We start from the raw sequence: 56,881 nt of genomic DNA on the forward strand, positions 1-56,881 counted from the left end.
GCCAAGACTGTTCTCAGTGCGGTCAAAAAGTACCGAAAACCATTCGAGACAGATGGCATTCTTGCCCGCATTGTGGACTGGAACTAGGCCGAGACCACAACGCGGCGATAAACATCAAATACAGAGCAGTGGGGCATCCCGTTCTCAAAGCTCAGGAAATGTCCTTTACAGGAGTCACTGAGAAGCCCGTACTCTTTCGCTTTAGCGGCGCGGAGCGCTTTGCGTCAGCATGAGTGCGGGAGTATGTCACAACAACAGCGTGCAAAAGCTGGTCAACAGCAAGGTCACCGCCGTCAGGAGCAGGCTAAAGCTCCAAAGCCGCAAAGCGGCAAGCAGCAGGATCCCGATCACCCAAATCAGCAGAGCATTCCAATAGGGTCGGTTGGGGGCTTTGGACACATTAATTTTCTGGAAGAAGGGCAGCAGGATGAACGATACATCCAACAACAGGCGCGGCAGCCGCAAATTGTCCGGCAGCGGCAGATCTCGCACCGCCAAATAAAGCAGCCCCCAGCTCAACAAAAGCGGGATTAGGAGCAGATAGTTGGATTCGGCCAGCAGGGGTCGATCCACCACCAGCGGAAACAGAGGGCTGATCCCCCAGAGCAGATAGAGGTAAAAGTTGAAGTTCAGCAGCGGCTGTAGCAGAGGGGGCACCTTGAAGCGTTGACCTTGGGATCCGATCCCGTTTACCTGAGCTGCGATTTTCTGGCCCAGGGATCCACCTTTTTGAGGGGTTTGCGCTGCCGGAGCCGCCCGCCAACCGCAGTGGTCGCAGTAGGGAGATTTGAACCGGTAGGCTGGGATCGGCTTGCCACAGGAAGGGCAACGTTGGATCGGACGAGGTTGAGAACTGGAAGCCATGACCACCCCGCGGTACTTCTGCCTTAGCATGCCCCAATGGCTCTCAGTTTACTCCCAGGGCAAACGACAATGTAATACAGGCTGCCCCCAAAGCCGCGCCGGCCATGACCTGCACGGGAGTGTGCCCCAGCAATTCTTTCAGGTAGGGTTCTGGAAAACGGTCGGCGCCCTTTTCTTCAAACCATTCTTCCAGGAGGCGATTCAGCACCCGCGCCTGTTTTCCGGCGGCTTGGCGGATCCCCGCGGCATCGTACATCACCACCAATGCGAAAACCACCGTCGCGGCAAACAGCAGGCTGTCCCAGCCTTCCTGCATCCCCACCCCAATGGACAAAGCCGTCACCAACGCTGCGTGGGAGCTGGGCATTCCCCCGGTTTCCACCAAGACTCGCAGGTTAACCTTGCCTGACCGCACATAGGAAAGGATCAGCTTGATGGCTTGGGCCAACACACTGGCCAGCAAAGCAACCCAGAGGACATGATTGGCCATCAACTGTTGCAGCATACGGCTCTCCAGCACAGACATGCGAGCAGGGTCTCCAGGGATCCCATCTAACTTGTCCTCTTGTCCTGCCCTAATGCTGACGGCGAGTGATGAAATCTGCCAGGGCCAACAGCGGCTCTGCCCGCGATCCATAGGGGCGCAACGCTTCCTTGGCCGATTGAATCAGCTCCTCGGCTTTTTGCCGGGAGGCCTCTAGGCCCAACAAGCTGGGATAGGTGGCTTTGGCGGCAGCTTGATCCTTTCCTGCCGTTTTGCCCAGTTGCTCGCTGGTGGCGGTGATGTCCAAAATGTCGTCCACAATCTGAAAGGCCAAGCCAATATCGCGGGCGTAGCGGCTCAGGCGGTCCAGCAGCTCCTCATCTCCCCCCGCCAGGATCCCTCCCGAAACCACCGAGACTTCCAATAGAGCGCCGGTTTTGTGGCTGTGAATGTACTCCAAAGTTTCCAGGGAAATGGCTTTGCCCTCCGACTCCAGATCCACCACCTGTCCCCCCACCAAACCGGTTGCCGCCACAGCATGGCCAATGCGGGCGATCACCTGTAACACCAACTGCGGCGGTACCCCCTGAGTTTGGCTGGCAATGTGCTCAAAGGCAAAGGCCAGCAGAGCATCTCCCGCCAAGATGGCAATGTCTTCGCCGAACACCTTGTGGTTGGTGGGTTTGCCGCGGCGAAAGTCGTCATTGTCCATGGCCGGCAAGTCGTCATGGATCAGCGACATGGTGTGGATCATTTCCAGGGCACAGGCGGTAGGCAGAGCCTGCTCCACAGTGCCGCCGGCCAACTCGCAAGCAGCCAGACAGAGGATGGGCCTGAGGCGCTTCCCCCCTGCCAATAGGCTGTAGCGCATCGCCTCGTAAATGCGCTCCGGATAGGCGGGAACCAAAGCTGCAGAGAGAGCTTCTTCCACCTGTTGCTGACGCTGGCTCAGGTAGGCTTTCAGGTTAAAGGTTTGGGCAACCAAGCGGGGTTTCCTCTCAACTCGGCAATGGGGGGATCCTTGTCGAGCCGTTCTTCAACAGACTTGTCAGGTGTCATTATCTCATGTCCACTTTAATTGGGGATCCCAGCCCAGAGGCCAAAAGGGTAAGAAGTAACAGCAAGTTGCAGCCGATGAAGAAACTGCAGGGATCCTGAGCCGCCAACTTGCGGTTGCTGTCGCCACAATGTCAGGATTCATAAGGATCTTTAGCCGGATTGCCCTCCTATGTCCCACTCGCCTGTTCAGCTCAGCGCCACCTCCTCCACCGCCAGCGGTGCGGAGCACTTGGGTGACCGTTTGCTGCGGGCGGCCCGAGGGGAAGTGCTGGATCGCCCTCCAGTTTGGATGATGCGCCAGGCGGGTCGCTACATGGCGGCCTACCGCGAGCTGCAAAGCAAGTACACCTTTAAGCAGCGTTGCGAGATCCCGGAGCTGGCCGTCGAGATCTCGTTGCAACCGTTTCGGGCCTTTGCCCCTGATGGGGTGATCCTGTTCAGCGATATCCTCACCCCCCTTGAGGGCATGGGGATCCCCTTTGAGCTGGTGGAGCATCAGGGGCCAATCATCGACCCGCCGATTCGTTCCCAAGCCCAAATTGAACGCATCCGCCTCCTGGAACCGGAAGAAAGTCTGCCCTTTATCAAGACCATTCTCAGCACCCTGCGCCGCGAGGTGGAAGGGAAAGCAACGCTGCTGGGATTTGTCGGCTCCCCCTGGACTCTGGCCTGCTATGCCGTGGAAGGGCGCAGCTCCAAAGATTATGCCCACATCAAAAGCTTGGCCTTTACACAGCCGCCATTGCTGCATCAGTTGCTGAGCAAGCTGGCCGACAGCATTGCCCGCTACGTGATCTACCAGATCGAGTGCGGCGCCCAGGTGGTGCAGTTGTTCGATACTTGGGCCGGCCAGCTCAGCCCAGTCGATTACGAGTGTTGGGCCTTGCCCTACCAAAAGCAAATTGTGGATCAGGTGAAAGCTCGCTATCCGCAGGTGCCACTGATCCTCTACATCAACGGCAGCGCCGCTTTGCTGGAGCGGGTGGGCAAAGCCGGCATCGACGTGTTCAGCCTCGATTGGATGAGCGACATGGCAGAGGCCAGGGCTCGCCTGGGATCCCTAGCGGTGCAGGGCAATCTGGATCCAATGGTGTTGCTGGGATCGCCAGAGTTCATCCGGCAGCGCACCCTAGAGGTGATTCGAAAAGCCGGATCCCGTGGACACATCATGAACTTGGGCCATGGCATCCACCCAAGCACTCCAGAGGCCAATGTCCATCACTTTTTCGAGACGGTGCGCCAGTCGGCAGAGCTGATACATTTACGCTGAACACTGCTGAACATCACTGTTCAACTATGCAGCGATAGCATTCTGTTTGTTTCCATTCGCGTTAGCGGGACGGAGTCCAAACAGAATGGCGGTATCCCGCAAAGCTTTGAGTAGAATACCCAAAGCGCAGTTTCCGTGTCGTCTTACTACCAATTTTCTGCTTTGCTTTGGCTACCATGTTGGCAGACTCGAAAGTAAACAGAAAGATCAACTGTTAGTAATCCGTACTGAACATATTATACATTATTTTCAGTATAGTTGAGCTTATTATTGACTAGAGTCATGCTCCTAAAAGCCCTCTAGCCTAACAGGCAGCGCGAACCCCTCCTCCCTGAAGCGTTTTGCTCAACTTTTGCTCTAAGGTTGCACGGCCATCTCCAGGGATCCCCGGTGTACATCAGCGTCATCATTCCCACCTACAACCGCCGTCCCATTTTGGAGCAGTGTCTGCGGGCCTTGGCGCAGCAACAGCCCGGCCCCTACGAGGGCTACGAGGTGGTGGTGGTGGACGACGGCTCCACCGATGGCACAGTGGAATGGCTGCAGAACAACCCCATCGGCTTGCCCCAGTGGAAACTGTTGCAGCAGGAGCACCGCGGCCCCGCCGCTGCCCGCAACTTGGGGTTTCGCCACGCCCAGGGCTCCCTCATCGTCTTTATCGACAGCGACCTGGTGGTGGTGGATCACTTCTTGGCCAGCCACGCCCAGATGCTGCGACGACACGGCGTTACAGGGGATCCCCGCTCCCCCCACGAGGCCAAGGTCTTCACCTACGGGCGGGTGATCAACACGAGCAATTTTCAGGATCCCCGCTCCGAACCCTTCAAGCCCACCGATTTTTCGGCAGCCTTTTTCGCCACCGGCAACGTGGCCATTGCCCGCCATTGGTTGGAGCTGGCCTGCGAAACCCCCGCCGGCCCCTTTGACGAGCGGTTTCACCTCTACGGCTGGGAAGACCTGGAGCTGGGGGTGCGGCTAAAACGTTTGGGCCTGCGCCTGGTCAAGTGCCCCCAGGCCACCGGCTACCACTGGCATCCACCCTTTGAGCTGCAGCAGATCCCAGGATTGATTGAGCGGGAACGGCAGCGGGGCCGCATGGGCATTCTCTTTTACCAAAAACACCCCACCTGGGCCGTGCGCCTGATGATCCAACTGACGCCCCTGCACCAATTCCTGTGGGGCCTTTTATCCCTGGGGGGCTGGCTGAACGAGAAGCGGGTGGAACCGCTGCTGCGCTGGTTGATCCGGCATGGCCGCTCGCAGTTGGCCTTGGAGCTGTGCCGGATTTTTTTCCTCAACTGGTACAACGTGCAGGCCGTTTACGAAAGCTACAGAGCGATGAAGGCGCGAAATAAGGGGATCCACTCGGCTTGAGCTGCCACCAGGGCGGGGTAAGTGAGTCGGCCATAATCCTTGCCGGGAATGAGAGGCTGGCCGGGATCCGGATCGGCACAGCTCAGGGGTTCCCAAACGGCGCCGGCCCCCTTGACAATGGCCCACACTGCCGCCACATCCCAGATCTTGGGCGAGCGTTCTACCGCCCCCAAAAGGCTGCCACCGGCCACCGCCAGCAGGTTGTAGGCAGCGCCCCCCAACATCCGCGCTTTGCAAGGGAATTGCGGGCTAATCCAATGGCTGCTGCGGGAACAGAAATTGAACAATTGGTTGGGGCCGGGTGAGGCGGTGCTAGGACGGATTGGCTGGGGACAGGCGGGATCCCGGTCGTGGCGGGTGAGAAAAGCTCCTGCTGCTGCATCCCCAGGAAACCGAGGCCAATAACCGTAAAAAGTCTGGCGAATGGGCGGCAGATGGACACAGCCAAACACCGGCACGCCCCAATGCAGCAAAGCCAAGGAGCTGCCCCAAATGGGGATCCCACGGGCAAAATTGGTGGTGCCATCCAAAGGATCCACTACCCAACACCACTCCTTCTCGGGAAAAATGTGGTTGGATTCCTCGCTCAGATAACCGTGATCGGGGTAGGCAGCGGCAATGGCCCCTTGAAAAGCGCGATCCGCCCACTGGTCAGAAGAGGTTACCAAGCTGCCGTCGGCTTTTAAGGACTCCGTCCCGCTGGCGCGAACCGTAGGGTGGGCCTGGCCAAAGTCTGCCAAGAGCTGGGATCCCACGCTGGCCGTAGCCTGCAAGGCAAACTCGGTAACCTCCAGCCAGAAAGGGGATAGAGCAGCAGTTGCAGAAGGAGCACTCATGCCCCAATCCTAGCGGGATCCCTGGCTTTTGGGGTGGAAAAGGGGTCGCAATGGCAGCGGATCCCTCACAAGCAGGTTCTAGGCCCATAAGCTGAATAGAATCAAATCATAGGTAAACTCCCCAGCTGGCCACCCTCCTCCATGAACCAGCGCCTGATTGGACAACTGATTGGCAACCGCTACCGGCTGACCCGCCACATCAGCGAGGGTGGCTACGGCAATGTGTTCGAGGCGGTGGATACCCAGCTCAATGACGAGCTGGTGGCCGTCAAGTTGTTGCGCCCGCCGCCCCCGGACATGGGCCCAGAGTACTACCAGCAACTGCAGCAACGCTTCATGGATGAGGCCAGGGTCAGCGCTCTGTTGGGCGAGCACCCCAACATCGTGCAGGTGCGCTCTTACGGCCTGTACCAAAACCAGCCCTATCTGGTGATGGAGTACCTGAATGCCAAACCCTACAGCGGCCAGGGGTTGGACTATGTGCTGGCTCGGGAAGGCCCCTTGCACCCAGAGCGAGTGGTGAACTTGGCTCTGCAAATTTGCTCTGCCCTGCACCACGCCCACAACTTTCAGATGGATCTGGGCAAGCACTCCATTCGCGGCGTCATCCACCGCGACATTAAACCCAGCAACATCTTTGTGCAGAAAGGGCCCGATGGGAAAGAGCGGGTCAAGATCCTGGACTTCGGCATTTCCAAGCTCATGGGGGAGACCTCTCGTGGCCTGACGCAAACGGGCTATTTTTTGGGCACGATGGTCTACGCCTCGCCCGAGCAAATGCGCGGAGAAAAGCTGGATGGCCGCTCCGACATCTATTCCCTGGGGGTGGTGCTGTACGAGCTGTTAACTGGTGCGTTGCCCTTCGAGCCGGATACCGACACCTTGCAGGGCTGGTACCACGTCCACAACTTTCAAAAGCCCCGCCCCTTCCAAGACCACAAGCTAGCCCACCCCATCCCTGCTGCTCTGGAGAGGGTCATCCTCCAGTGCCTAGAGAAAGACCCTGCCCTCCGCCCAGCCAACATGGAAGGGCTCAGCCAGCAGCTACAGGCTGTCTATGGAAACAAGGTTGCCCCTCCTGCCCCGTTCGTCCCCTCAAATTCCTCTCGTTCACCTCAAGGTGTTCGCCCCCCGCGGATCCCGACCGGATTTGGCCAGCCGACTTCCCAACAGCCCCGAACTGCCCCAGTTGAGGAAGAAAAGCTCCAGCAGGCGGTCAGTCTGATCGAGGCAGGCGAGTACAAGATGGCCGTCCATCTGCTCAATGAGCTGATCCAGAGCGCCCCCAACGAAGCCCGCTACTATCTCTACCGCGGCCTGGCCCACCAACGGCAGGGACATTGGGGCCTTGCCCAGATGGATTATCAAGGGGTGCTGCGGCTGGAGCCGGGTAACCCTTCAGCGGAACAGGGGCTGCGCGAGGTGGAACAGAAGGTTGGGCAGGAACATGTCAACAGCAAGTCCGGCTCTCATCTGTTGGATGCACCCCTGAATGCACCCCGCCTGGGCAAAGGGTCGGCGTTGAGTTGGCTCTTGGCCAATTTGGGGGCGGCTGGGATCGGCTACCTGGGGCTGGGGGCATCAGCGCCTCTGCTGGCGGCTTTGGGATCACTACAAGAAGCGGTGGCTGGAGCCGGCCTTGGCTTGCTGATGGGGCTGCTGCAGTGGCTGGTGTTGCGGCGGCAGGTTTCGGTGGGATGGGTGGCTGCAACTTTGCTGGCCACGGCTTTGGGCTGGGCGGCGGCGGATTTCCTCGCTCCCCAGGTGGGGGTAGCAACCTCTGCTTTTAACCCGACGGATCCCTGGCTCCAAAATGTCTTGCAGGCAATGGGAGATGCGCTGCGCGGTTTGCTGGTGGGGGTCGGCGTTGGTGGGCTGCAATGGGCCTTGTGGTCTCAGCGCTGGAAAGGTAGCCGGGCTTGGATCTTGGCGGCAGTTGCCGAAGGGGCAGGATCGACTCTGTTGATGGGTTGGCTGCTGGACAATACTACCTTGAACAGTTGGCTGCTGCTGATCGTGGGGCTACTGGCCAACACGCGCCCCCTTAGCGCAATGGTGCTTTTGAATTTGCGCCGGATCCCTCCTGTTCAAAGTCAACAACAAGCCCCTTAGCCCACAGGGATCCCATCTGAGTTCTCTCTCTCAAGAAGAGGGAAAGACAGGAATCAAAACCGCTCATTATTTTTCTCACGATTTTTCTCACGGTTACCGGGGAGCGCCGTGAGATCCCCAGCTCAGAGCTACGCGACTGGTTGTAGGGAGTAGGGTCGTTTGAGCTACTGAGAAAAGCCCTATGGCCCTGTGCATGCAACGTTTTGGGTGTGGGCCAGTGTCCTGGCCTAAATTTCAAGAGGGCAAGGATGCACGCTATAGAGGAACTTTCTAGCGGAGCTATTGCACCGGCTAGTGTCTCATTGCCATTTGAATTGACTATAAGTGCTGCTGCAAAACCAGGAACCAGAATCCTCGCCCGGCGAGTATGTTATGACTCTGAGCTGGAAGCTGTTTTCGAGTAAAACTCACGCATTTCTGTAAACCACTCCAATCGCGAGGGATCCCAGGTGTAGAACATGTGTCCGCCGCGATAATGACGTAGGGTGAGGTTGGCCTTCAACCGCGGATCCAACTTCATCAAATCCACCAGGTGATTCGAGGCAAAGTAGGGCGTGACCAGGTCGTAAAAGCCATGATGAATGCTCACCCGCATGTGGGGGTTGAGGGCCATGCTGCTGCGCAGCTCGTCCATTGCCCCGATGAATCCTTGCTTCAACTCTCCTTTTGGGGTGAACCGCCAGGACTTGAACACCTCCAGGTTCAGTAGGTGATAGGTCAACTCCGTTTCCACCTGCAAGGTCTCTCGCAAGTGGCTGTTGATGGCTGCCGTGAACAGGCGATCGATCCCATCCAAGGTGGGATCGGATCCCTCGAAGGTAGGCCGATCCGGAAAGGGATCCACCGTGGTTACAGAAGCATCGTAGAGCCCCAGCACCAGTCGCTGCGACCGCAACAGCTCGCGGGCAAAACTGGCGATATCGATCCGCCCGCCTTTGTGGGCTACATATTCTGGAGATAGGCCGATCCCTGCTGCCATTTCCTGATACACCGCTTGCCGTTCTGCCTCTGGCATTGCCTCCCCCATGGCCAAGAGGGGCAGCAGACGTTGTCGGGCAAAGAGTTCTGCTTTGGGCAGCAGGATCTGCAAATCCTCCCCCCAGCCACACCGTCCATGATGGGCTGCTGTGGCCACATAGGAAGGGAAAAGGGCTGCCCAGGTGCTGAGGTTGTAATCGTTGGTCTCCAGCAACCCAAACTCAATCGCAGGCGAGATGAGAATGGCCCCCGACAGGCCCACGCCAAACTTGGATTGCAGCTCCTTGGCCAGCCGCGCCACCCGAAACCCACCGTAACTCTCGCCGGCAATGAAAATGGGAGAGAGCCAGCGTTTGTATCGGGAAAGAAAGCCCTGAATGAATTCTCCCAAGGATTGCAAATCCCGCTCCACATCCCAGAAGGGCGATTCCTTAGGAGGCTCCTCCGCCTTAGCATCCGGCTGAGGGGGCTTGGATGCCGGATCGGATTTCTCCCGGGAATCTTTGGGGTCTTGAGAATCCTTGGGCAGGGCGCGGCTGAACCCCGTCCCCACCGGATCGACAAAGACCAGGTCGGAAAAGGGCAACCAACTTTCGGCATTGTCCACCAGCCGCACCGGGGAGGGGGGCAAACTGCCGTTGGGCCCGAAGCAAATCCGTTTGGGCCCCAGCGCTCCCATGTGCAGGTAGGCAGAAGCTGCCCCAGGCCCACCGTTGAACACAAAAGTGAGAGGGCGGTGCTGAGAGGCGGAGTCTTGCTTTAGATAGGCGACGTGAAAGATCTCGGCCACCGGCTTTTCCCGCTGGAAAAGGGTCTGCCAACCGGCCAGCGCTCTGTAGGTAAAGCTCTCCTCTCCAGCCGTAAACCTGTGCTCGGTGGAGGAGAGGGGGGAAGTGGGCTTAGATTCAGTAGCCATGAAAACAGGGATCCGCAGTCTGATCCCCAGTGAATCACAAGTTGCCGACCCTCAACACTCCCAGAGGAATCTCCAAACGGCACCTCACAAAGTCAGCGGAGCTTCCAAAGTTAGATTGAAAGATTGGCCGGGGCGCAGCACCACCACCTGCGGAGCGGTAACATTGCCCACCACCACTCCGGTCGCGGCACCTCCCAGGACATTGCCCACTGATACTCTGCCCGTGATGGCCCCCAAAATGGCTCCCGCGGCTGCCCCAATGGCTGCATCCTGAGCGATGGCCTCAGCCGAATACTGACGGGGATCCTTTTCGTCGTGGAGGATGTTGGAGGAAGCCCGCAGGCTGTAGGTACGACCGCCGAGAACAATGGAAGTGCCGACAAAGCGGGATCCGCCCGGTGCAGGTTCCATCTGTCCAAAAATGCGGCTACCCGCCGGGATCACCAAGCGCCCCTGGCTGTCAAAAATGTTCTGAGTAACGGCCACTTCCAGGGGATAGACGGTGTCGGGATAAAAAAAGTATTGCGGCTCTTCGCTACTCAGGCTGCCGACCGGGATAATCGTCCCCTGCTCAAGGCGGTAGGCACCCAATTCAAAAAGCGGCTGAGCCGAACTGGGCAAGGGGGCCAACGAAGGGATCCCGGCCAGGCCAAGAATGGCTGCTGTTAAGATAGCTTTCATGAGTAGAGTCTCCAATGCTTCTCCAATCCAAGTTCTGCGGAGTTCTGAGCAGTTGCCTGAAGCTGTTCCAGGTCAATTTGCTTCCTTATCTCAACTTCTCTCCGCTTCTAGGTTACCGAATCCTTCCTGAAGCTTGTTTTCCCCCACAAGTCGATTTGTCTTCAACTGTTGGCAGTTTGGGTGACCATCCTGCAGCACAACGCCTCTTAGAAATGCTGGAAGGCTTGCTGACGACTGAGGGCTTGCCCGTCCTTCAGCCAGACGGTTCCCTGCGGATCCCAGCCTGTCACTTCTCCAATCCAAACGGCCCCCGGCAATCTTTCCAACAGATGCTTGGCCACCGACACCTCGGCACTGAGGAGCAGCTCAAAATCTTCGCCCCCATAAAGCGCCCACTCCCAGGCTTGGGCCGGGAAAGCCTGCCGCAAAGCTTCTGAAATCGGGATCCGCTCCACCTCGATCCTCGCCGCCACCCCGCTGGCCTGACACACCTGCACCAGGGCATCTGCCAAACCGTCGCTGGTATCCATACCGGCAATGCGCAAGGGATCCGGGATTCCTTCCAAGAGGGGCAACAGATCCAGTCGCGGGCGTGGGTATTGGTGAGCCCTGATCAACTGCTCGCGCTCGGCCGCCGTAGCTGAGGATCCCTGTTCAGGATGGAGAAGCAGCTCCAAGCCTGCCCGCGCATCTCCGTGGGGCCCTGTCACCACCAGCCAATCGCCGGGTTGAGCCCGTCTGCGCTGAATGGCCCGCCCCGGCTGCACCGATCCCAGGGCCGTGATTGCCACAAATCGATGCGGCGACCGACACAGATCCCCTCCCACCAGTTGGCATTCCCAGCGGGCGCAACAGGCTTGCATCCCTTGATAAAGCTCCTCCACCCAAGCGACCGGCGTGGATCCCGGCAAGCCCAAACCCACCACCAACGCCTGCGGACGGGATCCCATCGCGGCCAGATCCGACAGATTGGCGGCCACCGCGCGCCAGCCCACCGCATGGGCCGGGGTCGTCAGATCGCTGAAGTGAACTCCCTCCACCAACACATCGGTTGTCACCACCAACTGCCCCTCCGGAGCAGCTAACACCGCCGCATCGTCTCCCACCACCTGGGCCGGACAGTAGCGCTGCACGATCTGCAGCAGCCCTGCCTCCCCAATTGCCGAGATGGGTAGGGGGGAAGGATCGCCGTTTTGTGGGGAAGAACTGTCAGAAAGACCGGAGAACAAGACAGACCTCTGAGGGTAGCGAGGATAACACAGCTGCAAGATCTGGTGGATGCTGGAGTCTTGTTGGATATTTCCAAGGATCCCGCCTGCACGCCACAGGCAAGCTGGAGAATTCTACCCCGCCGCCCGCTGTCCAATCAGGGCATAGAAGGGATCCCCGCCTCCGCCTGCCCAAAAGCCCAGCCAACCCATAGGGGCAGGCCGCTGGATCACCTTCACCACCGCAAACCCTGGCACCGACTCAAAATAGCGCCTGACCAACTCCACCCGCCCCGCCTCGGAGTTGTCCCGCCAAGCCTGGATTGCCTTCTGGAAAAACATGCGATTGGAGAAGCTGACGATGAAGAGGCCCTGGGGCTTTAGGATGCGATACACCTCGGCAAACACCTGCTCCGGCTGCTGCAGATACTGCACCGAGACCGTGTTTAGCACCGCGTCGAAGGATTGATCAGGGAAGGGCAGACTTGGGTTTTGGTTCAAGTTTTGGATGAAGAAGTGATCCAGCCGGGGGTTGGCCGCCAGTTCCTCAGGGTTCATCCCATGCCCCTCCACATGGGCAAACTCCATCTCAGGCGGCAAATGGGAGACCCAACTGCTCATCAGATCGAGAATGCGGGTCTGGGGCCGCAAATGCTCGCGGTATAGATCGGTGAGCTGGCCGATGAAGCCAGAATCCACATGAGTCACGAAGCGAGGATAGCTGTAAAAGAGGGCATCGTCGCTGGGATCCAACTTGGAGCGCTGCCAATCCTTGAGCACCACCATGGCCAAACGGTTGCAAATCTTAATCAAAGCTAACATTTTGGAAGCTTCGGAAAAGGGGTGGGCGTGATACCTTAGCAGAGCAACAGTGGCCATTTCGCGAAGGACTCTTTGCCGTGATGTCTGTGTCTCACCCCTCTTCAGCGGCTCCTTCTTCTTCTGGGTCTAACTTTGGCCTGCGGGAGTACGTAACCGAACTGCAGCTCCACATGGCTCTGCAGGCTCGCAGCCTTACTCCTTCTCTCAGCGTTTCCCCAGCCCAGGACAGCCCCCTGGCTCTGGTGCAGCGGGCACAGGCAGCTATGGAGAAGTCCGTTTCCCGCCAGTGGCTTTGAGCGGCACAGCCTGGGCAGAGATGCTCAGGCCAAGCTTTTGCGCAACACCCCCTGCACCAGTAGAACCGACACTACGACAAACCCCGTCAAAAGGCCCAGGGATCCCGCCAGGGTGAGATCGCCCCAGGGAGCCTGCAGCACCACATCGGCCCAGCTCCAATGGCTGCTGCGGTAAACATGGCGGATGGGCTCGATGGCAAAAGTGAGGGGGTTGAGGCTGGCCACCCAACGCAGCCAGGTGGGCATAAAGCTCAGGGGAGCCAAGGCCGTGCTGGAAAAGATCAGGGGCAAGTTCACCAAAAAGATGAAAGCCAGCAATTGCTGGTGCCCCGGCATGGCAAAGGCCAAGCCCAAGCTCAGCGCCGTGAAGCCCAAGACCAACAGGCCCACGATCAGGGCCACCACCGCCAAGCCTGGCCCGTCGGGGATCCCGGCCCCAAGGGCGTAATCTGCCCCCACAATCACCGCCGTCTGCAGCAGCGCCAAGCTGACGATGAACAGGCTAGAGGCGAGAACAATGGAAAAACGAGAGGTGAGGGGAGCCACCAACAGCCGGTTCAAAAAGCCAAATTCTCGGTCGAAAATCACCGGCACCCCAGCATTCAAGGCTCCACCAAAAGCCGTAAACACGATGACTCCCGCCCCCAAAAACTGGGTGTAGTTTTGTCCGGCCCCGAAAATGCCGGCAGGAGCATTCTGAAACAAGGCTCCAAATAGAATCAGCCAGAGCAACGGCTGGATAATGCCGGCCAGCAAGGTTGTGGGGCGACGCTGCAGTTGGATAAACAAGCGGCGGGTGAGGGCGAAGGTCTCCTGCCAAAAGTCAGCCGTCAAAAGGGGGATCGGGTTAGATTGAACCGGGGAAGAGGCAGAGTTCATACCCAAGCTCCTGTAGAGTTGTGATCAATGAGTGTGTGATGAATGAATGCAGTATCTAATCCATCAACCAATACAACCAATAAATATCTCGATATGCCTTTGTACAGGGATCAATGGGGCTCGATCATGAGGGGATGAAGTTACTTTTTCTTTTTGCCCAGATTGGCCTCGGCAGCGGCCAGCTCCGCATCCATGAGGGTTTGCCCGGTTGCCGCCAAATACACATCATCCAAGCTGGGACGAGACTGGGTGCTGCTGAACACCTCTAGCCCATGAGCCTGCAAGTGGGCGCGAATCTGGCTGAGGGGATCCTCTCCATTCCGCTGCACCACCAGGTTCAGGGCGTTGCCCTGGGCGCTGTTGATCACCACCTTCTGGACAAAGGGCAGGGATCCCAGCAGTTGGGCACCCCGCTGGGCCAGTTCCGCCGGGGCAAATTCCTGCAGCTTGACGGTGATGCGCTCGCCGCCGACGCGGGTTTTCAGCTCCTCGGGGGTTCCCTCGGCGATCACCTTGCCCCGGTCGATGATGGCCACCCGATCCGCCAGCAGGTCGATCTCCTCCAGGTAGTGGCTGCTGAGCACCACTGTGATCCCTGTGTTCTTGAGTTGGCGCAGAAAATCCCAGATGGCCAACCGACTGGGAATGTCCAGGCCCACCGTGGGCTCGTCCAAGACCAGCACCTGGGGTTGATGGAGCAGTCCTGCCGCCAGATCCAAGCGTTTGCGCAGCCCGCCGGAGTAGGTACCGATGCGCTGGTCGGCACGGTCGGTCAGCCCCAGCAGCTCCAGGACGGCAGCGATTCGCTCTTGGGCCAGGGGGCGCGGCAGGTGGTAGAGGTCGGCCTGCAACTGCAACAATTCTCGCCCGGTCAGCACCTTATCCAAGGCCACCTCTTGGGCGACAAACCCCAGTTTTTCTCGTACCGCTTTGGGGTTTTCGCTGGCCGGGATCCCGTACACCTCTATCCGGCCCGCATCGGGACGAAGCAAGGTGCAAAGGCAATGCAAAGTGGTGGTCTTGCCGGCCCCATTGGGGCCGAGAATGCCGTAGATCTGGCCGGGTTCCACCTGAAACGAGACGTCCGCCACGGCCACTGTGGATCCGTAGCGCTTTTGAAGTTGCTCTACCAAGACCGCAGGAGTATCTGACATGGGTATCCACATCTCGCTTCCTCTAGGCTATCAAGCCTGTTCGGGAGATGAGGCCAGGGATCGCCACCATTTCTTGCTCGTTGCCGCCAGCCCCCTAGGGATGGTGGGAGGTAAACTACCCGGCTCCGACCGCTAAGCGGTACGGAGCGGGCTTTCAGTAGCCCTGAGCCTGTTCTGCTCTACCAGAGAACAAAACAAGCCCGAACCTCTAGGCTGGTTTACAGCAGCCCCCAAGAGCGCAATCACATTCGCACCATTCAAATCCGCATCCCCTTCCCATCCACAGTGCCCACACTTGAACGACTTGCCACTGCGGTAGGACTTACCCTGCTCAGGGTGGATGTGTAAGCACCGGTGGCAGGTCTGCGACGTGTAAGCAGGCGGAACAAGAATCAGAGAAACCCCTGCAACCCTCGCCTTGTATTCCAGAAATTGACGTAGCTGGTAGAACGCCCAACTGTTGGCCCTGCGCCTTTCGGTTTTGCTGCGTGGCTGTTGATTGACTCTTTCCCGAATCCCTGTCAAGTCTTCCAGGGCAATAGCGCTGTTTGTGGTCTTTGCCCTAGAGACAATAGCTTTGGAGATGCGATGATTGACCCACGCCTGAAAGCGCCTCTCCTTGCCAGACAGCCGTTGCAACAGTTCTCTGCATCTGCGCCGCGAACTGCGTGTGCCCTTACTGGCTTTGCGTTGGAGTGCCGCCCTCAACCGGGAGTAGTGGTCGCGGACTCGGTTCAACTGCTGTCCATTCCAGTTGTCCCCCTCTGACGTATGGGCAATATCTGTCCTTCCAAAGTCCACCCCGATCACCTTGTCGGTATCTTGTTGCTTGGGTGGTTTTTTCTCTACGCAAATCTGGATGTAGTAGGAGCCGTCTCTGCGCTTGACCAGAGTGGCCGATTTGGGGTTAGAACCAGCCAGCATCCCACGCTGGTAGTTGCCAATGGCCAGTTCAAAGCGCTCCCGACCCTCCACCGTGGTCAGCGACACCGTCCAGTCTTTTTGACGGAACGAAAAGATACGGGCGTCGTAGGTAACAAAGCCGCTCTTAAACTCCTTGACGGGACGCTTTTTCTGCTTAGCCACTTTGCGGGAACCCGCTACCCGTCTGCACACCTGTTGAGCCAAGTTACTGGACAAGCCAAACCGGGCTCGAATCTCGTAGTAGCAAAGGGATTGCAGTTTGACCGCGTTGACGATCTTCTCCGGCGTGTTCTGGTTGACCCAGTTCAGTGCCTGCACAAAGGCATCCATCGTCGCGTCCAATTTAGCGGCTTGCGACTGGGACACCTTGAGCTTGCAGGAGATGGTTAGGATTTGGCTCATAAGTTCATTGTACTTCATCAAAGCGCATTCCTCCCAGCACTGACCCTACGGGTACAGTGCGGGGCTCCTGCGATTTCTAGCTGAACTGAGGCTCACGGTATAGTGGTTCAGGCGAATCCGATGAGTGCAGAGGGATCCCCGCCCATCCTCAACTCAGTCCGGTTGGGTTTAACCCTCGCCAAGGTGTCTGTTGTGGAGAGGAGATGAATGCTGAAGCCAAAGCATGCCTGCCGGCCCCTGCTGCCGACTTGTGGGAGCTCGGATTCCCCTATCGAAAAAGGATGCTCTGTTGTAGCTTATACAGCCTTGGCCATTTTAGCGCTTGGCTTGGTCGGTTGCGGCGAGGGAACAACTCCTCTGGGCCCCCTGGAAAATGTCTTCCTGCGGGCAGATGATTTTGAAATTACAGGGGGATCCCCGGCATCGGGCGCAGTGGGGCCCTACCTACAGTTCAACATGCGGCGGCAGCGGGATAACCAAATCCTAAATCGCCCCCTTAATGTCTATGTGGACAATGCCGGGCTGGCAGAAAGGCGGAATCCCCTTTTGGATAACCAAAACCGTCCTATTCTCTTACAGCGCTCGGTGGCCTTCTTGGGCAATGGGCTGGATCTGAACAGAGATGGCCAGCCGGATCTGCCCCCCAAAGAACCCCCCAACTTCACCAGTGGCCCGCTGCTGCCCTACACCCCGCCCAATCAGTGGCAAAGCCGGGCTGCCCTTGCCTATGTCCCCGGACAGGCCAATATCCCCGGACGGAGTCCCAGCGACCGCTTTGGCATCTACTTTTCTTCCATCCTGCCCTACACCGGGCAGCTTCGCTTTCGCGCCCGCGACGAGCTGGGCAATGCCTTTGCCCGCACCTTTGAGGTCACCTACCCGCCGGCAGCCAGCCGCGCCACGGTCACCGTCACCTTGGCCAACCTCACCGCCACTGCCCAAGAGCCGGTTCTCATTGCCATTTGTAACCAGTTGGGAGCTGCTGCCGTGGTGGGCCTGCGGAGTGGCACGTTCACCGAGCTGGTGGATCTCCTGCCGGCCCCAGGGCTGCCGGTGGATCCCACCTTGAGCGAGCCCATCCGCTATGTGGCCGAGGCTTATCAATTGAACCGCGATCGAGCCGTCATCCGCGTTTCCCAGAATCCCACGGATCCCAGCCGCATGAGCGTTCCTCTACTGGGATTTGAAGGGACAACCGGTCGGGCAGATCTGACGCTGGTGAACTCCGCAGGGGATCGGCTGACTTGCTTCAACGATCGGCTTTCGGATCTGCGGGATACGTTTTCTGACTTTTTCAGATAGTCAATTCAAATAGCAATGAGACACTGGCCAGTAGAATAGTCCGACTCGCAAAAGCAGGCCTTGTCACTTCATCAACAGAAGTTCCTCCATCTGCATGCATCCTTGCCCTCTTGAAAGCACTGCGGTCGCTTCAAACTAGATTGAGACGCTCCCCAAGCGTTCCGCGCTGCTTTTACCGACTCCCATACCCTTCCCTTCCGCTGTATGACCGGCTTTGTACGTCTGTGGGTCTGCTCCCTTCCTGGACATGCCCTACGACTCTCTCTCAGGTCAAGGCTTCTTTCTGAGGTCTACTGGCATGCCATCCTACCTGTAACGTCATCTCATCCTCAACTGAATTGACCATAGATCTGGAATCGTTTTACTGGTGTGCGAAGCAACTATACTTGCAATGTCGTGAAAGCGGCTCAACCGACAAAACCTCAGGGCAGATGCTGCAAGGCCAGCGCCAACTGTTCGTACTCTGCCAAACGGTTGTAGACCTGGGCCGAGATGCGTACCCAAAGCTGCCCGGCGAAGGGGATGATCGGAACCTCAATGCGGTACTTGTACCAGAGGTAATCGTGAAGCCGACGGGCGCGCTCCTCAAGAGGAAGCTCAGGGATCCACTGCTGCCAAAATGGCGGCAAGGGTAGGGTGGCCATAAAGCCCAACATCTTTTCGGGGGCGGGCGGGATCCCCTCAAGAGCCTCCAAGAGCAACTGCCGCGCCTGCAGCAGCAGAGTGTGGTTGTGCTGACGGATGTTGTCCAGTCCCACCCCTTGGATAAACGCCAGGGCTGCTGAAATGGCCAACCAAGCGCTGGGATCCCGTGTGCCCACCCAGTCGAACTCCGCTGTGAACCCTTGCCCATAGCCGTGGGAGATCACCGTAGGATGAGTTTGGGCCTGTCGATAGGGGGCCACCCACAAAAAGGCACAGCCTTTCGGGGCAAACAGCCACTTGTGGGCATTGCCGGTGTACCAATCGGCTCCTAGCTTTTCCAACTCCAAGGGGAGAACTCCGGGGGCATGGGCGCCATCCACCAAAACCGGGATCCCGCGCTCCCGACAGAGGCCGATCAGCTCAGGCAGGGGGTAGATCAGAGCCGTAGGCGAGGTGAGGTGATCCAACACCGCCAGGCGAGTTTGGGGAGTGAGGATGGCCTCGAAGGCCGCGATAACCTGCTCTGGCCCCGCAATGGGGAAAGGGATCTGCGCCTCAACTGGGATGGCTCCCCACTGGGCACAGATGTACTGCAATGCCTGACGAACGGCCCCGTAACCGTGATTGGTGCAGGCGATCTGATCCTCTGGCCGGAACCGCAGCGAGCGCAAAACGGCATTGACCCCGCTGGTGGCATTTTCCACAAACACCAAATTTTCGGGTTCGGCCCCGACGAAATGGGCCAGTTCTGCTGCCGCCGCCCGCAAGGCTCGAGGAAGTTCCTCTCCCATAAACTGCACCGGCTGAGCCTCAAGGCGTTCCCGCCATACACTCTGGGCCTGCAACACCTTTTTCGGGGTCGCGCCGTAGGAGCCGTGATTCAAAAAAACGGCTTGCGGATCCAGTCCCCACAAGGAGCGTTCGCAAAGTGGCGCACAAGCACTGAGGGCAGCGCCAAAGTGGGGAGAATCGGATCCCAGGTTGGAGAAGAAAGGCATGGTTCACTCACTCAAGCCCTAGAAGATGCACGAAAAAGATGTGAGAATTCCTGCGATCTGCATGAAGGGTTTGCTCAGAAATCCGAAGATATCAACACCTATCAACACCGCTGATGTGGAGACCAATGGCATCTCGACTGAATGTCAGAACCTAAGGCTCTTTGAGACGGATTCTCTTAGGTTGATCTATTGGCCGTCACCCAATTCTGGGCCGAGATCCGAGAGAGGGGCAATTTTGCTGAGCTTGATTTTAGGGTTGCTGGCAGCAAATTGCTGTAAAGTCCACTCGTTCTTAAACAGAAGAACGGGCCTGTCTTGAATGTCTTTAACAACTAGGGTGTTAAACAAGCTGGGAATATTCTCCAGCGCCTTCCAGCCATTCTCGACCCAGCGGGCCAGTGTGTAGGGCAACATCTCCAGTCGGGTTTCGACGTTGTATTCACTTTCAAGGCGATACTGCAAAACCTCAAACTGCAACTGGCCCACCGCTGCCACAATCGGATCCCGTTTGGAATCGTCGATAGAGTACATGATTTGTACAGCCCCTTCTTCCCGCAGTTCCGCTACCCCTTTCTGGAACTGCTTAAACTTAGAAGGATTGGGATTTTTCAAGTAGGCAAACAGCTCAGGAGAAAAGCTAGGGATCCCGGCGTAGCGCAGCTTCGGGCCGGTGTAGATGGTATCCCCAATGGTGAAGATGCCGGGATTATTCAGGCCGATCACATCCCCAGGGTAAGCTTCATCGATGGAGATGCGCTCTTGAGCAAACAACTTCTGGGGATAAGATAGGCGAATGGGACGATTGAGGCGGGCATGGTTGACCACCATATCCTTCTCAAACTTGCCGGAACAGATGCGCACAAAAGCGACGCGATCCCGATGGCGGGGATCCATGTTGGCCTGCAGTTTAAAGACGAAGCCCGTAAACTCAGGATGTTCGGGCGGGATTAGCCCAGCAGTGCTCTCGTGAGGCATTGGCGGTAAGGAATACTCCAAAAATGCATTGAGGAAAAGCTCCACCCCAAAATTGGTCATGGCACTGCCGAAAAAGACCGGGGTTTGTTTGCCAGAATGCACCTGTTTTAGATCCAAGGTGGGCATGAGACCATCCAGCAGTTCCAGCTCTTCCTTGAATTGGTAATACAAGTCCTTGTCGATCAACTCCTCAATTTGCGGATCCCCAAGTTTAATGACGGTATCTTGAACTTTTAGCCGCCCCCCAGATACCCGCTCAAAGAAATGAAACTCCTGAGTTCGGCGGTCAAATAGGGCAGTAAACCGCTCGCCTGAGCCAATCGGCCAGTTGACAGGATAGGGCTTGAGGCCCAGTTCTGTCTCAATTTCATCCATCAGCTCCAAGGGATCCCGACTTGGGCGATCCATCTTGTTGATAAAGGTAAAAATCGGCAGCCCCCGCATCTGACACACTTCAAACAGCTTGCGGGTCTGGGTTTCCAACCCTTTGCCGGCATCTTCCAGCATCACGGCATTGTCAGCCGCTGCCAGGGTGCGATAGGTGTCTTCGCTGAAGTCCTGGTGGCCGGGAGTATCCAGCAGATTGAGACGAATGTTGCGGTAATCAAATTGCAGGACGGTAGAGGTGATGGAAATACCCCGCTGCTTTTCCAGTTCCATCCAGTCGGAAGTGGCCCGCTTTTGCGCCCGACGGGCCTTCACAGCTCCCGCTTCTTGAATGGCCCCCCCGTACAACAGCAGCTTTTCGGTGAGGGTGGTCTTCCCCGCATCGGGATGGGAAATAATGGCAAAGGTACGCCGTTGCTCTACAGCTTTGGTCAAATCAAGATCTTTCATCAACTGTTGCCGCTCCACTACAACCTGGTCGTTTTAAAGAAGATGACGTTGCAATGCTGTCCCCTAAACGATGGGAGAAATAGGGAGAAGATAGAAAAACAAAAGTGAGAAGTAGGGTGAATAATGCACTTGATGATAATGGGCTTGGGTTGCCGCCAGGTAGCGAGGGGGAGAGAGCACAGGCCGAAAAGCGCGAAAAGCCAACAGAACCATTTTGACCCTAGCACAGGAACAGGGATCCCTGTTGTCTAGCATACTGGCGGAGATCTTGAGGGGGAATTTCCCAGGCCAACCGGCCAGAACTCAAAGCAGATGCTGCTCGTTGTTGTTGCGCAACGCTGACGTGAAGAGCAGTTGCTCAATCGTGGCAATGGTGAAGTTTTGGCTGATCACCAGCCGCTCGACGCGAATGCGGTGGGCTTGCAGGAGGCAATCTTGCTGCAAGGGCTTGGGCAATTGTTCCCAATGATCCAGCAGGACTTCCAGCAAAATCTCGCCCGGTAGCCCAGTGGCGCTTTCCAGGGATCCCAGCTTTTCTACCCTCTCGGCAGACCATTTGAGGGTAAGCTTTTGCAGGCCCAGTTGTGCATCCAGAGCCTCGCGGGGATCCGACTGGGCACCCTGCCCATTGGGGGTGCCATTGCGGCGAACCCCATTGTCGGTGCAAGCAGTAGCAGGGGGCAAAAGCTCGGCTGGCTTTTCAGAGGGAAGCCACAAACCGGTGCAGCCGCTGCAGCCCTTTTTCGAGGGTGGTGCGATCGGCAGCATAGGAAAGGCGAATGTAGGAATCTGCCCCAAAGGCTACCCCCGGCACAGCAGCCACGTGGTGTTCCTTGAGCAGCTGCCGGCAAAACTCCACCGAACTTAACCCGGTTTGGCCGATGTTGACAAACACATAAAATGCACCTTCTGGCTCCGGGCAAGTCACCCCCGGCAAGGTGCGGATCCCGTCCAGCATCAGATCTCGCCGCTGCCAGAATTCTTGGCGCATTTTTTCCACAGCCGCTGCCGATAGGGGGCTGGTCAGGGCTTCCAGAGCGCCGTACTGGGCGAAGGTGCAGACATTGGAGGTGCTGTGGCTTTGCAGGTTGATGGCTGCCTCGATGATGGGCTTGGGCCCGGCCAAGTAGCCCACCCGCCAGCCGGTCATGGCGTAGGCTTTGGCAAAGCCACTGCTGAGAATCAGGCGCGGCATCAAGTCAGGGCAAAGGGATCCCAGGCTGATGTGGCGGGCTTGTCCATAAACCAGCTTTTCGTAGATCTCGTCGCAGATCACGTACAGATGGGGGGCGGAGAGGATCACCTCTGCCAGAGCTGCCAGCTCGTGCTGGTGGTAAACGGCTCCGGTGGGGTTGGCCGGCGAGTTGAGAATCAGCAGCTTGCTGCGGGGGGTGAGGGCCTGGCGCAGTTGGGCGGCGGTGAGCTTGAACCCCTGGGCCTCTTCCGTCTGCACCTGCACAACCTTTGCCCCTGCCAAAATGGCAATTTCGGGGTAGCTGACCCAGTAGGGAACAGGCAGGATCACTTCATCGCCGGGATCCAGCAGCACCATGGCCAGGTTAAACAGGGTTTGCTTGCCGCCGTTGCTGATCAGGATTTGGTCGTGGCTGAACTCCAGGCCGTTTTCCTGCCGCAGCTTGTCGGCCACTGCTTGGCGAAGAGCGGGGATCCCAGCGGTGGGGCCGTAGCGGGTTTTGCCCTCTTCCAGAGCACGGATGGCCGCGGCCCGAATGTGGTCAGGTGTATCGAAATCCGGCTCGCCTGCGCTCAAGCTACACACATCCAGCCCCTCTGCCTGCATGGCTTTAGCCAGAGCCGAAATGGATAGCGTGGGGGAAGGGGATAGATGGGCGACCCGTTGGGACAAGCCGGCAGCAGACACCATCGGTTGGGAAGCTCTTTGGTTTATTTTAAGGTTCTCAAGCAGGGCCAATCTAGATAGCTAGGCTACTGCGGTCAACAGGCGGGTACCATCCACCAACAGCAGTTTGTTGCCCTCTCGCTCTGCCAACAGATCCCAAAACTCGCCCGCCACAGCTCCGGGCAAGAACCCTTCCAAGCGCAATTGCAGAGGAGCAAATTGCTTGGTTCCCTGGGGCTTGCGCCGCACGGTCACCTCAACAAAGCCATCGTGGGGCTCGACAATGCCGCGGATGTTAAAGCCTTCCTCTGTGTCCTCAGGGGCAGGCAAAAACGGTTCTTCTTCCCACTCTGGGTCTTGCTCCTCTTCCGGCAGGGCCAGGATGCGGATGATGCTCAAGCCCAAAGCCCCCCCTGAACGCGGCTGCGGCTGCACGTAGTACCAGTAGGTATGGCCGCTCTTGATGCAGTGCTCGAAGGGGCCGAGAAGCTCGGCGCGTCCGGGGGTAGCCGGATATTCTGCTCCGTCAGAGGCAACCAAGGTTGCCTGCGCATAAGTCTTGGGGATCGATTTCAGGGATCCCTTAATCAGGCCCAAAGCGCGGAACTGGTAGGGGTGGGCGGGAGGAGGCAATGGGTTCATGGCGGCCAGATCTTGGAAAGCCAGGGAAGTAGAGTCCATCATCTTATCCTATGGCGATCCTCAGATTGGAATATCCAGGGCTTTCCTCAGCATCGCCTCCAGCTCATCGCCCTGCCGACTTGCGCACCGCGATCAAGCTGCTGGTGGTGCCCAGAAAAACCCCCATCCCCAACAACATCGACGGCAAGAGCCAAAACTCCAGTTGGCTGCGATCTGCCTGCATCACCTTGAGGAAGGGCAAGGCAATCAACTGCTCCAGCAGCTCCTGCAGCAACTGCTGGGATCCCAAGATCAATCCCCAAGCTCCCACTGCGCTGATCACCCCAAACAGGCACCCTTGCAAAATAAAGGGCAAGTAAATCCAGGCTGCCGTCGCCCCCACCAATTGCATCACCTCGATCTCCCGCCGCCGCGCCATGACGATGAGGCGAATGGTGGTGGTGATGACCGCCACCGCTGTCAGGGCCAACACGCCGGTAATGGTCAGGGATCCCAGCCGTAGCATGTCCTGGAGCTGGGCCAGTTGCTCCACAATGCGGTCGCCGTAGTAGACCTCATCCACCCCTTCCAGTTGGCGAATCCGCTCCGCCACTTCCCCCAAGGCTTCGGTGGAATCCGCCTTAACCCGCAGAGCATCCACCAAGGGGTTCTCCCCCAACTGGGTTTCCATGGCCGCCTCGTCTTGGATCCCCATTTCCAGCAAAAGGTTGCGCCAAGCCTGGTCTTTGGTGATGACCTTCACCTCGGCCACATGAGGCAGTTGGGCGACCTGAGGTTGCAGCTCCACCCCCTGCCGTTCCGGCTCCAGGTAGACGGAGATCTCCAGTTGTCCTCCCAGCGACTGCACCGTGGCATCCACGCCCCAGGACAGCTCAACGCCGATCCCCACCAAGAACAGCAACACCAGCAGGGTGCTCACAGCGGCCCAGTTCAGCCAACCCCCCCGCCGCAACCCCAAAAAAGTCTCCTGTAGGAGATAGCGGATTTTATTGAGAAATCGGGAGAGAGATTGCATGCTGTTCTCCATCCAACAATCAATGGGCTCAGACCCTTGCCCCCTGGAGCTCAACAGAGCCTGTGGAGAGCAAAGTAGGGATCCCGGCAGGCCCTCAGCGCAGATCATACAGGCGCCCTCCCTCCATGCGCACCACCCGGTGGCCGGCCCGCTCCACCAGATAGGGGTCATGGCTGGTCATGATGACGTAGCGGCTGCAGAGCCGTTCCAGGAGAAAGCGATCATGACTGATGACCAAAAGCCCCATCTGATGTGCCCGCCCATAGGCCAAGACAGCTTGCCAGATCAGGGCTTGGGTATTGGCGTCGAGCATGGCTGTCATCTCATCTGCAATCAAATAGCGAGTTTGTGGGTTGAGAACCCGGGCGATGACAACCCGCTGCAATTCTCCCCCGCTTAGCTCATGGGGATAGCGGTTGAGCCAACTGGGGGAAATGCCTAAGGTGTGGAGAACCTCTGGCTGGGGAGGAGGCCCTTCCCGCAAGACCTGAGCTATGCGCCAGTGGGGGTTAACGGCCTGCTCTGGATGTTGAAAGACAAGCTGCACTGGACAGTACCCTCGCCGAGGCAAAGGCTGCCCTGTCACACTCACCCGACCTTGGCTGGGGGTAAGGTAGCCCGCCAGCAACTTGGCCAGAGTAGTTTTGCCAAAACCAGAGGGAGCCATCAGCCCTACGACTTCCCCAAGTTCTACTTGAGAGCAATGCAGGGGGGGAGGATGCTTAGAGGATTCCGATGACTTCCTGCAAGACCGCTGGGTGAAAGGTGAGGTCTGGTAGCTCCAAAGGCTGCTGGCTTGGTGATGATTGAAGCACTCTACTCCCGTCTCTGAACTCCGTGATACGATGTAGCTCAGCTATCGGTTCTGACGGGGATCAGCCGCCAGAGGAAACGGGGAAAGAGCAGTGAGAATCTGCCGCTGTCCCGCAGCTGTGATCCGGTTTAGGAGAAGTCCTGCAGCAAATCTCTAGAGTCATTCGCTGCCGATCCAGGTCTTGTCCCCCAAAACCGTGTCAGTCAGAATGCCCGCCGATGGTTTTTCTAAACTTCACAACATCTGCGAGGTACAGATGGTAACTGTCTTGGCTTTAGCTCGTTTCTGCTTTCGTTATCCTGAGCATTTTCCCGGCGTTGCTCCCACAAGCTTTCGGTACTCCTCAGCAGTAGAAATAAGTCCAAGAACCCAAGCAAGACTCTGAGCCAGTTGGCCGGGAGAGAGTAAATTTTGGGTGCTGTTGCACCAAGATCTATCAAGATCTACAGCCCGCCTACGCGAAGGAAAGAGTGAGATGTCAGGCTTCCTGACTTCAATTGGTGGCTGGCAAGTAGCCACTGCGATCGCTGGCTGCGTTGAGTATCTTTTTTGCGCAAAAGGCAGTGTTTTGTTGGGGTTCCAGAGGCAAGAGAGGAACAGCCGGTTTCTTCCTTGGCGGGCGGGATCCCAGTTGAGGGCGAATTGAACGCAGGAAAATTAGAAAACTCAGTATTTGGGATGGCACACAACATGACTGCACAAACCATGACATTGGGGTATGCCCGCATGGGCAAGCGCCGCGAGCTCAAAAAAGCTTTGGAAGGCTTTTGGAGTGGTGCCCTAGGGTCAGAGGCTCTGCTGGCTACCTTTTGGGATTTGGAGACTCAAGCCTGGCAGACTCAGCTACAAGCTGGGATTGATCACATTGCGGTAGGGGATCAGACTCTCTACGACCATGTACTGGACTGGGCCACCTGGCTGGGGCTGATCCCCTCTCGGTTCCGAGGTCTGTCGGGTTTAGACCGCTACTTTGCCATGGCGCGGGGGCGGGAGGGCCTGCCGGCTTTGGAAATGACCAAGTGGTTTGACACCAACTACCACTACTTGGTACCCGAAATTGAGCCGGAAGCCGATCCCAGTCCTAACTTTGGGGATTTTTTGGAAAGAGTTCGGCGGGCCCAAGGGATCCTAGGGGAGCGCACCAGCCCCGTTGTCCTCAGTCCAGTGACTTTGCTCTGCCTTAGCCAGCGATCTGGGGATCTGCGGGCGGACTTGGAAAAGCTCCTTCCTCTGTACCGGGATCTCCTCCAGGAGTTAAAACAGCTGGGGATCCCAGAAGTCCAGATTCACGATCCCATTTTGGTTACCAGCCAGGGAAGTGGCCTGCGGGAAGCTGTGGAAATGAGCTACCGCCAGTTGGCAACCGCCGGGATCCCTGTCCACTTGGTCACCTACTTCGATGACCTGGGGGAGACTTACCCCTGGGTGGTGCAACTGCCGGTGGCCGGCATTAGCCTTGACTTTACCCGTGGCCACACCCTGGATCTGGTAAGAACCTATGGCTTTCCGGCTGACCAGATCCTAGGTGCTGGCGTAGTGGACGCTCGGAATGTCTGGAAGGTTCAGCCTGAGACCGTCTTGGCCAGCCTGCGGGAGCTGCAGGGGGTAGCTCCCAACCTACGGGTGCAGCCTTCCGCTTCGTTGCAATTTGTGCCCCACGACGCTGCTCTGGAAGCCCAGTTGCCGGAACCCCTCAGAAATGTCCTCAGCTTTGCCGAACAGAAGCTGGCCGAAGTAGCTCTCCTGGCGCGAGCCCTCAACGGCGAAGACACTGCTGCCCAGCAGGCGGAAATCCAGCAGCAGTGGCAGAGCTTTGCGCAGTTTAGCCCCCCCAACCCCCAAGTGCGCCAGGCTTTGGCCAACCTCAAGCTCCAGGACTTCGAGCGATTCCTGCCCTACGAGCAGCGCCTAAGTCGGCAGGTTCAGCTACCACCTTTGCCCACCACCACCATTGGCTCCTTCCCCCAAACTCCAGAGGTGCGGCAGTGGCGAGCTAAGTACAAAAGAGGGGAGGTTTCGCAGGCGGAGTACGAAGCAGCCATTGACGCTGAGATTGCCAAGTGCATCCGCATTCAAGAAGAGATTGGCCTGGATGTGTTGGTGCATGGGGAATTTGAGCGCACCGACATGGTGGAGTACTTTGCCCAGAAGCTGGAAGGCTTTGCCTTCACTGAACACGGCTGGGTGCAGAGTTACGGCAGCCGCTGCGTGCGCCCTCCCATTCTCTACGGCGACGTGGTTCGCCCCCAACCCATGACAGTGCGGGAATTCCAAGTAGCCCAGTCCCACACCCAAAAGCCGGTGAAAGGCATGCTCACGGGGCCAGTGACTATGCTCAACTGGTCCTTTCCCCGTGTTGATATTCCCCGGCGGGAGCAGGCTTTGCAGATTGCCCTGGCCTTGAGAGCCGAAGTGGCAGATCTGGAAGCGGCTGGAGCGGTGATGGTGCAAGTGGATGAGCCGGCACTGCGGGAGGGGCTACCTCTGAAAAAAGAACGCTGGCCAGAATACCTCAGCTGGGCAGTGGATGCCTTTCGCCTAGCTACCGGCGGGGCCAAGCCGGAAACCCAGATTCACACCCACATGTGCTACTCAGAGTTTGGGGACATCATCGAGCACATTGAGCGGCTGGATGCCGACGTGCTTTCCATTGAAAACAGCCGCAGCAACAACAAAACCCTGCTGCAAATTGCCCAGGCTGGGTATCGTCACCAGGTGGGCAACGGCGTTTACGATGTCCACAGCCCTGCGGTGCCGAGCGTTGAGCAAATCCTGCAGCAGCTGCGCACAGGACTGGCCCACTTGCCTGTGGAGCAAACTTGGGTTAATCCCGATTGTGGCCTCAAGACCCGCCGCTGGGAGGAGGTGATCCCCGCACTGAAAAATATGGTGGCTGCCGCTCATCAGCTAGGGGAGGAGCTTCTGGAAACCCAACCTGAGGGTCTGCGCGAGTAAGGCCCACGACCCGCTGATGTAACTGGTCGGGCTGGCTTGACAAGTCGCCGCGGGCGGTGCCGCTGTTGTGCTGATGCGGCTGGCTTAGGGCCTACGGTCTGCTGATGCAACCGGCAAAGCTGCTCTCCGGGATCTCAAAAAGCTTGTGAAGAGCAAAATAGGGATCCCGGCAGCCCTCAGCGCAGATCATACAGGCGCCCTCCCTCCATGCGCACCACCCGGTGGCCGGCCCGCTCCACCAGATAGGGGTCATGGCTGGTCATGATGACGGTCACCCCAAAGGAATTGAGCCGCTCCAAAATCTGGAGAACCAAGAGGGAGTTTTCCGGATCTAGGTTTCCTGTTGGCTCGTCCGCCAGCAGCAGCACCGGCATGTTGACAATGGCCCGGGCCAGGCTAAGGCGCTGCTGTTCCCCCCCCGAAAGCTCATGGGGAAAGTGATCTCGCTTTTCGGTCAGCCCCACCATCTTTAGGGTCGGCCCGATGCGACGGCGGATTTCTGCGGGGGACAGCCCTTGGGCGCGCAGCACGAAGGCCACATTTTCTGCCAGGGTGCGGTTGGCCAGAAGGCGATAATCTTGGAAAACCACCCCCAAGCGCCGCCGCAACATGGCCAGCGGACGCGGTGGGATGCGGTAGGGTCGCCGCCGCCCTTCAGAAGAAAAGAGACAGACTTGATCGACGATGACCGTGCCCTCGGTGGCCTGTTCCGCCCCGTAGAGCAGTCGCAAAAGAGTGGACTTGCCTGCTCCGGAGACCCCCGTTACGAACACGAACTCGCCGCGGCGCACCTCCAAGTTCACATCCTGAAAAATCAAGTTGCCGTTGGGAAAGACTTTGCTCACGCCCCGCAAGGACACCATGCTGGCCGGGGTTTCCAGGGATCCGGATTGAGTGCTGCCGTAAAAGCCCAGGGTGGCCTCTGGATTGGCCGGGGCAGGGAGATGAGGAGTCGGAGCCGTACCGGCCCAACGGTACAAGCGAGGAGGATAGCCGATGTGCTGACCGATCACCATAGTAAGCGCCTAGACAGAGGAGGGAGAGAGCGCCGGCAGACTAGGGGCGCAAACGAGAAGAGGGATCCCACAGCACCCGCCAGACAAACTTGGGCAAAGCCAACATGCGTCGCCAGCGCCAGGGTTCCTGATAGAGACGATACAACCATTCCAGGTGATGGTCACGCCACCAACGGGGCGCTCGCCGTTTTTGGCCGGCCCAAATGTCAAAGCTGCCCCCCACCCCCATCCAGATAGCCTGGGGCAAAAGGGGACGCCACTTCTGGATCCACAGCTCCTGCCGCGGGGATCCCAGCCCCACCCACACCAGTTGCGGTCGAAATTCCTGGAGAGCTTGCAGAAGCTCTTTTTCTTCGTTGCCAGAAAAGTAGCCGTGGTAGCCCCAGAGGGCCAAAGCAGGACACTGGGCTTGCCAATGTCGAACCGCCGCCCGGTTGACTTCCGGCCTTCCCCCCACCAGGGCCAAGCGCCACCCCCGTTCTGCCGCCAACGGGATCAGGGTTTCTGCCAGCTCGATCCCCGGCACCCGCTGGACGCGGATCCCCTGCCGCCGCAGGGCCCACACCACCCCGATGCCATCGGGGATCACCAGCTCTGCTGCCTGCAGCACCTGGGCAAAGGCCAGATCCCGCTGCGCCTGCATGATCATTTCCGGGTTGCAGGTGACCACTTGAGCGCCCTGCCCCTCCCGGATACGCGCCTCAATCCACGTGGTGTAGCTTTGTAGGCTGGCCTCCGGCAGAGCAAGGTGCAGGTTCACGCCCAGAATCGCATGGATGGATAACGACACTACCGACCGAATGCTGGCCCCCACTGGAGCCGTTGGACACGCTTTTAAGATAGCCCGGACCTTCTCCCAGAGGGAGAGGGGAGTTCGAGGAGGCATTTCATGGCTATTTGACCACGAAAATCTCTTCCCTCAGGCATCCGCGGCGGCATCCACGGCGTATTCCCATCAGACCAGGCCGAGAGGGAATTGCCCGACCAAGAGCAAGTCCCTGAAGGTTGGTTGCCATCTTTCGAGACAGGAGACTTGAGATGAAGACTGCAAAGACTCCCTTCGCTCTGCCTCACTTGGCCGCCGAATGGGATCCCAGCCCTGCAACTTCCCGCCGCAGCTTGTTGTTGGCTGGTTTGCTGGCGGGTGTAGGTGGAGCAATTGGATTGCGCACCCTGCCCGGTGCCGCCCAGTCCAACACTGCCGACATCGCCATCCTCAACGCGGCCATTGACTTGGAACAGCAGGCAATCTGGGCCTACAAAACCGCTGCCGGCAAGTTGAGCAATACTGAGGTGGGCAAGATCGTGTTGGAAGTGGCCACCAAGAACCTGAAGGATCACGAACAGCACCGGGATCTGCTGGCGGGTGCCGTGCGGCAACTGGGAGGGATCCCCTCTCGGGCGCGGGATAGCTACGACCTTTCCACCTACATCGACAACAAAGAAGGCAATCTCGATTCCGATGCCAACATCGCCAAGCTGGCCCTGGCTCTGGAGTTCGATGCGGCCCTAGCCTACAACGATGCCTTTGTCCAGCTTTCCAACAAAGACCTGGTGGCTGCTGCCAGCACCATTGGCCCCAACGAAGTTGCCCATGCCACCGCAATCCGGGCCGTGTTCCACAGCCTTGACCCCAGCATTCTGGTGGTGCCTGCCCCCTTTGTCAGCGCCGAGACTCGGGAGCGCTGGATCCTGAAGGTGTAGAGCTGTTGGTAACCCCTGCCGGCGATGAGGCGATGATCTGCAAAGCCTTCCAACGTCCTCTGTAGGACTTGGGGCTTGGAGATCCAAGTGCTCTGCACTGCTGTCGCAATCGCCTTCTTCTGAGCGCCTCAGCCTTTGTTCTCTTCCTAAACCTGTGTGGAGAAAGTCCTATGCCGATGACGCGGCGGCTGCTGTTGCTGAGTGGACTGGGATCCCTGCTCAATGTGGGGGCTATCTTGGCTGTGGATCGGTGGCGACAAGCCAGCTCTGTTGCGGGGCGAGATCCTGTCGAGGCAACGGCGGCAGCAGAGGTGATCATTCGCGGGTTTCAATACCTGCCCTCGGAGGTTACCCTCAAGCGGGGGGGCAAGGTGACCTTCACCAACCTGGATTCCACCCCCCACACGGCTACTCCTGTGGAGGGAGCGCAGTTTCAAGGGACGGGACGGCTAAGTCGCAACGAGAGCAAAGCGGTGGTGTTCGAAGTAGCTGGGATCCAGGACTATTTCTGCGATATCCACCCCAGCATGGTGGGCCGCATTGTCGTCGTCGATTAGGTGAAGGCCATGCAAATGGAACCCCTGGGATCCCCTCTTCCCTTCTGGAACATTTGTCGGCGGGTGTACCTGGTTTGGGCCGTCCTTTTGGGGATTGGGTTTGCTGCCACCCAGTTTCACCAAGAGGCCAACATCAACTGGCTGTGGTTGGTGATTTCCCTGGTTGGCTTGGGCTACATGGTGCGGCAGACCAGGCTGCCGGAGTTTCGAACAGCCGGACTGGCCCATCTCTACTTTGTGGGCTTGGTGTGGACGCTGGTGATCGCCCAGGGCATGATCCTCTCGGTGCTGCCCTTTGTCGGACGTACCCCTTTGGCAGCCTTGGGCCAGTATTTGGGGGTGTTCTGGCTGTGGCAAATGGGGCTGGGCCACTGGCTCAACGGCTTGGTGGATCCGCCGCGTCTCCCCTACTGGATCACCGGTGGGATCCAGATCCTGGGCGGAGTTGCCTGCCTGCTGTGGGGGCTGGAGTGGCAGTTTGCGGTGGCAGGGGGAATCGGGGCTTTGGCCATGCTTTTCTTGATCCCATTGCATTGATTTCACTTCGGGGCCTCACCCAGGCGCACTCGCCAAACTCCACCTCCCACGGCCACTTCATCCCCAGGGCGCAGCTTGCGTCCCCGCCGGGTTTCCACCTCACCATTCACCCGCACTTGCCCCGCTTGGATGAGCTGCTTGGCCTGCCCGCCGGTGGGAACAACCCCCGCCAGCTTGAGGAACTGATCCAGCTTGATTACAGGATCCGCCGCCGGCTGGGGATCCCTTTGAGAAGTCTTCGCCATCACTTCACCCAAACGGTTTTGACATTAACAAATTCCAGGATCCCTTCCCGGCTCAGTTCCCGTCCATACCCTGAGCGTTTGATGCCGCCGAAGGGAAGGCGCGGGTCGGACTTGACCATGCCATTGATGAACACGGATCCCGCCTCCAGCTCCTCCAGCAGGCGCTCTTGTTCCTCTGGATCGGTTGTCCAGGCGCTGGCGCCCAGGCCAAAGGGGGTGCCGTTGGCCAGCTCGATGGCTGCCGACACATCCGGCACGGTGAACAACAGCGCCACCGGCCCGAACACCTCCTGGTGGGCCACCGGATGATCGAGGGGGATGTCGCTCAGGATTGTGGGCGGATAAAAATTCCCTCCCAAGGGGGAGCCGCCGATATGGACTTTGGCCCCTGCCTGCACCAAAGCCTGCACCTGTCCATCCACCTCTTGCAGGATGCTGGCGGTGGCCAGAGGCCCCACGTCCGTTTGCGGATCCAGGGGATCCCCCACCTTGAGCTGGCGAAATCGCTCCGTCATGGCCGCCGTGAAGGGTTCGGCGATAGCCCTGTGTAGGATAAATCGCTTGGCGGCAATGCAGGATTGGCCGTTGTTGATCAGACGTGCCGCAACCGCTGTGGCCACTGCTGCCTCCAGATCGGCGCTGGGCAGAACGATGAAGGGATCGCTCCCCCCCAGTTCCAAGACCGTTTTTTTCAGATGTTGACCGGCCAAACGGGCCAGGCTGGAGCCGGCGGCTTCGCTCCCGGTGAGGGCGGCCCCCCGCACCCGTTCATCCGCCACCACCTCTGCCACCTGGGCTGCTGTGATCAGCAGGGTTTGAAAGACCCCTGGCGGAAATCCCGCCTCCTGAAAGATCCGTTCCAGGGTCAAAGCCGATTGGGGCACATTGGAGGCATGTTTGAGCAGGAGGGTGTTGCCCGCCATCAGGGTCGGGGCCGCACAGCGAAACACCTGCCAAAAGGGAAAATTCCAGGGCATCACTGCCAAAATCACTCCCAGCGGCTGGTAGCGGATCCCGCTGCGGCTGGCAAAGTGCTCCGCACCGGTGGCATTCGCGTAAGCGTTGCGTAGCAATATGGAGCACTCGGCCAAGAACCCTTCTGCCTCCTCGGCATAGTAGCGACAAACCCAAGCGGATTTTTCCACTTCCGCAACGGCAGAGGCCAAGGTTTTGCCCATCTCCAGGCTGATTAGGCGGCCAAACTCCGCTTTGCGCTCCTCCAGGATCCCTGCCACCCGCTTCAGCCAGGCGGATCGCTGAGCAAACGGGATCCGACGATAGCTCTGGAACCGCTCGTGGGCTTGGGCAATACAGCTCTGGATCTGCCCAGCGTCGAAAACGGGGTAGCGAGCCAATTCCTCTCCGGTGGTGGGGTTGATGCTGACCAGGTGCCCCTTCGCGTAAGCGTTGCGTAGCAATATCGTTTTCCCTCAACGCCTGTTTCTCCACTCTGGCATTTGTGCTCTGCCTGGAATAGTGCTCCGCACTGCTACTGCGTTCGCGTAAGCGTTGCGTAGCAATATGGAAAGATTTGCGGAGTGGGGGACTCAGGGTTGCGGGCTGCCGGTGGTGTCTGTTCGGGATGGCGGGGCGGATCCAGGAGCAGACCAGAACTCATAGGCTGCTTGCGACAGGCTGGCGATCAGCCCTTCGGCTCTGGGATCGTTGGGGGTTTCTCGCTTCACCCACACCGCCGCCACATAGCGCCGCCCGTTGGGTAAATCCAGGATCCCGGCATCCCCCACCACGGAGCTCAAGGTTCCCGTTTTGTGGGCAATGCGCACCTCTTGACCCAAGTTGGGCCGGAAATAGGAGGGCCGTTGGGTGCGCCAGAGAATGTCCAGAAAACGGTCGCGGCTGCGGCGGCTGAGCATGCGCCCCTGTTCCACCTGGCTGAGCAGCCAAACCATGTCGCGCGGGCTGCTGGTGTTGGTGCCCTCCAGATCCGGTAGCCACCATGAAATTTGCGTGTGTTGTAGCCCCCACTGCCGAAATTTTTGGTTGAGAGCCTCCTGTCCACCCAGGCGATCGATGATCAGATTGGTGGCGAAGTTGTCGCTGAGGGTGCTCATCAGAGTGGCCGCTTCCAAAGCAGAAACCTGGGATCCGAGGGGTCGGGTTTGCAACACACCAGCTCCCCCTCCCTTGAGATCTTCCCGCAGAGTGAGCTGTTCATCCAGCCGCACCTGTCCGGTTTCCACAGCCTGGAAAAAAGCCAAGAGAATGGGGATCTTGATCACGCTGGCGGCAGGAAAAGCCTGATCCGGCCTAACCCCAGCAAAGGCGCCAGTTTCCACCTCCCAGAACAGAGCCCCTGCCGTCAAGCCCGGTTGGTCGGCCAAAGCGGCCAAGCGCTCCTGCAAAGCCGGGATCGCTTCTCCCCGCAGAATGTCACTTGGCAATGCCGGCGGGGGAGGATCCCCAAGCTGCGTCGTGGCCTGTTCTATCCGGCCAGCGGTGGTCGATTGCAGCAGTTGCGAGAGGCCCGCCATCGTCAGGCCCAGGATGAGACTTAAGCTCAGTCCCCTGAGCAACACTTGCCCGAGAGATGGAGAACGTCTCAAGCGGCGAGGCCGGGCAGCCCGTTGGCGCAGACGAGCAATGGCTTTTTGGCGGGCAAGACGCAGCGGTTGAGGACGGGAAACCAATAGGGATCCCCTAGGGGCAGGAAGCAGGCGACCAGAACCTGTTTGCGGCTTTGACCCCTCTGGAGGCGGGACGGCGTTCTTGGCAGGTTGTGGAGGGCGGCGGGGATCCCGAGCCTTCTCTCGCAAAGGCCCACGGCCCGCTAGCGCGGATGGATCGGTGCCTTTCCTCTCCCTTGCTCTGGTCATAAGAACGATTGCCTTAACACCATACTTCTGACAGACACTGCTGGCAGTTTCACCGACTCCACTCCGGTGAGCTTGGCTTAATTAAACCCAATTAAACCCACATTAAACCCACAAATTGGCCAACCTGCCCTGACCTAGATTGCAAAACGCCCATCAAACCGTCCTCGCGACACGAAGCCTAGCAACAACCCCGCCAAAGGCAGGATGAGTCCCTGTTGCCAGAGCATCCACTCGGAGTCGTTTTAAAAACTTAGGCTGATCCATGACCCCCCTTTCCCTCTGGAAGAGGGGCTGGGAATAGTCGCGGAAGCGGCGCGGAGCGCTTTTGCCAAGTCCAGGAAAACCGTCAGATCTGTTCTCTCTGAGGGGGCTCACACCCATGGGGAGCCAGCTCCCGGCTAGCCCTTGCAGAGCCGATACACGGGCAAAGTGAAATGAAAGCTGCTGCCTTTGCCCAAGGAAGACTCCACCCAAATCTGGCCGTAGTGAGCGCGCACGATCCGTCGGCAGAGGGAAAGGCCGATGCCATAGCCCTCCTGCTGTTGATCCCGGGACAGACGGACAGAATCGGAGAAGATGCTCTCTTGGTCGGCTTCCGGGATCCCAGGGCCAGTATCGCTGACGGTCACCTGCACCTTTTGGCTGGTGCGATGGAGGACATCGAGGCGGATGGATCCCCCGGCGGGGGTGTACTTGATGGCGTTGTCCAGCAGGTTGAACAGAACTTGGCGGATCTTGTCGGGATCCACGTGAACAGAGGGCAGATCCACGGGAATATCCGCTTGAAACTGCAGCCGCTTGCCTTGAATGCGCGGCCATAGCTCCTCAATCACCGCCTGACACAAGCCGGGCAACTGGGTTTCTACGGCTCGAATCCTCAGCTCCGAGGCAGCGCCACGGGCCGACTCCAGGATATCGGTGATCATGCTGTCCATCTTGCGCAGTTGCTGGCGGGCATGGTCGAACAACTGCCGTTCCAGCGCTTTGTCCAGGGATCCCTCGCGCCCCTGCTGCAGGGTTTCGACCGCCAGAGCCGTGGCCGTCAGGGGACTGCGCAAATCATGTACCAGCATGGCCAGAACGCGATCTTTGAAGTCCAACTGCTCCCGCAATTGGGCCCGCTCCTGCCGCAGCAAAAACACCTCTTCCGACATTTGCAACAGTGCCTCAGTGGTTGGAGGGGAGGTGGGATGCCGTCCTGCCCCCTCTTGTTCGCGGAAGCGGACCGTAGGTCCATGGGAAGCCATTCGCGTCAGCGGGCCGGAGGCCAAAGCCGCCTGGCCTTGCCAACGAGGCCACCACACTTCCAACTGCGTCGCCAAGTCTTCGCCCGCCAAAACTTGAGCGGGCAAGGGCTCAGCCTTGACCAGAGCCGGAGTGGCCACCAGCTTGTAATGCTCTGCCAGGTAGGGGTGCTCCTCCAGCGGCACCACTTCCAGTTGAGCAGGGTATTGGCCGGGCAACCCCTGGATGTGCTGGCGCAGATGTTCCTCAAGTTCGGCAACGACAGCTCGACTCTTGGCAAACAACAGCAGGCGAATGACAGAACGAGCGGAGGTGAGGTCTGGCGAAGTCTGCATAGGCCAAAGTCCAGTCGCGTTAGCGTTCACGTTAGTGGTGCGGAGCACATTGCGTAGCATTAAAGCCAAAGGTTGGCGTTTCAGCAGCCGGGATTGCCGTGCGCTCGTTCGCGGAAGCGGACCGTAGGTCCAACCGTAGGAGCCATTGCTGCTTGTTCCTTCCTAACACCTAATCTTGGGAAAAACTTAAGGAGAGACATTGAACGTAATGAAAGACTTCCCAAGGTGTGCCTCTTCCGCCCCAGGAACAACCGCGGGAGGGTATTGCCAGGACATTCTCGCGGAACTCAGGTTATAATTATACTGCGGACACCAGAAACGGTTGTTTAAGGCACTGGTAACGGTCGATTGGGGGTGTTGTAAACCACCCCAGAGGCCCGTGGTTGGCTTGCTAACTGCAGGGCTACCGAAAGCCCGCCCTGTACTGTGAAGCAGTTAGGGTCGGGTAGTTTACTGAAACAGGTAGGCCAGCCCCACCAGCAAGGCCACTAACCCCACCGCTGTCAGGGTGAAGTGAAGCAGGGAAGTCTTGCCTTTGCGCACCATGTTGCGCATGGCCAGGCGGGTGTAACTCAGCTGGGGGGGGGATCCCGCCCCAACCGAAGGAGAATCTGCAGAAGAAGGCTGCGGCATCAGGATAACCAGAGCGATAATTTACCCTACCTTCAGGCTAGCTTAATCTGCTCCTCCGGATAGAGGTGTTTCCCAAGCTTCGACCTTTCCGCTGAAGAGGGGCCATAGCTGTCGCGCGGGGATCTTCCGGTGCCAAAATAACGACAGCATCCCCCTCTTTTGCCCCCCATGTTGCAAGTTCAGCATCTTTCCTACCATCCGGCAGGCGTTTCCCAGCCCATTCTCAACGATCTTTCCTTTGAGTTGGGCCTGAACCAGTTGGGGCTGATCGTGGGCAAAAGTGGGGCGGGCAAGAGCACCCTGCTGGAGATTTTGGCTGGCTTGGCGCGGCCCACCCAAGGACGGATTACCTGGGGAGGGGCAGAACTTTCCCCCAACCGCTTGCGCAGCATGGCGGGGTTGGTGTTTCAGTTTCCAGAGCGCCACTTTTGCGGCTTGACGGTGCTGGAGGAAATGCGCTTTGGTTATCCAGAGCTACAGAGAAAAGAGATCGAAAACGCCCTCAGACAGGTGGGATTGGAAGGGATCCCTCTACATACCTCCCCAAACCGCCTCAGCGGCGGGCAACAGCGGCGCTTGGCCCTGGCCGTCCAGTTGATCCGTGGCCCGTTTTTGCTGTTGCTGGATGAGCCGACGGCAGGATTGGATTGGTCGGTGCGACGGCAGTTGATCGAGCTGTTGGCTCGGCTAAAGTCCACCTGGACGGTGTTGGTGGTTTCCCACGACCCGGAGGAGCTGTCCTCCATTGCCGATGTGCGGTGGACATTGCAGGCGGGATCCCTGAGGCCGGTGGCGACGGAGGCTTTGCTTCACAGGTAGCGGCGGGGATCCACCGGTTGGCCATTGACGCGCACTTCAAAGTGAACATGGGGCCCGGTGGAGAGGCCGGTGGAGCCGGAAGCAGCAATTGCTTGCCCCCGCTGTACCTGCTGGCCTACCCCAACGGCAACGCGGCTGTTGTGGGCGTACAGGGTGGTGATGCCGCCCCCGTGATTCACAATCACCGTGTAGCCATAGCCGCCGTACCAGCCGGCGTAGATGACGGTGCCCCGGTCGGAGGCTCTCACCGCAGTGCCGGTGGGCACACCAAAATCGATCCCCGCATGAAAGCGGCGACTGCGGTAGATGGGGTGAACCCGCCAGCCAAAGCCACTGGTGATCGGCCCGCGCACCGGAGCGATAAATCGGCCCGTCCCTTGAACGGGATCCCTGCCCCCCTGCTGTTGGGCCTGCTGGGCGATCAGTTGCTGGATGAGGAGAGTCAACTGTTGGGAATCGGCTTCCAACCGCCGCTGGGCTGCTTCATAGGCCGCGCGTTCGTTGGCCAAGCGTCCCACCAGTTGCTCTTGGGCGGCAGCCTGCTGCTGCAGTTGATTCTTCTGGGCGGCCAGCTCCTGCAAAATCAAAGAGATCTCGTTGCGCTGCATCTCCAGGGCAATGCGCTGTTGATCCACCTCTTTGGCCATTGCTTGCAGCTCTTGGATCAACTGCCGATCCGCCTCGATCAACAGTTGCAGTTGGTGGCGGCGGTCGAAAAACTCGTTCAAGTCACGGCTGGTGAGCAGCAAAGCCCACCAATGTTCGGCCCCCTGTCGCTGCATGTAGCGCAAACGGGCAGCCGTGCCCTGTTGCTGCCGTCTCAGGCGGTCTTCCAGCTCCTGTAGCTCCTTTTGAGCTTGCTCCAGGGCTTTCTGGGCTTGTTCCAGACGATACTGATTGTCGCGAAGGCTGGATTCGGTCTGTCGAATGTTTTGCTGCAGGGATCCCATGCGGCGGCGGGCCTCTTCTTCTGCCTGGCGCAGTTCTCCCAAGCGGCGCTGAGTGCTCTGGATTTGTTGCTGGATCTGCTGCTGCCGCTGTTGCAATTGGTTGACATTCTGCGCCTGAGACGGGGCAACCCCCCCCAGTCCCCCCAACAGCAAGAGGGTGAGCAATCCGAGCGCTATCCACCCTTTTAGCCTGTGTGCCCCACGACTGAGACTCGTCACTCCTCACACCCTCTGCGACTGACCCATCGACCCTAAGGATACAAAGATCCCCACGGATCTGATCGAGCCTGAGCTGGCTATTGCCGGTTATGGCTGCTTGACAAGAAATAGAAAGAAGCGACAGGACATAAGAAAAAGACCCTGGCGACACAGCAGCGTCACTCTCAGGAGCAGTGAAACTATTCGTTTCTTTGTTTTGACTTTCCTCTCCCAGGGAAAGAAGGGTTAGGGGCGAGGGGCAACCGGGAACTGTCTCAAACCTGTTTGAAATAACCACACCGCTGTTAGGCTCGTACTAACCTTTGAATCTCATGGGTCTGGGCAGCCCAACCCACCGGCGAGCGACAGCGACCTCAACATCTGGCAAAGATGAGAAACCGATGAGAGGGTATTTCCCCACAGATGGTATTCGAGGATTTTGAGTGCGGTTTCGGGAAAGGGTCACAGCACCCCTGGCTACTCCATCTGTGGCAGCAGCCGCTGATTGCCGTGATCCGCCTCTGGGCCAGCCCAGCCCAAGCTCTCGAGGGAGCCATGCTGGCCATCCGAGCCGGGATCCGCCACATTGAAATCACCACGCAAGTTCCCCAATATTTGGAGCTGATTGCCCAACTGCGACAAGACCACCCGCAGTGTTGGATAGGGGTGGGCACTGTTCTCAATCGACAGATGGCGGAGCAGGCTTGGCAGGCAGGAGCCCAGTTTTGCGTTTGCCCCTTCACCGATGAGCAAGTCATCCGTTGGGGTCGGGAAGTAGGGCTGCCCATCGTGCCCGGTGCCCTCACCCCCGGCGAGATCTGGAGGGCGTGGCAGGCGGGGGCAACGGCAGTAAAGGTGTTTCCGGTGGAGAGCATGGGGGGATCCCGCTACCTGCGCCATCTACAATCGGTGCTGGGATCCCTGCCGTTGATCCCCACCGGGGGAGTCACCTTGGCCAAGGCAGCGGAATACCTGCAAGCAGGGGCCTGGGCAGTGGGCATTGCCGGGGATCTGTTCCCGACAGAGGATTTGGACTCAGGCTGCCATCTGTTGGAGAATCGACTGCGACAGGTGCTGCAGCAGCTTGCGGAGCAGAGAAACAAAACCTGGCCCAATCCGGGCAAACTAGTAGAATAAGGGGCGTGGTGTGAGTGAGGCCCGCATGGATGGATCTCTAGATCTCTATCTGCAATTCAACATCCCCAGCCCGGTTGAAGAAGCCACTTGGCGTCATTGGTTTGAGATCTGGCTGAAAGAGCTGGGAGTCCAGGAGCCATGCGAGCTCAGCCTTTGCCTCACTTCCGATGAGCACATCCGCCAGCTCAACCGCGAGTTTCGCCACCTCGACGAGCCTACCGACGTGCTGGCCTTTGCCGCGCAGGAGATGCTTGCCCCCTTTGGGATCCAAGACGTAACGGGGGTACGCCTGCTGGGGGATATTGTGATTTCGGTGCCCACCGCCCGCGCACAAGCCAAGGCGCAGGGGCATCGTCTTTCGCAAGAGTTGGCCTGGTTGGCCAGCCACGGGTTGCTGCATCTGCTGGGGTGGGATCACCCGGATGAACTGTCCCTGCAGCGCATGTTGCAGCAACAGCGACAGTTGCTTGCCGCCATCCAACTGGATGGGGAGGTGGCCCATGGCCAACAGCCCTAGTCGGTTGCCGGAGCGTTCTCGCCTGGCGGTGTTCCGGCGGCGCGTCCATTCCAGAGACCCAGCGCAGCCATCTGAGGCGGATCGGGCAGCCAGTGCCGAGCCTTTGGGAAGGGATCCCTGGCGACGCCCCCCCTCTTGGCAAGTGGCCGACAACTTGGGCAAAAGTTTCTACTACGCGGGCAAGGGCTTGGTCTATGCCATCCGCACCCAGCGCAACTTGCGCATTCACATGGTGATGGCGGTGATGGCCTTTGGCCTTGGGCTGGGCCTGCAGCTGAGCGCCCTGGAAATGGCCGTGATTAGCCTAACCAGCGGTTTGGTGATGGCGCTGGAGCTGGTGAATACCGCTCTGGAAGCAGTGGTGGATCTCACCCTGGGCAGCAAGTACCATCTCCTGGCCGAGATCGCCAAAGATTGCGCAGCGGCAGCGGTGTTGATGGCGGCAGTGGCGTCCTTGATGGTGGCGGCTTGGCTATTTCTTCCGCCCTTGGTGTTGCTGCTGCAAGATGGCTTCCCGACAGCAGGGTAGCTCCCCGACTGGAGAGGGAGTTTCCTATCCAGACGGCTGGGAGTGGATCACCACCCGTCCTCCCTGCCGGTCCAGGTTGAGCAGTTTGGCCTCCGCTTCAATATCCAACTGCGCCCAAGCGCTGACCATCGCGGATCCCACCCGTTCCCGATTCTCGGGAGCACAGAGGGCCAGAAGAGTGGGGCCGGCTCCGCTGATCACCACCCCATAGGCTCCGGCAGCCATGGCTGCAGCTTGAACCGTTTTGAACCCAGTGATCAGCTCCATACGCGCCGGCTGGTGCAGCCGATCCTGCAGAGCCACCTTCAGCCAGTCCACCCGCCCCGACTGCAAGCTGCGAATGAGCAGGCCCAGATGGCTGCTGGAAAAAACCGCATCCGCCAAGCTGACGGATTTGGGCAGGATCTCGCGGGCCGCTTGGGTGGAAAGCTTAAAGTTGGGCACCACAGCCAGGATGCCAATGCTCTCATGCCACTCCACCGGACAGAACACCCACTGCCCCTGCTGTCCCTGCACACAAAGCTGACAACTGCCCTGCAGGGCGGGCACCACATTGTCTGGATGGCCTTCTAGGGCAATGGCCAGTTGTAGGAGGGTTTCGGGAGCTAAGTTAAGCGCCCCAATGGCATTGGCCCCCAGCAAGCCGCCGACAATGGCGGTAGCAGAACTGCCCAACCCCCGCGCCAGCGGCACGTTGAGGGTGATTTCGATTTCTACCCCCGGCACAGGCTTACTCAGCAACTCAAAGGCGCGGCAAAAAGCCCGGTACACCAGGTTGTCCTTGCTTTGGCTGATGTGGTCGCTGCCGCGGTAGTGGATGCTGAGGCCGGAAGGGATCTCGCGAAAATGGAAGTGATTGTAGAGCTCTAGGGCTGCACCGATGCAGTCGAACCCTGGCCCCAAGTTGGCGGTGGTGGCCGGGACGATCACCTCTACGCGTTCTTTGACCAAGGGGACAACTCCTCAGTGAACGGTGGGTAACTCAATGTTTGCGGGTTAGTGCCTACGGGCTCCCATTATCCTACGAACGATGGCCAGACCTTGGATATTCTCGCCACCTCTGCTCGGTCTGCAGCTCGCCGAGGCAAACGCGCTGATCCAGCGGAGCTTTTGGACTATCCCGAAAGGTTTCTGACCATGATTGATTCTTGTGACTTATTTGTGACTTATTGAGTATCGGGAATGTTGGGCCTGTTTCAACTCCAGCCTTTGCCATTGGCTGAACCCATCAGGGATCCTGAAAGAAGTGCGGGAGGGATCGGGGGGTGCAGGGGCTGTCTTGGTTGGTGTTGGGTTTGAGCTATGTCGGGTTGGGACTGGGATCCCTGCCTAGGTTGCGTATGAACCGGGCCACCATCGCCCTGGTGGGATCCGCCCTGTTGATTGGCTTGGGGACCTTGTCGCTACGGCAGGCTTGGGAAGCCATTGACCCGACCACGATTGTGTTTCTCCTGAGCATGATGGTGGTAAATGCCAGCTTGTCCTATGGGGGGGCTTTTCAGTTGGCTTTGCTGGGCTTGATTCGGGTGAGCCGCAGCCCCTTTGGTCTGTTGATCATGCTGGTGTTCGGCAGCGGGCTGCTCTCGGCTTTCCTGCTCAACGACACGCTGGCGCTGGTGTTTACTCCCCTGACTTTGCAGGTCACAACGGTGTTGGGGTTAAACCCGATCCCCTACCTGCTGGGCTTGGCGGCAGCCACCAACCTGGGATCCGTCGCCACCCTGAGCGGCAACCCGCAGAATATCCTGATCGGCTCCTTCTCTGGGATCGGCTATCTGGAGTTTGCTGCCCAGATGACCCCCATTGCCGTGGTGGGGCTGCTGCTGGAAGTGGGGTTGCTGTGGCTGTACTACCCTGAGGTGCGCTCGTTGAAACCCTTTGCCCAGGTGCCTTGGCTGCCGCTGCGGCTCTACCCGCCCCTGTTGCGCAAGAGCGTGGTGATTACGGGGGGGCTGTTTGTGGCCTTTGTAGCCGGACTTCCCTTGGCAGAATCGGCTTTGGTGGCGGCGGCCCTGTTGTTGATTACCCGTAGGCTGAAGCCAGAGCGATTTTTGGAGCAGGTGGACTGGAATCTGCTGGTGATGTTTTCCGGGCTGTTCATCCTAACGCGGGCAACGGGAGAGCTGGTCACTGCTTGGGGGATGGGCTTGGGATCCTTGGCAGAGAGTCTGGCGGGATCCCCTCTTGCCCTGCTGAGCAGTGTGGCCGTTTTGTCCAACCTCATCTCCAATGTGCCGGCGGTGCTGTTGCTGCAATCGTTCCTGCCCCGACAGGAGACCACCGCTTGGCTGTTGCTGGCTGCCGGCTCCACTTTGGCAGGCAATTTGACACTATTTGGGGCGGTGGCCAATTTGATCACAGTCGAGGCAGCGGCCAAAAAAGGCTACGTGCTCTCGTTTGGAGAACATCTGCGCTTTGGCCTGCCCCTCACTCTGCTGACTTTGGGGTTCAGTGGGTTGTGGCTGTGCCAGCCTTTCCTGTCTTCTCCACCGCTCAGCTAGAAATCGCAGGAGCTCCGCACTGTACCCGTAGGGTCAGTGTCGGGAGGAATGCGGAAGTTATGATAGAACCATGACCCAAGTCCTGACCGTCCCCTGCAAGCTCAAGGTGTCCCAGTCGCAAGCCGCAAAGTTGGATGCGACAATGGATGCCTTTGTGCAGGCGTTGAACTGGGTCAACCAAAACACACCAGAAAAAGTAGTCAACGCAGTCAAACTCCAGTCCCTTTGCTATTACCAGATTCGCGCTCGGTTTGGCTTGTCCAGTAACTTGGCAAGGACTACGTCCCGCTTACGCGACCAGCAGGTCTGCAGACGGCTGGCCGGCGCCCGTAAAGTTGCCCAACAGAAAAACCGCCCCGTCAAAGCGTTCAAGAGAGGCTTTGCGACCTACGATGCCCGTATCTTTTCGTTTCGCGAGAAAGACTGGACGGTGTCGCTGACCACCGTTGGGGGTCGAGAGCGCTTTGAGCTGGCGATTGGCCGCTACCAGAGAGAACGGCTGGCAGGCTCCAATCCCAAATCTGCCACTCTGGTCAAGCGCAAAGACGGTTCCTACTCCATTCAAATCTGTGTGGAAACGGAACCGTGCCCACCGCAAGGCACGGATAGAGTGCTGGGCGTGGATTTTGGAAGGACGGATATTGCCCATACGTCAGAGGGGGACAACTGGAATGGACAGCAGTTGAACCGAATCCGAGACCATCACTCGCGGTTGAGGGCGGTACTTCAACGCAAAGCCAGTAAGGGCACCCGCAGTTCGCGGCGCAGATGCAGAGAACTGTTGCAACGGCTGTCTGGCAAGGAGAGGCGCTTTCAGGCGTGGGTCAATCATCGCATCTCCAAAGCTATTGTCTCTAGGGCAAAGGCGACAAATAGCGCTCTTGCTCTGGAAGACTTGACAGGGATTCGGGAAAGGGTCAATCAACAGCCACGCAGCAAGACAGAGCGTAGGCGGGCAAATAGTTGGGCGTTTTATCAACTCCGTCAATTTTTGGAGTACAAGGCTCTGCGTGCGGGGGTTGCTCTGATTCTTGTTCCGCCTGCCTACACGTCGCAGACCTGCCACCGGTGTTTGCACATTCATCCCGACCCTGCACAATCCTATCGCAGTGGAAAGAAGTTTAAGTGTGGACACTGTGGATGGGAAGGGGATGCGGATTTGAATGGTGCGAATGTGATTGCGCTTTTGGGGGCTGCTGTAAACCAGCCTAGAGGTTCGGGCTTGTTTTGTTCTCTGGTAGAGCATAACAGGCTCAGGGCTACTGAAAGCCTGCTCCGTACCGCTTTAGCGGTCGGTGTCGGGTAGTTTACATGACCTCTGTCGAGGGATCCAGTGGGGCTGTGACTGGCTTGTCGGGATCCCTGTGTATGATGGGAAAAAGAGTTTAAGAAACGTAACGTGTCTTCTCCGCTATCGCAGGCAGTTATTTTGATCACAGGGGCAACAGGGGGTATCGGCAGCGTCCTGGTGCCCATGCTGGCTCAGGCCGGATCCCATCTGGTGTTGGCCGCTCGGCGAGAAGAGCCCCTGCGAGCTCTGGTGGAGAAATCAGCCTCTTTGGGGGCTGCCTCTGGATTGGGGATCCCCACCGATGTGACGGACTATGCCCAGGTAGAGGCCCTGGTCAACCAAACGGTGCAAAAGCATGGGCGCATTGACGTGCTGATTAACCTGGCCGGGGCCGGGATCCTGAAGCCTGCTCCCCAGCTAACCCCCGCAGACCTGGAGCGAATGCTGGCGGTCAACCTGAAGGGCAGCTTCTACACCAGCCAACTGGCTGCCAACCCCATGCGGGAGCAAAAATCCGGCCACATCCTCAATTTTCCCGGCGTCCTTGGACGTTATCCCATGGCGATGGCCTCTGCTTACTGTGCGGCCAAGTTTGGGGTGGTCGGGTTTAGCAAGTGCATGGCCGATGAGCTGAAGCGCTTTGGGGTCAGATTTACGCTGTTTTACTTCGGGGGCATCGACTCACCCTTCTGGGATCCCATCAGCCTGAAGGTGCAACGAGACAAGATGCTCAGCCCTGCCACGGCTGCGGAAGCCATCTGCTTTGCCCTTACAGCGCCCGCTGGTGCTGTACCGAGCGAGATAGTGTTGCAGCCGGAAAGCCACCAATTCCTTTGACCAAGTGTTTTGCCGTCCTTTTGCTGGGGTTGAGGCGGCAGCAGCTTGTCTTTTGGTGAAACAAGCGCTCGAGTTTCTCTCTTGGGCTCCCCCCGTCTCAATCTTGCTCTCTGCAGCCCAAAGCGCCAGCAGGGATCCTCATTTCTTGGCGGCAACGTTGGATCAGATCTCCCGACACCCCCACCAACCGTCCTAGCCATTCGTCCGGCACAGAAGCAAGCAACGCCGGCCCAAACTGCTGATGAAGATGCTGCCAGAGAAGGGTAGCCCGCCGCCGGCTGGGGTAAGCCTCTGTCAACTTTTGCAGGATCTCGGTGCTGCGAGCGCGACGACGATAGCCCCACTGACGCTCCAAAAAAGTGGCAGGGGCCTGCAGATACACTTGGCCAAAAGGACTCCGTCCCGCTTACGCGATCGGCAAAACCGCTCGGCAATCGCGATCGATGGCCAGGCCAACGGCTGCACCAAACTCCAGCAGCTCGACAATATGAGCTTTCTCCAGCAACAGCCCATGGGATCCCATTCCCTTAACCAGCCAAACCTGACCGCTGCGTACCTGCTCCAGAAGGGTAGAGGGATCCCGAAGCCCAGCCCAGAGTGGCGGTTCAACCTGCTTTCCAGGGCACGTCTGACCCGTACAGCCCAGTGAGTCAGAGCCGTTGATGGGTGTGGGGGTGCTGTTTGATGTTGTCGGCATCCTTCACCTGATACATTTACGCTGAACACTGCTGAACATCACTGTTCAACTATGCAGCGATAGCATTCTGTTTGTTTCCAAACAGAATGGCGGTATCCCGCAAAGCTTTGAGTAGAATACCCAAAGCGCAGTTTCCGTGTCGTCTTACTACCAATTTTCTGCTTTGCTTTGGCTACCATGTTGGCAGACTCGAAAGTAAACAGAAAGATCAACTGGTAGTAATCCGTACTGAACATATTATACATTATTTTCAGTATAGTTGAGCTTATTATTGACTAGAGTCATGCTCCACAACCGCGTTGAGGATCCGTCGGGGCTCAACGCTGTGATTGAGCTTAAACACCCCCCGCTCTGGAGTGCAGGTTTGGTGCAGGGGGATATGGCGAAACTGGGGCTTGCTGCGATAGGTGCGGGCCGCTGCCTGCACCCGTTCCACGAAGTCTTCTCCCAACAACACCCCTGGCGGGAAAACATCGGCAGGCAAAGTTGGGATCCCGTTGTTCACGATCTCGGCGTAGGTTGTGGCGTAGAGGAGAACATAGGAAGTGCTGCGGCGTTCTTGGGCCAGGCAGTCCAAATCGGCAGCAGGCACCGGCTCGGCCACCAAAACCTCTACCAGGCGACCTTCCTGATCCTGCTGGAAGCAAGTGGCCACTCCCAGCACCACGTACTCCAGTCCTTGCACTGGGCTGGAGCCAAGGTGAGTTTGAGCAGTATCCGACATCGGTGCCGATCTCCAAGCGGGGGAGCAAATTTTTGAGGCTCCGGCAAGCGCCAAGATCCCTCAAGCCGGGCGCAGTTCTCACCATAGCAACAATTTTTGCGTCGGGCAGCGGGAGCTGTTGCAAGATAGAAGGCGGATCCCAGCCTAGCTCTCTGTGAAGGATGACAGGGGCAGCATTTGGCTACAGGGATCCAAAATTTGCTTTACTGTAGCGAAGCGGGGTCAGTACTGCCCGAGGGGAGCAAGGGGTTGGGTTCCAGGCACCTTTGGCAACCCTTGATTCATCATTATCTAGGAAATACTTGCTCTAAGGATCCGACCATGGCGGATGGCGAATACAGACCAGGCTTGGAAGGCGTTCCGGCCACACGCTCCAACATTAGTTTTGTGGATGGCCAGGCGGGGATCCTGGAATATCGGGGCATCCCCATCGAGGAATTGACCGCCCACAGTACCTTTCTGGAGACGGCCTACTTGCTGATCTTTGGCAAGCTGCCGACCCAGTCGGAGCTGGACAATTTTGACCAGGCGATCCGCAGTCATCGACGGGTGAAATACCGCATCCGCGACATGATCAAGTCGTTTCCGGAGTCGGGCCACCCGATGGATGCTCTGCAAACCTGTGTGGCGGGCTTGGGGCTGTTTTACCCGCTGCGGGAGATGGATCCCGACTATGTGTTCGGCACCGTCACCCGCTTGCTCTCCAAGCTGCCGACCATGGTGGCGATGTTCCACCAGATGCGACAGGGCAACGATCCCATTCCCCCGGACGACAACCTGGATCATGCTGCCAATTTCCTATACATGCTCTCGGGCAAGAAGCCGGATCCCTGGTTGGCCCGCATTTTTGACATCTGCCTGATCCTGCACGCCGAGCACACGGTCAATGCCTCTACGTTTGCCCTTCTGGTGAGCGCTTCCACGCTGGCTAACCCCTACAGCAGCCTGGCCACGGCGGTGGGTACCCTTTCGGGGCTGTTGCACGGGGGGGCCAACCAACAGGTGATGATGCTGCTGCGGCAAATCGGCTCGGTGGAAAATGTACGCTCGTTTATCGAGGAGAAGCTGGCCAAAAAACAGCGCATCATGGGCATGGGTCACCGGGTTTATAAGGTGAAGGATCCGCGGGCCACCATCCTGCAGCGGCTGGCTGAGGAGCTGTTTGAGCGCTACGGCCACGACAAGTACTACGACATCGCCCTGGAAGTGGAGCGGGTGTGCGAGGAGTTGCTGGGGCCGAAGGGGATCTACCCGAATGTGGACTTCTACTCAGGGTTGGTCTACGCCAAGCTGGGGATCCCAGAAGATTTGTTTACACCGGTGTTTGCCATTGCCCGAGCGGCGGGTTGGCTGGCCCATTGGCGGGAGCAGTTGTCCGATAATCGGCTTTTCCGACCCACCCAGGTGTACACAGGTGAACGCCAGCAACGCTATATCCCTATAGAAGAGCGGGGTTGAGAGCCGTTTGACAGGGCGCTGGGCCGGGATCCAAACTCAGTAAGGCCCAAATTGTGCGTGAGGCGGTGTGTTGAGCCTTTTAGACTCTCCCCTTTGGCGAGACGGGTTCACCCTGTTTCTGAGCCTTGTGGTGCAGGCCATGCCATTTTTGCTGCTGGGGGTGTTTCTATCGGGGCTGCTGGCGGTGTTTGTCGAGGGATCCCAGTTGGCCCGTTTCCTGCCCAAAGGCAAAATCGGCAGCGCGGTGGCCGGTGGCGCTTTAGGATTCTTTTTCCCGGTGTGCGAGTGCGGCAACCTGCCGGTGGCCCGTCAACTGGTGATCAAAGGGATCCCACCCCACGTGGCGGTGGCCTTTCTGTTGGCGGCGCCGGTGTTTAACCCGGTGGTGATCTTTTCCACTTGGATTGCCTTTCGCTCCATGCCGGAGCTGGTGATCTACCGAGTTCTCTTTTCCTTTGGCATTGCGGTGGTCATCGGCTTGATCTTCAGCCTGCAAAAGGATTTCCAGCCTCTGTTGCAGCCGTCAGTCTGGCGGGAGCTGCAGCGCAATTGCTCCCAAGAAGCTGATCCGAAGAACATCTCCCGCTCGCCGTTGTTGCAGGTGGGCACCTTCTGGATTGGATCCCAGAGCCCTGCTCAAGGGGCCTCTGGCGGATCCCTGGCCACTTTACAAACGGCTGAAGATGTGTATCGCTCTGCTCTGGCCGCTGCGCCTTCTTCCTCCAGGGGACAAAAAGGAGTTCTCCTGCTGCAGACCTGGGCCAGGGAGATCCGCGAATTGGGATCCGTGCTCATCTTGGGCTCGGCGATGGCGGCCCTGATTCAAACGGTGATCCCGCGTTCGTTTGTGCTGGATTATGGCCAAGATGCATTGCTCTCAATCCTGATCATGATGGCCCTGGCCGGGATCATCTCCATCTGCTCGACGGTGGATGCCTTTTTCGCCCTCTCCTTTGCCGCCACCTTCACGCCGGGATCCCTGTTGGCTTTTATGGTGTTTGGGCCGATAGTAGACTTGAAAGCCATAGGCTTGATGCTCACTCTGTTCAAGCCCCGCGCCATTTTCTACTTCGTGATCTTGGTCTTTCAGCTTACTCTGGTGGGAGCTTTAGCCATCAACTACTATGGCAGTTAAAGCATTTGTTTGAACCTTTCTCCACAGGGACGCCCTCTCCATCCACTCTCCGTCAAATATTCGTCAAATATAGTTGCTTCAGTTTAGGGTAAGACGCCTGGGCTCCTGATCGCGCCAGCGGGACGGAGTCCTTGAAAAGCCTTCCGGCTCGGTGCACTTTAAGTGTGGGTGCAGTGTCCTGCTTTAAATCGAAATGACTATAGAAAGAGTTGCCTGGATAAGGTTTGTCACCAGAGGACTCTGCTCCCAGACGGTTGAGAACTCAGGTGTTACAGGTTTTATTGTAGTAAACTCAAGAAGGACGTAGTCTGGATTTCATAATTATCGCGACCCTATTTTTCAGCAGGACAAAGCTATGAGCAATCTATACTCGACAGACTTTAACTTGTGGATTGACCGAACAACCCGGCTATTGCGGGAAAGGCGCTGGCATGAAATTGACATAGCACACTTAATTGAAGAGGTTGAGAATTTGGGTAAGAGCGAACGACGAGGGATTGCCAGTCAATTAACTCGCCTTCTGCTGCATCTACTCAAGTGGCAGTATCAACCTCAGCGCCGTTCAGATAGCTGGCTAGATTCCATTACAGATGCGCGAACCCAAATCGGATTGGCCATAGAAGATAGCCCTAGCCTAAAAGGTTATCTGGTAGAGCAACTTGAAGAGAGTTATCAACGGGCGCGCCGCCAAGCAGCCAGGCAAACGGGGATAGAAATCTCGACATTTCCAGATGTCTGCCCCTACTCCCCAGAGTTGGTGCTTGCAGAGGACTGGCTGCCGGAAGTTTGACAGTCCACACCACAAAGCATTTAACGGTGGACAGCATTCCCACAGTACTGACTGTAGAGCTTTGGACTGGTGTTGTCCTGCCCAGACAATCCATCAGGGATTAAACATGGGCAATACAGATAGACCAAGGCCAATTGCTGTGCTACTGTTGCTATTCCTCAAGCAGAGGCGCGCTCCTGCCAGGTGCGCATCTTGCCCGGATTGAGCAGGCCATAGGGATCCACTTCTTCTTTAAAACGAATCTGGCGCGGATCCATCACTTTGCGCCCGCCGTCTTCGATGATGAAAGTGTGGGGGTTGGCAATAAATACTCCCTGCTCTTCGTGGTAGCGCATGATCTCGTTTAGACGCTCTTCGGTGGTAAAGCGGACAATTTGCAGGCCGACAGGGGTAGCTTGCCCGTTGATGCGAATCCACTCCAGGTGCATCAGCACTTCGTCGCCAAAATACTCGTACATGTGCTGCACCAGCTTCAGCTCCCGATCGGCGGGAAAAGCCGATTGTAAATAAGTCAGGCTGGGATCCACGCTGCGGCAGTGCAAAGTGGTGTGGTTCCAAGAAAATTCCCCCAGCGAGATTCCCTTGCTGGCCTCCTGGGCCGTTTTGTTGTAAACCACTTGGCCCCCATGTTCCCGGACAAGCTCCAACAGCGGCTCCAGGCTGCATTCGGCCACCATCAACAGGGCCACAGCGGATCCCTCTGGCAAATGACCCCGCAGCGGTGCAAAGTAGCTGGGGATCGGCCAAGCGTGCAGGCTGATCATCTTCTTGAGGATCCCATCCGCATCTCCCAGGGCTTGGCCAAAATGGGCACAGGGCATAAAGCCCACTTCAGGGGGAAAGGCCACCACCAGCTCCGCCCAAGGATAAGCAGGCGCCAGCGGGATCTCCACCTCGGTGATGATCCCATTGAGACCCCAGGCATGGCTTACTTTGAATACCTCATCTCCCCGCAGCTCCAGCACCCGGGGCTCTTCCTCCAGGGTGACCACCCGCAGCCCCAAGATGTTGCCCCGATCCCGCAGTTGGCCGTAAGTCACAGAACCAATGCCACCACTGCCGCCAGCAATGAACCCCCCGATGGTGGCCGTGCGATAGGTGGAAGGAGCCATGCGGATCTCCCAGCCCATCTCCCGGGTGTGTTTGTCGATGGCCATCAACTTGGCCCCCGCCTGCACCCGCGCCAAGCCCGGCTTTGCCCAAAGCACCTGGTTGAGCTTGCCCATGTCCAGGATCACACCCCCGGCCAGCGGGATACATTGGCCGTAATTACCGGTACCGGCACCGCGCACCGTAACCGGGATCCGCAGCCTGGCACAGGCCGCTGCCACTCGCATCACCTCGGCCTCATCGGCGGGGCGCACCACCAAATCTCCCCGCTTGTCGCTCAGTTGTCGGCTCAGCACGGGGCTGTAGTGGTAAAAATCCAACGACAACTTGGCCACCTGAGCCGGATCAGTGATGATCTCAATACCCTCTAAGTCAGAACGCAAAGCCTGCAGCTTGTCAGGAGCGGCAACGATCATAGGTATCCGTATTTGGGTGCAACGGTTCTTCAGACTCCATCATCGGCAGAAATTGCCTGCAAAAGGGTTTGCCGAGAACAGTATGGGAAGGATCCCTGTCCGGCCAGGTCGATTAGCCGAAGCGGCCCTCCACATAATCTCTTGTGGCTTGCTTGGTGGGGCTGTTGAAGATGACTTCAGTTCTGTCAAATTCAATCAGCTCGCCCACACGGTTGGATCCCGACACCTCCACGCTGAAGAAAGCCGTCATATCCGAGACGCGGCCGGCCTGCTGCATGTTGTGGGTGACAATGATGATGGTATATTCCTCCTCCAGCTCCTTCATCAGCTCCTCAATGCGGCGGGTGGAAATGGGATCCAGTGCCGAACAGGGCTCATCCATCAAAATCACATCCGGCTTCACCGCTAGAGCCCGGGCAATACACAGGCGCTGCTGCTGCCCTCCCGACAGCGACTGACCATTTTCTTTCAACTTGTCTTTGACTTCATCCCAAAGGGCAGCCCGCCTTAGCGAGGTTTCCACCACCTCGTCCAAGTCCACCTTCATCCCCAGCACCCGCGGGCCGTAGGCCACGTTGTCGTAAATGCTTTTGGGGAAGGGATTGGGTTTTTGGAAGACCATGCCGATACGCCGCCGCACCGCCACCGGATCGACTTCTTTGGCGTAGAGATCCTTGCCGTGGTAGGTGAGCTTGCCCTCTACACGAGCACCGGGGATCAAATCGTTGGTGCGGTTGAAGCAACGTAGGATCGTGCTTTTGCCACAGCCGGAAGGGCCGATAAACGCAGTAATCTGTCGGGCTGGGATGTCCAGAGTAACATTTTTTACCGCCAGATTGGAGCCATAGTAGACATTCAGGTTCTCGGTCCTGAAAACGTAAGAGGTCTGGTTAAGAGATTGAGTTTGCATGGCAGCACTCACAAAAAGAGCTAGAGTTCGACGAAGAGTTCGATTCAAGACTTTGTTGAGAATCCTCAGGCTATTTCCTGGTCTTGTACACCAAAAAGCGAGCGGTCAAGCTGGCCGCCAAAACAATGGCTAACAAAACCAAAGCGCCCGCCCAAGCCAGCTGCTGCTGCACCCTGTAGGGAATGATGGAGAAAAAGTAGACCATCACCGGCAAGGTAGCCACCGGGCCAAATAGATTAGTAGACCAGAAATTGTTGTTGAAGGCGGTAAAGAGCAGAGGTGCAGCCTCGCCTGCCGCTCGGGCCAAAGCCAGGATTAGCCCGGTTACGATGGCCGGTGCCGCTGCCGGCAAAACAACGCGCATTGTGGTCTGAAAGCGATTTGAGCCCAGGCCAAGGGAAGCCAAGCGCATGTCGGGCGAAACCAGCAGCAACGCCTCCTCGGTGGAGCGGATGACAATCGGCAGCATCAGCACGCCAAAAGCCACCCCTCCCGAGAAAGCCGAAAAGCCGGATCCCCTCACCACCACAGCATAGGCAAACAGGCCGCAGAGAATGGCCGGTACCCCCGTGAGCACATTGCAGGAAAACTTAACCAGATAAGCCAAGCGGGTGCCGCGACCGAATTCAGACAAGTACACTGCCGCCAAGATGCCGAAGGGAAAGCTCAAAGCCGCCCCCGTAGCCAGCACCATTAAATTGCCGACAATTGCGTGACCAAAGCCCCCTTCCGCCAGGCCAGGGGCAGGGTAGCGGGTCTGGGTGAGGACATCCCAATTTATCCGCTGGATGCCTTCCTTGCCCACATCCCACAGCACCCAAGATAGGGAAGCTATGATCACCGCCACAAAGAGGCCACTCAGCAGGGTTAGGACAATGCCTGTGTAATTGCGGACAGGGGCAATGGCGGCACGAGTAATGTCGATGTCAACCTTCTCAGGGGCAAGCTGTGCTGAGTCGGACATGATAACAGTGCTCCTTCATCTTCTTTCTGCTTCCCAAGTTACTGCTCCAAGTTTTGAAACTTGCGGATGATGATCTCGGCAACAATGTTGACCAATAACGTCAGCACCATCAGCACCACGCCGGCATACATGAGAGCCGAAACCTGCAAGCGTCCTGCCTCGCCAAACTGAGAGGCAATCAAGCCAGTAATGGTGGATCCCGGCTGCATTAGGGAGATATTGATGCGGTTGGCGTTGCCAGAAAGCATGGCCGCTACCATGGTCTCTCCCAAAGCCCGTCCCAGCGCCAGCATGATCGAGCTGACGATACCCGACAGGCCGGCAGGGATCATCACCGTTAAGATGGTCTCCCAGCGGGTTGCCCCCAGAGCCAAAGCCCCCTCTTTTAGGCTGCGTGGCAGAGATTCAAAGGTACTGCGGGTAATGGAGATGATGATGGGAGAGATCATGATCCCCAGCACCATAGCCACAATCAACAAGCTGGGCCCCCGCGGAGCCGGGCCACTCAAGAAAGGGATCCAGCCCAGCGTCTGGTTGATGGCTCGAAAGATGGGCCGCACTGCTGGAATCAGCACAAAGATCCCCCACAGCCCCAGCACCACACTGGGAATGGCCACGATCAGCTCAATGGCAAAGCCAATCGGCGCCGTTACCCACTTGGGGGCAAAACCTTCCGTCAAAAAAATGGCAGTGCCAATGCCCAGAGGGATGGCAAAAATCAAAGCCACCAGAGAGGTTACCAAACTGCCATAAATCTGTGGTAGCACCCCGTAGATGTTTTCCACCGGGTTCCAGCGGGCAGTAACCAGGAAGCCCAAGCCAAACTGCTGAATCGCCGGCAGAGCCGCTTCGGTGGTTTGAAGAATCACCCAGATGAGGATAATGCCGGCAAACCCTGCCAAGGCCAGCGTCAGGCGGACAAAACCCACATCAACAGCCCGGGACGGGCTTGCCTTTTTCTCAATGTCAACATCGATATCCGGGTTTGGTGGTGAACCATAACCCGTAGCCGCTGAAGTCATAGCCTCTCTCCCATGATCATCTTCGGTTCAAAATCTTTCCTAAAAATCCCACCGTGCAAGGTAAGCCCAGCAGCCGACCGAGAAAGCCTCATCTGCCTCCTCAGCCGGCCACCAGCTCCACTCTAGTGGAGTTCAGGCTGCAACCCAGTCATCGCACCGCATTGGGGTTAACGGTGATGGCATCCAGCTCTGCAAAGATCCGCTGGATAGCCGCCTCAGGCATAGGGATGTAGTCCAGCTCCTTGGTGATGGCTTGACCCTCTGGCCCCTGGGTCCACTTCAGAGTCTCCACCAGCTTGGTCAGCTTCTGCTGATCGGGATACTCGCGGTACAGCATCACCCAGAACAAGCCCACGATTGGGTAGTCATTTGGCCCTTCAGGGTCGGGCACCAACAGCGCAAAGTCATCAGGAATGGGAGCATCAAGCGCCGAGGTAGCTGCCTCAGTCGAGAACTCAACAATGTTGCCCGCTTTGTTTTCCAAGCGAGCAGTGGCCATCTTTTCCAGCTTGGCATAGGACTGGTTCACGTAGCCAATTGCCCCTGGCTCCTGCTTGATGGTGGCGGCTACGCCCTCATTCCCTTGGGCTCCAATGCCAACAGGCCACTCGACAGAAGTACCAGCACCGGCTGTCCAATTAGGGCAGACAGTTCTGATGTGGTTGGTGAACACAAAGGTAGTCCCAGAACCATCAGAGCGGTGTACCCAGGTGATGTCCAGGGGTGGCAGCTTGTTTGCTATACCTGGGTTATCGGCCTTGATGCGATTGTCGTCCCAGCGGGTGATCTCGCCGGTCACGATGCCGCAGTAGGTTTCCCGCTTCAGGATGAGCTCTCCGTCTTCAATGCCGGGCAGGTTATAGGCAAACTCGATGGCCCCTCCCGCCAGAGGCAACTGTAGGGGCTCATAGCCGTATTTAGCTCGGAAGCTTTCCAGGCGAGCACCGGAGAAAGGCGCCTCGGAAGCGCCGAAGTCCACAGTGCCATTGATCACCTGCTCTAGGCCAGCACCACTCCCGACAGACTGATAGCTGACTTGCACAGTGGGGTCTACGGTGCGGTTGTAGGCGTCAAACCAACGTTGCAGCAAAGGAGCCGCAAAGGTCGCGCCCGCCCCGGAGATTTGCACGGTTTGGGCTTGAGCCGAGGTCGCTGTTAGAAATCCTACTGTTAGAGCGGTGAGGGAGAAAGCAGAAAGCAGGGTTCGCATAGGTAATATCTGTTGCGAATCAACACTTTCAACCCTATAACCTCAAAGTTAACAGAGGGATATCTAAAGGTTAACCTTAGGTTAAGTCAAGAGAAAAATCGATATTTTTTGAGTATACTGGCTCGTTTCCAAACCTCGATTTTCCATCTGGTGGTCTTGGCCAGTTTGGATTTCAGCAAAATCAGGATCCTGGAGCCCAGGATCCGCGAAAAGGTCTAGCTGCTGAACTTCTATCTCATTTGACAACCAATCAAACG

Annotated in this window: 54 protein-coding genes, 1 pseudogene and 1 riboswitch; of the genes and pseudogenes, 20 read left to right on the top strand and 35 right to left on the bottom strand. The window is 58.0% G+C overall.

Translation table 11 applies throughout. The features are described 5' to 3' along the window. A partial coding sequence (locus tag ACVWXE_RS06090) for a zinc ribbon domain-containing protein (protein WP_457489837.1) occupies positions 1–233 on the top strand: 233 nt, incomplete at its 5' end. Positions 234–246: 13 nt separating this feature from the next. On the opposite strand, the gene ACVWXE_RS06095 is transcribed toward ACVWXE_RS06090, so the two are convergent. The 3 genes from ACVWXE_RS06095 to crtE are packed head-to-tail and all read right to left on the bottom strand — an operon-like array spanning position 247 to position 2,333. Beyond that, positions 247–894, bottom strand: coding sequence for a hypothetical protein (locus ACVWXE_RS06095; protein WP_457489838.1), 648 nt, complete (start codon positions 892–894; stop codon positions 247–249). Positions 895–907: 13 nt separating this feature from the next. After that, complete coding sequence (locus ACVWXE_RS06100) at positions 908–1,390, bottom strand: divergent PAP2 family protein (protein WP_414328881.1); 483 nt, start codon at positions 1,388–1,390, stop codon at positions 908–910. Positions 1,391–1,439: 49 nt separating this feature from the next. Next, positions 1,440–2,333, bottom strand: coding sequence for a geranylgeranyl diphosphate synthase CrtE (gene crtE / locus ACVWXE_RS06105; RefSeq protein ID WP_414328882.1), 894 nt, complete (start codon positions 2,331–2,333; stop codon positions 1,440–1,442). 243 nt (positions 2,334–2,576) lie between these two features. Here crtE and hemE point away from each other — a divergent pair, with 243 nt between their 5' ends. Both hemE and ACVWXE_RS06115 read left to right on the top strand, forming a co-directional pair. Then, the gene (hemE, locus tag ACVWXE_RS06110; RefSeq protein WP_457489839.1) at positions 2,577–3,677 is read left to right on the top strand and encodes a uroporphyrinogen decarboxylase; all 1,101 of its coding nucleotides are present in this window, start codon (positions 2,577–2,579) and stop codon (positions 3,675–3,677) included. A 390-nt stretch (positions 3,678–4,067) separates the two neighbouring features. Continuing rightward, positions 4,068–5,051 (top strand): glycosyltransferase family 2 protein, encoded by a 984-nt coding sequence (locus tag ACVWXE_RS06115; protein WP_414351237.1) that lies wholly within the window; start codon positions 4,068–4,070, stop codon positions 5,049–5,051. Here the strand turns inward: ACVWXE_RS06115 and ACVWXE_RS06120 are convergent. Further along, on the bottom strand, positions 5,006–5,887 hold the full coding sequence (locus ACVWXE_RS06120; protein ID WP_011433458.1) for an inositol monophosphatase family protein: 882 nt from the start codon (positions 5,885–5,887) through the stop codon (positions 5,006–5,008). The genes ACVWXE_RS06115 and ACVWXE_RS06120 overlap by 46 nt on opposite strands. Before the next feature lie 141 nt (positions 5,888–6,028). Between ACVWXE_RS06120 and ACVWXE_RS06125 the strand changes: the two genes are divergently transcribed. After that, positions 6,029–7,999, top strand: coding sequence for a serine/threonine protein kinase (locus ACVWXE_RS06125; protein WP_457489840.1), 1,971 nt, complete (start codon positions 6,029–6,031; stop codon positions 7,997–7,999). A 370-nt stretch (positions 8,000–8,369) separates the two neighbouring features. On the opposite strand, the gene ACVWXE_RS06130 is transcribed toward ACVWXE_RS06125, so the two are convergent. From ACVWXE_RS06130 to ACVWXE_RS06145, 4 genes are all read right to left on the bottom strand, one after another. After that, on the bottom strand, positions 8,370–9,893 hold the full coding sequence (locus ACVWXE_RS06130) for a S10 family peptidase (protein WP_457489841.1): 1,524 nt from the start codon (positions 9,891–9,893) through the stop codon (positions 8,370–8,372). An 84-nt stretch (positions 9,894–9,977) separates the two neighbouring features. Continuing rightward, a complete protein-coding gene (locus ACVWXE_RS06135; protein ID WP_457489842.1) occupies positions 9,978–10,574 on the bottom strand; it encodes a hypothetical protein in 597 nt (198 codons plus the stop codon). Between the two features lie 206 nt (positions 10,575–10,780). Beyond that, positions 10,781–11,803, bottom strand: a complete 1,023-nt coding sequence (gene thiL / locus ACVWXE_RS06140; RefSeq protein WP_457489843.1) for a thiamine-phosphate kinase — start codon at positions 11,801–11,803, stop codon at positions 10,781–10,783. Between the two features lie 114 nt (positions 11,804–11,917). After that, positions 11,918–12,568: a class I SAM-dependent methyltransferase gene (locus tag ACVWXE_RS06145; RefSeq protein ID WP_457394098.1), complete on the bottom strand. Its 651-nt coding sequence runs from the start codon at positions 12,566–12,568 to the stop codon at positions 11,918–11,920. 116 nt (positions 12,569–12,684) lie between these two features. On the opposite strand from ACVWXE_RS06145, the gene ACVWXE_RS06150 reads away from it, so the two are divergent. Further along, positions 12,685–12,900, top strand: coding sequence for a hypothetical protein (locus ACVWXE_RS06150; protein ID WP_011433464.1), 216 nt, complete (start codon positions 12,685–12,687; stop codon positions 12,898–12,900). Between the two features lie 24 nt (positions 12,901–12,924). Here the strand turns inward: ACVWXE_RS06150 and ACVWXE_RS06155 are convergent, their stop codons facing one another. The 3 genes from ACVWXE_RS06155 to ACVWXE_RS06165 all read right to left on the bottom strand — a co-directional run bounded on the left by ACVWXE_RS06155 (position 12,925) and on the right by ACVWXE_RS06165 (position 16,259). Continuing rightward, positions 12,925–13,779, bottom strand: coding sequence for an ABC transporter permease (locus ACVWXE_RS06155; protein ID WP_457474047.1), 855 nt, complete (start codon positions 13,777–13,779; stop codon positions 12,925–12,927). A 140-nt stretch (positions 13,780–13,919) separates the two neighbouring features. Next, a complete protein-coding gene (locus ACVWXE_RS06160) occupies positions 13,920–14,933 on the bottom strand; it encodes an ABC transporter ATP-binding protein (RefSeq protein ID WP_414380813.1) in 1,014 nt (337 codons plus the stop codon). Positions 14,934–15,065: 132 nt separating this feature from the next. After that, positions 15,066–16,259 carry an RNA-guided endonuclease InsQ/TnpB family protein gene (locus ACVWXE_RS06165; RefSeq protein WP_457489867.1) on the bottom strand — a complete coding sequence of 398 codons (1,194 nt, stop codon included), beginning with the start codon at positions 16,257–16,259 and terminating at the stop codon, positions 15,066–15,068. Between the two features lie 306 nt (positions 16,260–16,565). Here ACVWXE_RS06165 and ACVWXE_RS06170 point away from each other — a divergent pair, with 306 nt between their 5' ends. After that, complete coding sequence (locus ACVWXE_RS06170) at positions 16,566–17,561, top strand: hypothetical protein (protein WP_457489844.1); 996 nt, start codon at positions 16,566–16,568, stop codon at positions 17,559–17,561. Positions 17,562–17,983: 422 nt separating this feature from the next. Here ACVWXE_RS06170 and ACVWXE_RS06175 read toward each other — a convergent pair whose 3' ends face one another. The 7 genes and pseudogenes from ACVWXE_RS06175 to ACVWXE_RS06205 form a co-directional block, all read right to left on the bottom strand. Then, a complete protein-coding gene (locus tag ACVWXE_RS06175) occupies positions 17,984–19,120 on the bottom strand; it encodes an aminotransferase class V-fold PLP-dependent enzyme (RefSeq protein ID WP_457489868.1) in 1,137 nt (378 codons plus the stop codon). Positions 19,121–19,390: 270 nt separating this feature from the next. Continuing rightward, complete coding sequence (locus tag ACVWXE_RS06180; protein ID WP_457489845.1) at positions 19,391–21,016, bottom strand: peptide chain release factor 3; 1,626 nt, start codon at positions 21,014–21,016, stop codon at positions 19,391–19,393. Positions 21,017–21,319: 303 nt separating this feature from the next. Then, positions 21,320–21,733, bottom strand: a complete 414-nt coding sequence (locus ACVWXE_RS06185) for a hypothetical protein (RefSeq protein WP_457444502.1) — start codon at positions 21,731–21,733, stop codon at positions 21,320–21,322. Beyond that, entirely contained in the window at positions 21,717–22,901 is a 1,185-nt protein-coding gene (locus tag ACVWXE_RS06190) for a pyridoxal phosphate-dependent aminotransferase (RefSeq protein ID WP_457489846.1), read from the bottom strand. The genes ACVWXE_RS06185 and ACVWXE_RS06190 overlap by 17 nt, the downstream gene beginning before the upstream one ends. A 57-nt stretch (positions 22,902–22,958) precedes the next feature. Next, complete coding sequence (locus ACVWXE_RS06195; protein WP_238376736.1) at positions 22,959–23,561, bottom strand: hypothetical protein; 603 nt, start codon at positions 23,559–23,561, stop codon at positions 22,959–22,961. Positions 23,562–23,622: 61 nt separating this feature from the next. After that, positions 23,623–24,534 (bottom strand): cell division protein FtsX, encoded by a 912-nt coding sequence (locus tag ACVWXE_RS06200; RefSeq protein WP_457489847.1) that lies wholly within the window; start codon positions 24,532–24,534, stop codon positions 23,623–23,625. A gap of 94 nt (positions 24,535–24,628) precedes the next feature. Beyond that, a pseudogene (locus ACVWXE_RS06205) lies at positions 24,629–25,231 on the bottom strand (ABC transporter ATP-binding protein); the annotation flags it as partial. A 146-nt stretch (positions 25,232–25,377) separates the two neighbouring features. Beyond that, positions 25,378–25,582: riboswitch (cobalamin riboswitch) on the top strand. Between the two features lie 456 nt (positions 25,583–26,038). Here ACVWXE_RS06205 and metE point away from each other — a divergent pair. Continuing rightward, positions 26,039–28,303, top strand: coding sequence for a 5-methyltetrahydropteroyltriglutamate--homocysteine S-methyltransferase (gene metE, locus ACVWXE_RS06210; protein WP_011433481.1), 2,265 nt, complete (start codon positions 26,039–26,041; stop codon positions 28,301–28,303). Between the two features lie 176 nt (positions 28,304–28,479). On the opposite strand, the gene ACVWXE_RS06215 is transcribed toward metE, so the two are convergent. Beyond that, positions 28,480–29,166, bottom strand: coding sequence for a cell division ATP-binding protein FtsE (locus tag ACVWXE_RS06215; protein ID WP_011433482.1), 687 nt, complete (start codon positions 29,164–29,166; stop codon positions 28,480–28,482). A 193-nt stretch (positions 29,167–29,359) separates the two neighbouring features. Next, positions 29,360–30,079 carry a WecB/TagA/CpsF family glycosyltransferase gene (locus tag ACVWXE_RS06220; RefSeq protein WP_457489848.1) on the bottom strand — a complete coding sequence of 240 codons (720 nt, stop codon included), beginning with the start codon at positions 30,077–30,079 and terminating at the stop codon, positions 29,360–29,362. A 278-nt stretch (positions 30,080–30,357) separates the two neighbouring features. Here ACVWXE_RS06220 and ACVWXE_RS06225 point away from each other — a divergent pair, with 278 nt between their 5' ends. The 3 genes from ACVWXE_RS06225 to ACVWXE_RS06235 all read left to right on the top strand — a co-directional run bounded on the left by ACVWXE_RS06225 (position 30,358) and on the right by ACVWXE_RS06235 (position 32,117). After that, positions 30,358–31,023, top strand: coding sequence for a DUF4439 domain-containing protein (locus ACVWXE_RS06225; protein WP_457489849.1), 666 nt, complete (start codon positions 30,358–30,360; stop codon positions 31,021–31,023). 170 nt (positions 31,024–31,193) lie between these two features. Further along, positions 31,194–31,580 (top strand): plastocyanin/azurin family copper-binding protein, encoded by a 387-nt coding sequence (locus tag ACVWXE_RS06230; protein ID WP_457489850.1) that lies wholly within the window; start codon positions 31,194–31,196, stop codon positions 31,578–31,580. A 9-nt stretch (positions 31,581–31,589) separates the two neighbouring features. Continuing rightward, positions 31,590–32,117, top strand: coding sequence for a hypothetical protein (locus ACVWXE_RS06235; protein WP_457489851.1), 528 nt, complete (start codon positions 31,590–31,592; stop codon positions 32,115–32,117). Between the two features lie 2 nt (positions 32,118–32,119). Here ACVWXE_RS06235 and ACVWXE_RS06240 read toward each other — a convergent pair whose 3' ends face one another. The 5 genes from ACVWXE_RS06240 to ACVWXE_RS06260 form a co-directional block, all read right to left on the bottom strand. Beyond that, positions 32,120–32,362 (bottom strand): RNA-binding S4 domain-containing protein, encoded by a 243-nt coding sequence (locus ACVWXE_RS06240; protein ID WP_457489852.1) that lies wholly within the window; start codon positions 32,360–32,362, stop codon positions 32,120–32,122. Further along, on the bottom strand, positions 32,362–33,780 hold the full coding sequence (locus tag ACVWXE_RS06245; protein WP_457489853.1) for an NAD-dependent succinate-semialdehyde dehydrogenase: 1,419 nt from the start codon (positions 33,778–33,780) through the stop codon (positions 32,362–32,364). Before ACVWXE_RS06245 ends, ACVWXE_RS06240 begins: the two co-directional genes overlap by 1 nt. Positions 33,781–33,909: 129 nt before the next feature. Next, positions 33,910–35,010: a serine hydrolase gene (locus ACVWXE_RS06250; RefSeq protein WP_457489854.1), complete on the bottom strand. Its 1,101-nt coding sequence runs from the start codon at positions 35,008–35,010 to the stop codon at positions 33,910–33,912. Positions 35,011–35,594: 584 nt separating this feature from the next. Next, positions 35,595–36,776 carry a histidine kinase gene (locus ACVWXE_RS06255; RefSeq protein ID WP_457489855.1) on the bottom strand — a complete coding sequence of 394 codons (1,182 nt, stop codon included), beginning with the start codon at positions 36,774–36,776 and terminating at the stop codon, positions 35,595–35,597. Positions 36,777–37,226: 450 nt separating this feature from the next. After that, the gene (locus tag ACVWXE_RS06260) at positions 37,227–37,409 is read right to left on the bottom strand and encodes a DUF3285 domain-containing protein (protein ID WP_457403548.1); all 183 of its coding nucleotides are present in this window, start codon (positions 37,407–37,409) and stop codon (positions 37,227–37,229) included. Positions 37,410–37,577: 168 nt separating this feature from the next. Here ACVWXE_RS06260 and ACVWXE_RS06265 point away from each other — a divergent pair, with 168 nt between their 5' ends. Further along, a complete protein-coding gene (locus ACVWXE_RS06265; protein WP_457489869.1) occupies positions 37,578–38,228 on the top strand; it encodes an ABC transporter ATP-binding protein in 651 nt (216 codons plus the stop codon). Here ACVWXE_RS06265 and ACVWXE_RS06270 read toward each other — a convergent pair. After that, positions 38,219–39,343, bottom strand: a complete 1,125-nt coding sequence (locus ACVWXE_RS06270) for a murein hydrolase activator EnvC family protein (RefSeq protein WP_457489856.1) — start codon at positions 39,341–39,343, stop codon at positions 38,219–38,221. The two genes, ACVWXE_RS06265 and ACVWXE_RS06270, sit on opposite strands and share 10 nt — an antisense overlap. Positions 39,344–39,799: 456 nt before the next feature. On the opposite strand from ACVWXE_RS06270, the gene eda reads away from it, so the two are divergent. The 3 genes from eda to ACVWXE_RS06285 are packed head-to-tail and all read left to right on the top strand — an operon-like array spanning position 39,800 to position 41,559. Then, positions 39,800–40,513, top strand: coding sequence for a bifunctional 4-hydroxy-2-oxoglutarate aldolase/2-dehydro-3-deoxy-phosphogluconate aldolase (gene eda / locus ACVWXE_RS06275; RefSeq protein WP_457489857.1), 714 nt, complete (start codon positions 39,800–39,802; stop codon positions 40,511–40,513). Positions 40,514–40,538: 25 nt separating this feature from the next. Beyond that, positions 40,539–41,030 (top strand): rRNA maturation RNase YbeY, encoded by a 492-nt coding sequence (gene ybeY / locus ACVWXE_RS06280; protein WP_414398596.1) that lies wholly within the window; start codon positions 40,539–40,541, stop codon positions 41,028–41,030. Continuing rightward, positions 41,014–41,559, top strand: a complete 546-nt coding sequence (locus ACVWXE_RS06285; protein WP_457489858.1) for a diacylglycerol kinase family protein — start codon at positions 41,014–41,016, stop codon at positions 41,557–41,559. Before ybeY ends, ACVWXE_RS06285 begins: the two co-directional genes overlap by 17 nt. A gap of 24 nt (positions 41,560–41,583) precedes the next feature. Here ACVWXE_RS06285 and thrB read toward each other — a convergent pair whose 3' ends face one another. After that, the gene (thrB, locus tag ACVWXE_RS06290) at positions 41,584–42,510 is read right to left on the bottom strand and encodes a homoserine kinase (RefSeq protein ID WP_414329601.1); all 927 of its coding nucleotides are present in this window, start codon (positions 42,508–42,510) and stop codon (positions 41,584–41,586) included. 314 nt (positions 42,511–42,824) lie between these two features. On the opposite strand from thrB, the gene ACVWXE_RS06295 reads away from it, so the two are divergent. The 3 genes from ACVWXE_RS06295 (at position 42,825) to ACVWXE_RS06305 (ending at position 46,188) form a co-directional block, all read left to right on the top strand. Beyond that, on the top strand, positions 42,825–44,060 hold the full coding sequence (locus ACVWXE_RS06295) for an anion transporter (RefSeq protein ID WP_457489859.1): 1,236 nt from the start codon (positions 42,825–42,827) through the stop codon (positions 44,058–44,060). 70 nt (positions 44,061–44,130) lie between these two features. Continuing rightward, positions 44,131–45,366, top strand: coding sequence for an RNA-guided endonuclease InsQ/TnpB family protein (locus tag ACVWXE_RS06300; RefSeq protein ID WP_457489860.1), 1,236 nt, complete (start codon positions 44,131–44,133; stop codon positions 45,364–45,366). A gap of 93 nt (positions 45,367–45,459) precedes the next feature. Further along, a complete protein-coding gene (locus tag ACVWXE_RS06305) occupies positions 45,460–46,188 on the top strand; it encodes an SDR family oxidoreductase (RefSeq protein WP_011433499.1) in 729 nt (242 codons plus the stop codon). A 97-nt stretch (positions 46,189–46,285) separates the two neighbouring features. Here the strand turns inward: ACVWXE_RS06305 and ACVWXE_RS06310 are convergent, their stop codons facing one another. The 3 genes from ACVWXE_RS06310 to ACVWXE_RS06320 form a co-directional block, all read right to left on the bottom strand. Beyond that, entirely contained in the window at positions 46,286–46,570 is a 285-nt protein-coding gene (locus ACVWXE_RS06310) for a hypothetical protein (protein ID WP_414421520.1), read from the bottom strand. 24 nt (positions 46,571–46,594) lie between these two features. Further along, the gene (locus ACVWXE_RS06315) at positions 46,595–46,885 is read right to left on the bottom strand and encodes a hypothetical protein (RefSeq protein WP_457445571.1); all 291 of its coding nucleotides are present in this window, start codon (positions 46,883–46,885) and stop codon (positions 46,595–46,597) included. 268 nt (positions 46,886–47,153) lie between these two features. Beyond that, positions 47,154–47,609, bottom strand: a complete 456-nt coding sequence (locus ACVWXE_RS06320) for a hypothetical protein (protein WP_457444818.1) — start codon at positions 47,607–47,609, stop codon at positions 47,154–47,156. Between the two features lie 321 nt (positions 47,610–47,930). Between ACVWXE_RS06320 and ACVWXE_RS06325 the strand changes: the two genes are divergently transcribed. The 3 genes from ACVWXE_RS06325 (at position 47,931) to ACVWXE_RS06335 (ending at position 50,992) form a co-directional block, all read left to right on the top strand. Further along, positions 47,931–49,067, top strand: coding sequence for a citrate synthase (locus tag ACVWXE_RS06325; protein WP_011433503.1), 1,137 nt, complete (start codon positions 47,931–47,933; stop codon positions 49,065–49,067). 67 nt (positions 49,068–49,134) lie between these two features. Continuing rightward, a complete protein-coding gene (locus ACVWXE_RS06330; RefSeq protein ID WP_457489861.1) occupies positions 49,135–50,202 on the top strand; it encodes a permease in 1,068 nt (355 codons plus the stop codon). A gap of 355 nt (positions 50,203–50,557) precedes the next feature. Then, a complete protein-coding gene (locus ACVWXE_RS06335; RefSeq protein WP_457403542.1) occupies positions 50,558–50,992 on the top strand; it encodes a DUF29 domain-containing protein in 435 nt (144 codons plus the stop codon). 158 nt (positions 50,993–51,150) lie between these two features. Here ACVWXE_RS06335 and ACVWXE_RS06340 read toward each other — a convergent pair whose 3' ends face one another. The 5 genes from ACVWXE_RS06340 to pstS all read right to left on the bottom strand — a co-directional run bounded on the left by ACVWXE_RS06340 (position 51,151) and on the right by pstS (position 56,624). Then, positions 51,151–52,518, bottom strand: coding sequence for an FAD-binding oxidoreductase (locus tag ACVWXE_RS06340; protein WP_457489862.1), 1,368 nt, complete (start codon positions 52,516–52,518; stop codon positions 51,151–51,153). 112 nt (positions 52,519–52,630) lie between these two features. After that, entirely contained in the window at positions 52,631–53,428 is a 798-nt protein-coding gene (gene pstB / locus ACVWXE_RS06345; protein ID WP_457440561.1) for a phosphate ABC transporter ATP-binding protein PstB, read from the bottom strand. A 70-nt stretch (positions 53,429–53,498) separates the two neighbouring features. Then, positions 53,499–54,392: a phosphate ABC transporter permease PstA gene (gene pstA, locus ACVWXE_RS06350; protein ID WP_457403539.1), complete on the bottom strand. Its 894-nt coding sequence runs from the start codon at positions 54,390–54,392 to the stop codon at positions 53,499–53,501. Between the two features lie 38 nt (positions 54,393–54,430). Continuing rightward, positions 54,431–55,414, bottom strand: coding sequence for a phosphate ABC transporter permease subunit PstC (pstC, locus tag ACVWXE_RS06355; RefSeq protein ID WP_457489863.1), 984 nt, complete (start codon positions 55,412–55,414; stop codon positions 54,431–54,433). Positions 55,415–55,562: 148 nt separating this feature from the next. After that, positions 55,563–56,624: a phosphate ABC transporter substrate-binding protein PstS gene (gene pstS, locus ACVWXE_RS06360; protein WP_457489864.1), complete on the bottom strand. Its 1,062-nt coding sequence runs from the start codon at positions 56,622–56,624 to the stop codon at positions 55,563–55,565. Positions 56,625–56,881: the final 257 nt, after the last annotated feature.

Source organism: Thermostichus sp. MS-CIW-41, from assembly GCF_054058915.1.

Bases quoted from the DNA above. Each gene is read 5' to 3' on its own strand.
- ACVWXE_RS06095 (WP_457489838.1), bottom strand. From the start codon at position 894: ATGCTAAGGCAGAAGTACCGCGGGGTGGTCATGGCTTCCAGTTCTCAA.
- ACVWXE_RS06100 (WP_414328881.1), bottom strand. From the start codon at position 1,390: ATGTCTGTGCTGGAGAGCCGTATGCTGCAACAGTTGATGGCCAATCAT.
- hemE (WP_457489839.1), top strand. From the start codon at position 2,577: ATGTCCCACTCGCCTGTTCAGCTCAGCGCCACCTCCTCCACCGCCAGC.
- ACVWXE_RS06120 (WP_011433458.1), bottom strand. From the start codon at position 5,887: ATGAGTGCTCCTTCTGCAACTGCTGCTCTATCCCCTTTCTGGCTGGAG.
- ACVWXE_RS06125 (WP_457489840.1), top strand. From the start codon at position 6,029: ATGAACCAGCGCCTGATTGGACAACTGATTGGCAACCGCTACCGGCTG.
- ACVWXE_RS06130 (WP_457489841.1), bottom strand. From the start codon at position 9,893: ATGGCTACTGAATCTAAGCCCACTTCCCCCCTCTCCTCCACCGAGCAC.
- ACVWXE_RS06135 (WP_457489842.1), bottom strand. From the start codon at position 10,574: ATGAAAGCTATCTTAACAGCAGCCATTCTTGGCCTGGCCGGGATCCCT.
- ACVWXE_RS06145 (WP_457394098.1), bottom strand. From the start codon at position 12,568: ATGGTGGTGCTCAAGGATTGGCAGCGCTCCAAGTTGGATCCCAGCGAC.
- ACVWXE_RS06150 (WP_011433464.1), top strand. From the start codon at position 12,685: ATGTCTGTGTCTCACCCCTCTTCAGCGGCTCCTTCTTCTTCTGGGTCT.
- ACVWXE_RS06155 (WP_457474047.1), bottom strand. From the start codon at position 13,779: ATGAACTCTGCCTCTTCCCCGGTTCAATCTAACCCGATCCCCCTTTTG.
- ACVWXE_RS06160 (WP_414380813.1), bottom strand. From the start codon at position 14,933: ATGTCAGATACTCCTGCGGTCTTGGTAGAGCAACTTCAAAAGCGCTAC.
- ACVWXE_RS06165 (WP_457489867.1), bottom strand. From the start codon at position 16,259: ATGAGCCAAATCCTAACCATCTCCTGCAAGCTCAAGGTGTCCCAGTCG.
- ACVWXE_RS06180 (WP_457489845.1), bottom strand. From the start codon at position 21,016: ATGAAAGATCTTGATTTGACCAAAGCTGTAGAGCAACGGCGTACCTTT.
- ACVWXE_RS06190 (WP_457489846.1), bottom strand. From the start codon at position 22,901: ATGGTGTCTGCTGCCGGCTTGTCCCAACGGGTCGCCCATCTATCCCCT.
- ACVWXE_RS06195 (WP_238376736.1), bottom strand. From the start codon at position 23,561: ATGATGGACTCTACTTCCCTGGCTTTCCAAGATCTGGCCGCCATGAAC.
- ACVWXE_RS06200 (WP_457489847.1), bottom strand. From the start codon at position 24,534: ATGCAATCTCTCTCCCGATTTCTCAATAAAATCCGCTATCTCCTACAG.
- metE (WP_011433481.1), top strand. From the start codon at position 26,039: ATGACTGCACAAACCATGACATTGGGGTATGCCCGCATGGGCAAGCGC.
- ACVWXE_RS06215 (WP_011433482.1), bottom strand. From the start codon at position 29,166: ATGGTGTCCTTGCGGGGCGTGAGCAAAGTCTTTCCCAACGGCAACTTG.
- ACVWXE_RS06225 (WP_457489849.1), top strand. From the start codon at position 30,358: ATGAAGACTGCAAAGACTCCCTTCGCTCTGCCTCACTTGGCCGCCGAA.
- ACVWXE_RS06230 (WP_457489850.1), top strand. From the start codon at position 31,194: ATGCCGATGACGCGGCGGCTGCTGTTGCTGAGTGGACTGGGATCCCTG.
- ACVWXE_RS06235 (WP_457489851.1), top strand. From the start codon at position 31,590: ATGCAAATGGAACCCCTGGGATCCCCTCTTCCCTTCTGGAACATTTGT.
- ACVWXE_RS06240 (WP_457489852.1), bottom strand. From the start codon at position 32,362: ATGGCGAAGACTTCTCAAAGGGATCCCCAGCCGGCGGCGGATCCTGTA.
- ACVWXE_RS06255 (WP_457489855.1), bottom strand. From the start codon at position 36,776: ATGCAGACTTCGCCAGACCTCACCTCCGCTCGTTCTGTCATTCGCCTG.
- ACVWXE_RS06260 (WP_457403548.1), bottom strand. From the start codon at position 37,409: ATGCCGCAGCCTTCTTCTGCAGATTCTCCTTCGGTTGGGGCGGGATCC.
- ACVWXE_RS06265 (WP_457489869.1), top strand. From the start codon at position 37,578: ATGTTGCAAGTTCAGCATCTTTCCTACCATCCGGCAGGCGTTTCCCAG.
- eda (WP_457489857.1), top strand. From the start codon at position 39,800: ATGGTATTCGAGGATTTTGAGTGCGGTTTCGGGAAAGGGTCACAGCAC.
- ybeY (WP_414398596.1), top strand. From the start codon at position 40,539: ATGGATGGATCTCTAGATCTCTATCTGCAATTCAACATCCCCAGCCCG.
- ACVWXE_RS06285 (WP_457489858.1), top strand. From the start codon at position 41,014: ATGGCCAACAGCCCTAGTCGGTTGCCGGAGCGTTCTCGCCTGGCGGTG.
- ACVWXE_RS06300 (WP_457489860.1), top strand. From the start codon at position 44,131: ATGACCCAAGTCCTGACCGTCCCCTGCAAGCTCAAGGTGTCCCAGTCG.
- ACVWXE_RS06315 (WP_457445571.1), bottom strand. From the start codon at position 46,885: ATGCCGACAACATCAAACAGCACCCCCACACCCATCAACGGCTCTGAC.
- ACVWXE_RS06320 (WP_457444818.1), bottom strand. From the start codon at position 47,609: ATGTCGGATACTGCTCAAACTCACCTTGGCTCCAGCCCAGTGCAAGGA.
- ACVWXE_RS06325 (WP_011433503.1), top strand. From the start codon at position 47,931: ATGGCGGATGGCGAATACAGACCAGGCTTGGAAGGCGTTCCGGCCACA.
- ACVWXE_RS06335 (WP_457403542.1), top strand. From the start codon at position 50,558: ATGAGCAATCTATACTCGACAGACTTTAACTTGTGGATTGACCGAACA.
- ACVWXE_RS06340 (WP_457489862.1), bottom strand. From the start codon at position 52,518: ATGATCGTTGCCGCTCCTGACAAGCTGCAGGCTTTGCGTTCTGACTTA.
- pstB (WP_457440561.1), bottom strand. From the start codon at position 53,428: ATGCAAACTCAATCTCTTAACCAGACCTCTTACGTTTTCAGGACCGAG.
- pstA (WP_457403539.1), bottom strand. From the start codon at position 54,392: ATGTCCGACTCAGCACAGCTTGCCCCTGAGAAGGTTGACATCGACATT.
- pstC (WP_457489863.1), bottom strand. From the start codon at position 55,414: ATGACTTCAGCGGCTACGGGTTATGGTTCACCACCAAACCCGGATATC.
- pstS (WP_457489864.1), bottom strand. From the start codon at position 56,624: ATGCGAACCCTGCTTTCTGCTTTCTCCCTCACCGCTCTAACAGTAGGA.